The organism is Mesorhizobium sp. L103C131B0 (assembly GCF_000502275.1).
Classification (GTDB): Bacteria; Pseudomonadota; Alphaproteobacteria; order Rhizobiales; family Rhizobiaceae; genus Mesorhizobium.
Map to the genome: position 1 here is coordinate 1 of NZ_AYXC01000019.1, position 55,828 is coordinate 55,828.

The 55,828-nt window shown below is 64.6% G+C and carries 53 protein-coding genes and 1 pseudogene (1 of these 54 cut by a window edge); 30 read left to right on the forward strand and 24 right to left on the reverse strand.

Annotation, left to right across the window (positions count from 1 at the left end; genetic code table 11):
* The 8 genes and pseudogenes from X730_RS140785 to X730_RS140750 form a co-directional block, all read right to left on the reverse strand.
* Positions 1-648, reverse strand: a pseudogene (locus tag X730_RS140785) (WD40 repeat domain-containing protein); the annotation flags it as partial.
* Positions 649-753: 105 nt separating this feature from the next.
* Entirely contained in the window at positions 754-1,524 is a 771-nt protein-coding gene (locus X730_RS140780; protein ID WP_023685879.1) for an exodeoxyribonuclease III, read from the reverse strand.
* A gap of 7 nt (positions 1,525-1,531) precedes the next feature.
* Positions 1,532-2,179, reverse strand: coding sequence for an alpha/beta family hydrolase (locus X730_RS140775; RefSeq protein ID WP_023827243.1), 648 nt, complete (start codon positions 2,177-2,179; stop codon positions 1,532-1,534).
* Entirely contained in the window at positions 2,169-2,531 is a 363-nt protein-coding gene (locus X730_RS140770) for a hypothetical protein (RefSeq protein WP_155922512.1), read from the reverse strand. Before X730_RS140770 ends, X730_RS140775 begins: the two co-directional genes overlap by 11 nt.
* A gap of 7 nt (positions 2,532-2,538) precedes the next feature.
* Positions 2,539-3,666 (reverse strand): tetratricopeptide repeat protein, encoded by a 1,128-nt coding sequence (locus X730_RS140765; protein WP_023827244.1) that lies wholly within the window; start codon positions 3,664-3,666, stop codon positions 2,539-2,541.
* Complete coding sequence (locus X730_RS140760) at positions 3,663-4,568, reverse strand: Ku protein (protein ID WP_023693782.1); 906 nt, start codon at positions 4,566-4,568, stop codon at positions 3,663-3,665. The genes X730_RS140765 and X730_RS140760 overlap by 4 nt, the downstream gene beginning before the upstream one ends.
* Positions 4,569-4,840: 272 nt before the next feature.
* Positions 4,841-7,327, reverse strand: a complete 2,487-nt coding sequence (gene ligD / locus X730_RS140755) for a DNA ligase D (RefSeq protein WP_023827245.1) — start codon at positions 7,325-7,327, stop codon at positions 4,841-4,843.
* A 116-nt stretch (positions 7,328-7,443) separates the two neighbouring features.
* Positions 7,444-7,668, reverse strand: coding sequence for a hypothetical protein (locus X730_RS140750; protein ID WP_023699154.1), 225 nt, complete (start codon positions 7,666-7,668; stop codon positions 7,444-7,446).
* A 45-nt stretch (positions 7,669-7,713) separates the two neighbouring features.
* On the opposite strand from X730_RS140750, the gene X730_RS1000000167725 reads away from it, so the two are divergent.
* The 6 genes from X730_RS1000000167725 to X730_RS140725 all read left to right on the forward strand — a co-directional run bounded on the left by X730_RS1000000167725 (position 7,714) and on the right by X730_RS140725 (position 13,752).
* Positions 7,714-8,070 carry a hypothetical protein gene (locus tag X730_RS1000000167725; RefSeq protein ID WP_155921580.1) on the forward strand — a complete coding sequence of 119 codons (357 nt, stop codon included), beginning with the start codon at positions 7,714-7,716 and terminating at the stop codon, positions 8,068-8,070.
* Entirely contained in the window at positions 8,067-9,074 is a 1,008-nt protein-coding gene (locus X730_RS140745) for an aldo/keto reductase (protein ID WP_023827246.1), read from the forward strand. Before X730_RS1000000167725 ends, X730_RS140745 begins: the two co-directional genes overlap by 4 nt.
* Before the next feature lie 406 nt (positions 9,075-9,480).
* The gene (locus X730_RS140740) at positions 9,481-10,428 is read left to right on the forward strand and encodes a substrate-binding domain-containing protein (protein ID WP_023673481.1); all 948 of its coding nucleotides are present in this window, start codon (positions 9,481-9,483) and stop codon (positions 10,426-10,428) included.
* Positions 10,429-10,659: 231 nt separating this feature from the next.
* The gene (locus tag X730_RS140735; RefSeq protein ID WP_031197268.1) at positions 10,660-12,231 is read left to right on the forward strand and encodes a sugar ABC transporter ATP-binding protein; all 1,572 of its coding nucleotides are present in this window, start codon (positions 10,660-10,662) and stop codon (positions 12,229-12,231) included.
* Complete coding sequence (locus X730_RS140730; protein WP_023827248.1) at positions 12,228-13,244, forward strand: ABC transporter permease; 1,017 nt, start codon at positions 12,228-12,230, stop codon at positions 13,242-13,244. Before X730_RS140735 ends, X730_RS140730 begins: the two co-directional genes overlap by 4 nt.
* 10 nt (positions 13,245-13,254) lie before the next feature.
* Positions 13,255-13,752 (forward strand): N-acetyltransferase, encoded by a 498-nt coding sequence (locus X730_RS140725; protein ID WP_023743905.1) that lies wholly within the window; start codon positions 13,255-13,257, stop codon positions 13,750-13,752.
* 66 nt (positions 13,753-13,818) lie between these two features.
* On the opposite strand, the gene X730_RS140720 is transcribed toward X730_RS140725, so the two are convergent.
* Together X730_RS140720 and X730_RS140715 are read right to left on the reverse strand one after the other, a co-directional pair.
* Positions 13,819-14,052, reverse strand: a complete 234-nt coding sequence (locus tag X730_RS140720) for a hypothetical protein (RefSeq protein WP_081731640.1) — start codon at positions 14,050-14,052, stop codon at positions 13,819-13,821.
* A 149-nt stretch (positions 14,053-14,201) separates the two neighbouring features.
* Positions 14,202-14,831: a glutathione S-transferase family protein gene (locus tag X730_RS140715; protein WP_023827250.1), complete on the reverse strand. Its 630-nt coding sequence runs from the start codon at positions 14,829-14,831 to the stop codon at positions 14,202-14,204.
* 210 nt (positions 14,832-15,041) lie between these two features.
* Between X730_RS140715 and X730_RS140710 the strand changes: the two genes are divergently transcribed.
* The 7 genes from X730_RS140710 (at position 15,042) to X730_RS140680 (ending at position 22,534) form a co-directional block, all read left to right on the forward strand.
* On the forward strand, positions 15,042-16,028 hold the full coding sequence (locus tag X730_RS140710) for a sugar kinase (RefSeq protein ID WP_023827251.1): 987 nt from the start codon (positions 15,042-15,044) through the stop codon (positions 16,026-16,028).
* Complete coding sequence (locus X730_RS140705) at positions 16,025-17,302, forward strand: D-tagatose-bisphosphate aldolase, class II, non-catalytic subunit (protein WP_023827252.1); 1,278 nt, start codon at positions 16,025-16,027, stop codon at positions 17,300-17,302. The genes X730_RS140710 and X730_RS140705 overlap by 4 nt, the downstream gene beginning before the upstream one ends.
* Positions 17,303-17,366: 64 nt before the next feature.
* The gene (locus X730_RS140700; RefSeq protein ID WP_023712528.1) at positions 17,367-17,945 is read left to right on the forward strand and encodes a DUF922 domain-containing protein; all 579 of its coding nucleotides are present in this window, start codon (positions 17,367-17,369) and stop codon (positions 17,943-17,945) included.
* Positions 17,946-18,138: 193 nt separating this feature from the next.
* Positions 18,139-19,224 carry a sn-glycerol-3-phosphate ABC transporter ATP-binding protein UgpC gene (gene ugpC, locus X730_RS140695; protein ID WP_023673472.1) on the forward strand — a complete coding sequence of 362 codons (1,086 nt, stop codon included), beginning with the start codon at positions 18,139-18,141 and terminating at the stop codon, positions 19,222-19,224.
* A gap of 39 nt (positions 19,225-19,263) precedes the next feature.
* Positions 19,264-20,589 carry an ABC transporter substrate-binding protein gene (locus X730_RS140690; protein ID WP_023693796.1) on the forward strand — a complete coding sequence of 442 codons (1,326 nt, stop codon included), beginning with the start codon at positions 19,264-19,266 and terminating at the stop codon, positions 20,587-20,589.
* A 102-nt stretch (positions 20,590-20,691) separates the two neighbouring features.
* Entirely contained in the window at positions 20,692-21,630 is a 939-nt protein-coding gene (locus X730_RS140685) for a sugar ABC transporter permease (RefSeq protein ID WP_023673470.1), read from the forward strand.
* A gap of 1 nt (position 21,631) precedes the next feature.
* Positions 21,632-22,534: a carbohydrate ABC transporter permease gene (locus tag X730_RS140680; protein ID WP_023673469.1), complete on the forward strand. Its 903-nt coding sequence runs from the start codon at positions 21,632-21,634 to the stop codon at positions 22,532-22,534.
* Between the two features lie 31 nt (positions 22,535-22,565).
* Here the strand turns inward: X730_RS140680 and X730_RS140675 are convergent, their stop codons facing one another.
* Entirely contained in the window at positions 22,566-23,270 is a 705-nt protein-coding gene (locus X730_RS140675; RefSeq protein WP_023673468.1) for an SDR family oxidoreductase, read from the reverse strand.
* 131 nt (positions 23,271-23,401) lie between these two features.
* Here X730_RS140675 and gcvA point away from each other — a divergent pair, with 131 nt between their 5' ends.
* Positions 23,402-24,301 carry a transcriptional regulator GcvA gene (gcvA, locus tag X730_RS140670; protein WP_023673467.1) on the forward strand — a complete coding sequence of 300 codons (900 nt, stop codon included), beginning with the start codon at positions 23,402-23,404 and terminating at the stop codon, positions 24,299-24,301.
* Positions 24,302-24,359: 58 nt separating this feature from the next.
* On the opposite strand, the gene X730_RS140665 is transcribed toward gcvA, so the two are convergent.
* Together X730_RS140665 and X730_RS140660 are read right to left on the reverse strand one after the other, a co-directional pair.
* Positions 24,360-25,463, reverse strand: coding sequence for an NAD(P)/FAD-dependent oxidoreductase (locus X730_RS140665; RefSeq protein ID WP_023673466.1), 1,104 nt, complete (start codon positions 25,461-25,463; stop codon positions 24,360-24,362).
* 108 nt (positions 25,464-25,571) lie between these two features.
* Positions 25,572-25,988 (reverse strand): helix-turn-helix domain-containing protein, encoded by a 417-nt coding sequence (locus tag X730_RS140660; RefSeq protein ID WP_023673465.1) that lies wholly within the window; start codon positions 25,986-25,988, stop codon positions 25,572-25,574.
* A 137-nt stretch (positions 25,989-26,125) separates the two neighbouring features.
* Between X730_RS140660 and X730_RS140655 the strand changes: the two genes are divergently transcribed.
* Complete coding sequence (locus X730_RS140655) at positions 26,126-26,713, forward strand: dihydrofolate reductase family protein (protein ID WP_023673464.1); 588 nt, start codon at positions 26,126-26,128, stop codon at positions 26,711-26,713.
* A gap of 95 nt (positions 26,714-26,808) precedes the next feature.
* Here the strand turns inward: X730_RS140655 and X730_RS140650 are convergent, their stop codons facing one another.
* Positions 26,809-27,237: a VOC family protein gene (locus X730_RS140650; RefSeq protein WP_155922514.1), complete on the reverse strand. Its 429-nt coding sequence runs from the start codon at positions 27,235-27,237 to the stop codon at positions 26,809-26,811.
* 247 nt (positions 27,238-27,484) lie between these two features.
* Between X730_RS140650 and X730_RS140645 the strand changes: the two genes are divergently transcribed.
* Positions 27,485-28,693 carry an MFS transporter gene (locus tag X730_RS140645; protein WP_023735437.1) on the forward strand — a complete coding sequence of 403 codons (1,209 nt, stop codon included), beginning with the start codon at positions 27,485-27,487 and terminating at the stop codon, positions 28,691-28,693.
* Positions 28,694-28,723: 30 nt separating this feature from the next.
* Here the strand turns inward: X730_RS140645 and X730_RS140640 are convergent, their stop codons facing one another.
* Positions 28,724-31,018: a cation:proton antiporter gene (locus X730_RS140640; RefSeq protein WP_023827254.1), complete on the reverse strand. Its 2,295-nt coding sequence runs from the start codon at positions 31,016-31,018 to the stop codon at positions 28,724-28,726.
* A gap of 239 nt (positions 31,019-31,257) precedes the next feature.
* Here X730_RS140640 and X730_RS140635 point away from each other — a divergent pair, with 239 nt between their 5' ends.
* Positions 31,258-31,989: a DUF2270 domain-containing protein gene (locus tag X730_RS140635; RefSeq protein ID WP_023703102.1), complete on the forward strand. Its 732-nt coding sequence runs from the start codon at positions 31,258-31,260 to the stop codon at positions 31,987-31,989.
* A 37-nt stretch (positions 31,990-32,026) separates the two neighbouring features.
* On the opposite strand, the gene X730_RS140630 is transcribed toward X730_RS140635, so the two are convergent.
* Positions 32,027-32,371 carry a PQ-loop domain-containing transporter gene (locus X730_RS140630; RefSeq protein ID WP_023827255.1) on the reverse strand — a complete coding sequence of 115 codons (345 nt, stop codon included), beginning with the start codon at positions 32,369-32,371 and terminating at the stop codon, positions 32,027-32,029.
* Between the two features lie 283 nt (positions 32,372-32,654).
* On the opposite strand from X730_RS140630, the gene X730_RS140625 reads away from it, so the two are divergent.
* Entirely contained in the window at positions 32,655-32,960 is a 306-nt protein-coding gene (locus tag X730_RS140625; protein ID WP_023689804.1) for a hypothetical protein, read from the forward strand.
* A 52-nt stretch (positions 32,961-33,012) separates the two neighbouring features.
* Here the strand turns inward: X730_RS140625 and X730_RS140620 are convergent, their stop codons facing one another.
* Positions 33,013-33,645 (reverse strand): glutaminyl-peptide cyclotransferase, encoded by a 633-nt coding sequence (locus tag X730_RS140620; protein ID WP_031197269.1) that lies wholly within the window; start codon positions 33,643-33,645, stop codon positions 33,013-33,015.
* A 29-nt stretch (positions 33,646-33,674) separates the two neighbouring features.
* Positions 33,675-34,895: a hypothetical protein gene (locus X730_RS140615; RefSeq protein WP_023827257.1), complete on the reverse strand. Its 1,221-nt coding sequence runs from the start codon at positions 34,893-34,895 to the stop codon at positions 33,675-33,677.
* Positions 34,896-35,284: 389 nt separating this feature from the next.
* Between X730_RS140615 and X730_RS140610 the strand changes: the two genes are divergently transcribed.
* From X730_RS140610 to X730_RS140600, 3 genes are all read left to right on the forward strand, one after another.
* Positions 35,285-36,037, forward strand: a complete 753-nt coding sequence (locus tag X730_RS140610) for a thioredoxin family protein (RefSeq protein WP_023695474.1) — start codon at positions 35,285-35,287, stop codon at positions 36,035-36,037.
* A gap of 86 nt (positions 36,038-36,123) precedes the next feature.
* A complete protein-coding gene (locus X730_RS140605) occupies positions 36,124-36,396 on the forward strand; it encodes a hypothetical protein (protein WP_023672530.1) in 273 nt (90 codons plus the stop codon).
* A gap of 48 nt (positions 36,397-36,444) precedes the next feature.
* Positions 36,445-37,449, forward strand: a complete 1,005-nt coding sequence (locus tag X730_RS140600) for an NAD(P)-dependent alcohol dehydrogenase (protein WP_023827258.1) — start codon at positions 36,445-36,447, stop codon at positions 37,447-37,449.
* Positions 37,450-37,467: 18 nt separating this feature from the next.
* Here X730_RS140600 and X730_RS1000000165470 read toward each other — a convergent pair whose 3' ends face one another.
* The 3 genes from X730_RS1000000165470 to X730_RS140590 form a co-directional block, all read right to left on the reverse strand.
* Positions 37,468-39,324, reverse strand: a complete 1,857-nt coding sequence (locus X730_RS1000000165470; protein ID WP_023827259.1) for an ATP-binding cassette domain-containing protein — start codon at positions 39,322-39,324, stop codon at positions 37,468-37,470.
* A 73-nt stretch (positions 39,325-39,397) separates the two neighbouring features.
* The gene (locus X730_RS140595) at positions 39,398-40,543 is read right to left on the reverse strand and encodes a sugar ABC transporter substrate-binding protein (protein ID WP_032910293.1); all 1,146 of its coding nucleotides are present in this window, start codon (positions 40,541-40,543) and stop codon (positions 39,398-39,400) included.
* Positions 40,544-40,701: 158 nt separating this feature from the next.
* A complete protein-coding gene (locus X730_RS140590) occupies positions 40,702-41,358 on the reverse strand; it encodes an SGNH/GDSL hydrolase family protein (RefSeq protein ID WP_245261413.1) in 657 nt (218 codons plus the stop codon).
* 166 nt (positions 41,359-41,524) lie between these two features.
* Here X730_RS140590 and X730_RS140585 point away from each other — a divergent pair, with 166 nt between their 5' ends.
* The 3 genes from X730_RS140585 to X730_RS140575 all read left to right on the forward strand — a co-directional run bounded on the left by X730_RS140585 (position 41,525) and on the right by X730_RS140575 (position 45,872).
* A complete protein-coding gene (locus X730_RS140585; protein ID WP_023827262.1) occupies positions 41,525-42,760 on the forward strand; it encodes an ROK family protein in 1,236 nt (411 codons plus the stop codon).
* A gap of 242 nt (positions 42,761-43,002) precedes the next feature.
* On the forward strand, positions 43,003-45,552 hold the full coding sequence (locus X730_RS140580) for a caspase family protein (protein WP_023827263.1): 2,550 nt from the start codon (positions 43,003-43,005) through the stop codon (positions 45,550-45,552).
* Between the two features lie 14 nt (positions 45,553-45,566).
* On the forward strand, positions 45,567-45,872 hold the full coding sequence (locus tag X730_RS140575) for a hypothetical protein (RefSeq protein ID WP_023824457.1): 306 nt from the start codon (positions 45,567-45,569) through the stop codon (positions 45,870-45,872).
* 24 nt (positions 45,873-45,896) lie between these two features.
* Here X730_RS140575 and X730_RS140570 read toward each other — a convergent pair whose 3' ends face one another.
* Entirely contained in the window at positions 45,897-46,259 is a 363-nt protein-coding gene (locus X730_RS140570; protein WP_023824456.1) for a hypothetical protein, read from the reverse strand.
* Positions 46,260-46,393: 134 nt separating this feature from the next.
* Between X730_RS140570 and X730_RS1000000166655 the strand changes: the two genes are divergently transcribed.
* Positions 46,394-48,490 carry an alpha/beta fold hydrolase gene (locus tag X730_RS1000000166655; protein WP_023827264.1) on the forward strand — a complete coding sequence of 699 codons (2,097 nt, stop codon included), beginning with the start codon at positions 46,394-46,396 and terminating at the stop codon, positions 48,488-48,490.
* Between the two features lie 9 nt (positions 48,491-48,499).
* On the opposite strand, the gene X730_RS140560 is transcribed toward X730_RS1000000166655, so the two are convergent.
* Positions 48,500-49,117, reverse strand: coding sequence for a TetR/AcrR family transcriptional regulator (locus X730_RS140560; RefSeq protein ID WP_023709407.1), 618 nt, complete (start codon positions 49,115-49,117; stop codon positions 48,500-48,502).
* 523 nt (positions 49,118-49,640) lie between these two features.
* Here X730_RS140560 and X730_RS140555 point away from each other — a divergent pair.
* Genes X730_RS140555 through X730_RS140545 form a run of 3 tightly spaced genes read left to right on the forward strand, consistent with a single transcriptional unit; the run spans position 49,641 to position 53,412 of the window.
* Entirely contained in the window at positions 49,641-50,135 is a 495-nt protein-coding gene (locus X730_RS140555; RefSeq protein ID WP_023705138.1) for a (2Fe-2S)-binding protein, read from the forward strand.
* Entirely contained in the window at positions 50,132-51,115 is a 984-nt protein-coding gene (locus tag X730_RS140550) for a xanthine dehydrogenase family protein subunit M (protein WP_023705139.1), read from the forward strand. The genes X730_RS140555 and X730_RS140550 overlap by 4 nt, the downstream gene beginning before the upstream one ends.
* A complete protein-coding gene (locus tag X730_RS140545) occupies positions 51,112-53,412 on the forward strand; it encodes a xanthine dehydrogenase family protein molybdopterin-binding subunit (protein WP_023827265.1) in 2,301 nt (766 codons plus the stop codon). Before X730_RS140550 ends, X730_RS140545 begins: the two co-directional genes overlap by 4 nt.
* A gap of 219 nt (positions 53,413-53,631) precedes the next feature.
* Here the strand turns inward: X730_RS140545 and X730_RS140535 are convergent, their stop codons facing one another.
* Positions 53,632-54,642 carry an NAD(P)-dependent alcohol dehydrogenase gene (locus X730_RS140535; protein ID WP_023705142.1) on the reverse strand — a complete coding sequence of 337 codons (1,011 nt, stop codon included), beginning with the start codon at positions 54,640-54,642 and terminating at the stop codon, positions 53,632-53,634.
* Positions 54,643-54,748: 106 nt separating this feature from the next.
* Between X730_RS140535 and X730_RS140530 the strand changes: the two genes are divergently transcribed.
* Both X730_RS140530 and X730_RS0134525 read left to right on the forward strand, forming a co-directional pair.
* Entirely contained in the window at positions 54,749-55,696 is a 948-nt protein-coding gene (locus tag X730_RS140530; RefSeq protein WP_023705143.1) for a LysR family transcriptional regulator, read from the forward strand.
* Positions 55,697-55,787: 91 nt separating this feature from the next.
* Positions 55,788-55,828 carry the start of a hypothetical protein gene (locus X730_RS0134525; RefSeq protein WP_023708694.1) on the forward strand. 460 nt of this gene lie beyond the right edge of the window, so 41 of the gene's 501 nt are visible here — the first part of the coding sequence; the start codon lies at positions 55,788-55,790; its stop codon lies beyond the right edge, outside the window.

Here is a 55,828-nt window from a genome sequence, read left to right on the forward strand (position 1 = left end):
CGCCGGAGCCGGCGGTGGAGCAGTCTCCGGTGGCGGTGTCGCCGGAGCGACTGCGACTTGTGGCGGCCGAGGGGGAGCAGCCGGAGGCGTAGGCTGCGCCGGTTCCGGCGGTTTGGCAGCCTGCTCAGGCGGGGTTGGCTCGGGAGGCGTGGCGAGCGGCGGCGAACTCGGTGGAACCGCCGGCGTCGCCAGGTCCGGTGGGACGCCGGCGATATCCTGGCCCTTCGGCTCGGCTTTGGGCTCCCTCGGGGCGACGACCTCAGCGCCCGGGCCGGCGTCACGCGCCCAAGGGAAGTGGTCGGCCAGCAGCGCCAACACGGCGAGCACCGGCAACATGAGGAAGGCGCGCCGCCAGCCTGGGCGACCCTTGGATTCCATCTCGGCGTCGCGGCCAAAAAGCGGCGTTCCAGCAGGCTGGCTTCGCCGACCCGGCAGCAGTCCGGCCCAGAACAACAGGGCGCCAAGCAGGCAAAGCCCGCCGACGGTCAGGAACACCACCGGTCGCAGCGTGGCTGGGCCGTGCAGCATGTGGTCGATCCCGCTCCAGCTGAAATCTCTGTCGCCGAGCAGCAGATACGCCCGCACCAGACAAGCCAAAGCGGCCGCCAGCAGCGGAAGCGCAAACAGCCTTTCGGCCAACCTGTCCATCGGACTCCCCTCCGGTGCCGCACCTTGCTCATCATGCGGCCGCCGCAGCGAAACAAATAGCGCAAAACTGCGCCCACGAAAGTGGGCGCGATCACGCAGCCAAATTCACTTCAATTCGACCCATACCGGCGCGTGGTCGCTGGCGCCGTCCTCACCTCTGACATCGCGGTCGATGCCGGCAGCAGTGAGGCGGCGCGCCAGTTTCTTCGACAGCAAGATGTGGTCGAGCCGCAGCCCGGCATCGCGCGGCCAGCGGTTGCGGCGGTAGTCCCAGAATGTGTAGAGCGTTTCCTTCGGATGCTTCTTGCGCAGCGCATCGGTCCAGCCCTGCTCGAGCAGACGCTGGAATGACGCCCGGCTTTCCGGCTGCACCAGCGCGTTGTCGTCATAGGAGCGGGTGGCGTAGATGTCGCGCGGCTCGGGCACGATGTTGTAGTCGCCGACCAGCGCCACCGGCAGGCCGGTGTCGAACAGTTCTGCGGCATGCGCCTCCAGCCGCGCGTGCCACGCCAGCTTGTACTGGAATTTCGGCCCCGGCTGCGGGTTACCGTTGGGCGCGTAGAGACAGGCGATGACGACGCCCGACACCGCCGCCTCGATGTAGCGGCTCTGCTTGTCGGCGGTATCGCCGGGCAGTTCGTCACGGGTCAGCACCGGCTCGGCTCCTCGCGCCAGTATGGCTACGCCGTTCCAGGTCGGCTCGCCCTTCCACACCGCGCCATAGCCGGCGTCGGCCAGTGCCGTGCGCGGAAACTGCAGGTCGCGCGCCTTCAGCTCCTGCAGGCAGACGACATCGGGCTTGGCTGCCGCCAGCCACGCCAGCAGGTTTTGCAGCCGGCTGTTGATGTTGTTGATATTGAAGGTGGCGATTTTCATTTGGCGATCAGGAAACGATCCGCCCTGTCCACGCCTTCACCGTCCCGGCCAGCGTCTTCAAATGATCGGCGGTCGAAAACCCCGACACGCTCTTGCGCGGCTTCAGGTCGTGGTCGCCATCCTCCAGCCAGATCACCTCGATGGCTTTGGAAAGGCCGTAGGTCGCGACCTCTTCTTTCGTGCCGAACTCGTCGCGGGTGCCCTGGAAGATCAGCGTCGGCGTCTTGAGGTCGGCGAGATGTTTTGTCCTGAGTTGCTCGTGCTTGGCCGGCGGATGAAAGGGATAGCCGAGGCAGACGAGGCCCGAAATCTCGCCCTTGGCGAACATCTCGTCGGCGACCATCGAGGCGACGCGCCCGCCCATCGACTTGCCGCCGATGATGAGCGGACCAGCGACGCCCCTCGCCCTCAGATCGGCGATGGCCTTGATGTATTCCGGGTTGACCGTCTCGGCGCGCGGCGGCGGCTTGCGCTGGCCATAGCGTCGCGCCGCCATATAGTGGAATTCGAAGCGCGCAACCTGGAAGCCGGCTGTGGCGAGCGCCTTGGCGGTGGCGGTCATCGAAGGCGAATCCATCGATGCGCCGGCGCCATGCGCCAGCAGGATGGTGACGGGAGCGGTGTCGAAGCCGTCGAAGAGGAAGCTAGTGGGCATCAGGCTGCGGGACCCCGATATAGTGGTAGGTGGTTTTGGACCCGTAAACTTCCTTACGCCACTGCTCCGGATGCAGGGTAACATGGGTGAAAATGGCTGCAAAAAACCCCACGAGCACGATGAAGAATGGCCGGCCGAAGCAAACGCGCTGCTTGTTCGACATACGGTCCTCGGGGCGCTGGGGAAATGGCCAAGTTCTGCGGTTGTAATATGTGGCCCAATTGATTTTGCTGTCTTCGAAAAAATTCCAGCCATTGCTCCAGTAGAAGAGCAGCTCGCGGGCCTCCTGCACCGCCAAAACGATGAAGCACGCGGTTAATCCCATACTCGAAATCTGAACAAGATTATCCACGGCAGCCTCACCCCGCCGTCCGCGCCAGCTGCAGATCGACGAACTGTATCCCCTTTTGCGCAGTGCGCGCCCATTCGCTGTCAGCATCGAGTTCGAGATAGCGCACCCAGTGGCGGCGGGCTTCGGTCAGATTGCCGGCGTCGAACTCCAGCCGGGCAAGGTTGAACACCGGATCGGCGTAGCTCTTGTCGAGCGCGATGGCCTTGACCAGATGCCGGCGCGCCGAGGCGATCTTGCCTTCGTCGCTCATCAGCCCGGCGAGGTTGAACCAGGCCTCGACGAACGCCGGATCGAGCTTGATCGCTCTTGCATAGTCATGCGCCGCGTCGGCCACGCGACCGGCGCCACGCAAGCAATTGGCGCGGTTGAACGCGGCGATGGCGTCGCTCGGATCGATGCTGAGGCAGCGTTGGTAGAGCGCCGCGGCATCGTCGTGCCGGCCCTCCTCTTCCGCGCTTTCAGCCTCGGCGAACAATTCTTCCAGCGTGTCGTCGCCGGCTGCGCTTGCGCTGCCGAGATCGAACAGCAGCTGGCCGTCGAGTTCGCTCTGGCCATCCTCGAGATAGATCTGATCGGGCCGGCCATGCTGCGAGCCGACATTGAGCGATTTGGCGGTGAGCGAAGCGACCGGACCGGAGCGATGCACGGAGCGCGCGATCGCGCCCCAGGATGCACCGCCGGCGACCAGCCCGGCATATTTGCGGGCAAGGATCAGATCGCGGAACGAGTAGGGTTCACAATCGTGCTCGAAGGCGTCAAACAGGCTGAGCAGGTCGAGGTCGGCACCGGACAGTCTGGACTGGTCGACGAGAGACTGCCTGGACAGCGAAGACGCCTCCGGCGCCTTCATCAGACCAAGCAGGCGCAGGAAGCCATTTTCGCTAAGGAGCGTTCGGTTGGCGGCACGCTCGGCGGCAACACGGCGTTCAATCTCGGCATCGCCGCCCTTCGCCGTGCCGGCCTTGGCGATCAGCGTTCGGCCGAACACAACATGGCTGGTGCGCCTGGTGACGCCGCGCCGCAACTGGCCGTGCTGACGCTCCACCTCACGGGCCGCGAGCCGCAGCGGAAATGCCGCCAGCGCGCCGATGGCGCCGAAGACGGCGCCCGGGATTATACCGGTCGGCGCCGTCACCCCTTGCTCTTGCCGACGGCCTTGAGCAGATTGGCCTTCAACGGGTTTTCCTTGGCCGCACCCGCCTTACCCTTGGCGGCAGGTTTTTCAGCGTCGTTGGCCTTGCTCTTCGACTTGGCCGGCGGCTTGGCTGATTGCGACAGGCTCGCCTTCAACGCGTCCATGAGGTTGATGACATTGCCACGCTCGGGCGCCGCCGCAATGATCGGCTTATGGCCCTTCAGTTTCTCGCGGATCATCGTCATCAGCGCGATCTCGTAGCGGTCCTCATAATTCTTCGGATCGAAGGTGGTTTCCTTCTGCTTGATCAGCGCTTCGGCCAATTGCAGCATTTCGGGATCCGGCTTGCCAGCCGGGATGTTGCCGAAATATTCAGCCGTGCCGCGCACTTCGTTCGGGTTCCTCAACGTACACACGAACATGCCGTTCTCGCGCGCGCCGATCGTCACCACGCGCTCGCGGCTGGACAGGACAAGGCGGGCAATGGCCAGCTTGCCGGATTTGCGCATTGCCTCGCGCAGCACGGCGAAGGTTTCCTCCGCCATGGCGCCATCCGGCGCCATGTAGTACGGCGCATCCTGATAAATGACGTCGACCTCGTCTTCGTCGACGAAGGCCTCGATGTTCATCGTGTGATTGGATTCGATGCGCACTGCTTCGAGGTCGGCCTCATCGATGATGATGTACTGCTTGTCCTCGTATTCGTAACCCTTGACCAAGTCCGCGCGCTCGACGAGGCCGAGTTCAGGGTCGACCGGCTTCATGTTGATGCGGTTGTGGGTCTTCTTGTGCAATTGGTTGAACGATATGCGCTCGCTGGTCGTCGTTGCCGGATAGAGCCGGACCGGACAGCTGACGAGGCTGAGCTTGAGGTAACCTTTCCAACTTGCCCTGGGCGCCATGATACTCTCCTACGCGGCCACGCACTGACATTTCAGACTGAGCATGATCTTACCGACAACCGGTTGCCACTTTTCGGGATCATGCTTACTGCAGCGCTTCGTCCAAAGGACGAATGGTGCTGCGGAAATCCTACACCGACCGGGCACGATAAAGGCAAATCCCTAGCGAAATCTTCCAGTCGCCCTGAAGGTCCAAGGCCGAGAATAATTCAAATTGTCCGAAGCGTCGATGGACTTGGGTTCCTCGCCCCCATGAAATGGGGAGAAAAACCTTATTTGAAGGCCGGCAAATCCCTCGCGAAATCCTCCATGTCCGCCCAGGGGTCGCCCGAGGTCGCCAACAACCCCGGCAGCGAGGAATAGTTCAGATCCTGCGGCGCATCGATCGTCTCAAGGTCTGCCCAACTCACCGGCGTCGACGCCGGCAGGTTGGTGCGGGCGCGCAGCGAATAGGGGGCGGCGGAGGTGTGGCCGCGGGCGTTGCGGTGGTAGTCGATGAAGATGCGGCGCTTGCGGTTTTCCTTGCCCATTGTGGTGGTGAAAGTGTCTGGCGCGGTGGCCGCCAAGTGCGTGGAGATGGCGCTGGTCGCCTGGTGCAGCTTCTTCCAGTTCTGCTTTTGCGTCACCGGCACGGTTATGTGGATGCCGCTGCCGCCGGATGTCTTGGCGAACGGCACCAGGCCGAACCGCTCCAATTCGCCCTTGATGTGGACGGCGGCCTCGACCACTTCGCGCCAGGCGATGCCCTCACCCGGATCGAGATCGAAAACGATCTGGTCGGGCTTGTCGAGGCTCAAGCGATGCGTGCCCCAGGTGTGGAACTCAACGACGCCGAACTGCGCGAGTGCCAGATAGCCTTTTGCTCCCTCGACCGACAGATAGGATTTGGTTTCACCTTCGGAGTTGGTGGCGTCAAAAGTGACCACCGACGGCGGCATGCCGGTGAAGGCGTGGCGCTGGAAGAAACAGTCCTTCGGCAGGCCCGTCGGGCAGCGCACCAGCGACACCGGGCGGCCCATGATATGCGGCAGCATGAAATCGCCGACCAGCGCGTAATAGACGGCGATGTCGAGTTTGGTCGGTCCGGTCTTGCCGAACAGCCGCCGCTCCGGATTGGTCACCCAGATGGTGGCGAGATCGGCTTCGGCGATCAGCCGCTTGCGCTTCGGCGACACCGGCGTCGACAGGCCGACATCGCGCAAGCCCCGAAACACACCGTGGCGCAGCGAATTGTCCGCCGTTCGGTTGGCGTAGTGGATGCGGGCCGACAGCATCGGCCGCACCCATTTCATCTCGCGCATGATCTCGCGCGGCACACCCTCGGGTGCTGTCGCGCCGTCGCGCAGCGGCTGCAGCCGGGCCAGCAAGTCGCCCGCCGTCGCGGCATCGAAGCCGGTGCCAACCTTGCCGCGATAGTGCAGTTCACCATCCGCGAATTCAGCCATGCCGATTGCCGCCAGTCCTTCGGCCGCGTCGGAAACGGTGTAGCCGGCGATGATGAAATCGCCGGTCTCCAGCGCCTTGACCTTGGTCCAGGTCTTCGTGCGGCCGCTCTGGTAGATGGCGTTGGCGCGCTTGGAGACGACGCCTTCCAGCCCAAGGATCGAGGCCTGATCGTAAAGCCCCTGCCCGTCGCCTTCGACATGGTCGCTCAGCTGGATGGCGGAGTTGGCGCCCTGCCCGGCTAGCAGTTCGGCGAGCAAGGCCTTGCGTCTTGCGAGCGGCGCCTTGCGGAGGTCCCAGCCGTCGAGATGCAGCAGGTCGAAGGCATAGAAATGGAGCTTGCTGCCCGCACCCGCCGACAGCGCATCCTGCAGCAGCGCGAAACGCGAGATGCCCTTCTCGTCCAGCACCATGATCTCGCCGTCGATGATCGCCTGGCTGAGCGGTAGCCGGGAAAAGGCTTGCGGCAGGTCGCCGTAACGCTTCGTCCAGTCGATGCCGCCGCGGGTGATCAACCTGACCTCGCCATCTCCGACATGCGCCATGGTACGATAGCCGTCGAATTTTATTTCATGCAGCCAGAGTTCACCTGTGTCTTCCACCGGCCCGCCCGGCGGTTTCGGCACCTGCGTGGCGAGCTGCGGCTCGATGCGCGACGGCGGATCGCCCCTGACCGCACCGGACAACGCGCCGGGTTTCAGCGCGCCGGGCTTGGGCGGCAGGCGGGCCCGCTTCCTCGGCGGCGCCACCAGCTCCTCGATCCGCTTGCCGGACTTCACGCTTTCCGGCCGCGCTTCCAGGATGTCGAGGCCGGTATCGGCGGCGAGATCGCGCTCCTTGAACAGCAGCCAGTTTTTCTTCTCGCTGTCTTCGCCGGGCTTGGGCTTCAGACGGGTCAGCATCCAGCCGCCATTCAACTTGTCGCCGGCCAGCCGGAACTTGAAGGCGCCGGTGCGCAGGCTCTTGTCGACATCGTCCATCGGTGCCCAGGTGCCGGTGTCCCAGACGATCATCGGCCCGCCGCCATATTCGCCTTCGGGAATGACGCCCTCGAAGTCGATATATTCGAGCGGATGGTCCTCGGTCTCGACTGCGAGCCGCTTGTCGGCCGGGTTGAGCGAGGGCCCGCGCGGCACCGCCCAGCTTTTCAGCACGCCGCCGACCTGCAGGCGCAAATCGTAATGGTCGGCGGTGGCGTGATGCTTGTGGACGACGAAGCGGTTGCCGTCGCCTGAAATGACCCCGCCCGCCGGTTCCGGCGTCTTCGTAAATTCGCGCTTGGCGCGATAGGCCTTGAGTGTTGGCGGGGTTGGCATGGGTCAGGCGGGAGCGGCGGCGGCGGACGAACCTTCCCTGCGCAGCGTTCCTGCACAGTGCTGTCCCGCCAACATTTCAAATTTCCCAGCGCGGTGCGAAGGAACGGCGTTCACACTCAATCGTCGGTGGCCGGCGTCAGGTCTAGCTCGGCCGGGGACAGCCCTTGCTGGAGCTGGCTCAGCCGGAACTCGTCGACCCAGTAGGCCTCGCCGTCGACCAGCACGCGGGCCGAGTAGACGCCGCCGGAAAAGCTTTGCGCGGTGACGTAGACCTTGTGGCGGTCGAGCGCCTTGCGCACCGCGGCGCGCTTGGAATTCTGGCTGGTGACGGAACTGGCCATGGCTCACTCATACACAAGACCGCAAGACATGGCGGCGGCATAAGGATGCTGGAGATCGGCCGCTCTGTCAATTTTGACCGCCTGCTTCTGGCAGCGCTACGATCCGACGGCAGCAAAAAACCGCTGCGCCTCGGCAGCGGACTTTGCAATGGCGACGACAATATTCGGTTAGTGGTCCGAAGGAATTATGAGCGCGGTGACGCGCGAGAGCTGCTGACGCCGGTTCAGCGTCGGCTTCTCGTAGATCTTCTTCATTGGTATCCCATGGCCCCCAATGGCCGCCGGCAAAGGCGCTTGCGGCTGGGTTTTGTCAAGGGAAGCGCTGTTCTTCCGCCGAACAGCTATGGAAACTGGAGGAGCGGCCGCTATAGTTTTCCTCAGCCCCAAGGAGAACGGCAATGACCCTCAGCACCCGCAAACTCGGCAGCCAGGGGCTGCAGGTCTCGGTGATCGGCCTCGGCTGCATGGGCATGAGCCAGTCCTACGGCCCTGCCGACGAGGCGGAATCGATCGCCACCCTGCACCGAGCCATCGAACTCGGCTGTACCTTCCTCGACACGGCGGAAGTCTACGGCGCCTATGCCAATGAAGAACTGCTCGGGCGGGCGCTGAAGGGCCGGCGCGATGAGGTGACCCTTGCCACCAAATTCGGCTTCCGCATCGAAAACGGCAGACAGGTCGGCACGGAGCGTGACAGCCGGCCCGACCATATCCGCGAGGCGCTGGAGGGCTCGCTGAAGCGGCTCGGCACCGACCATATCGACCTTTACTACCAGCATCGCGTCGATCCGGCGGTGCCGATGGAAGACGTCGCCGGCACGGTCGGCCGGCTGGTTGCCGATGGCAAGGTGCGCTTCTTCGGCCTGTCGGAAGCGGGCGCGGCGAATATCGGCCGTGCGCATGCCGTGCACCCTGTCTCGGCGCTGCAGAGCGAGTATTCGCTTTGGGAGCGCAATCTGGAGCCGGAGATCATCCCGCTGCTCAAAAAGCTCGGCATCGGCCTGGTGCCGTTCGCGCCGCTCGGCCGCGGTTTCCTCGCCGGCGACGTCAAGCGCGCCGAGGATTATCCGGAAGGCGATTTCCGCCGCGGCGACCCCCGCTACCAGGGCGCCAACTACGACGCTAATATCGCGGCTGCGGCTGCGGTGCAGGAGGTGGCCGCGGCCAAAGGGGCAAAGCCCGCACAGATCGCGCTGGCCTGGGTGCTCGGCAAGGGCGACGGTTTCGGCATTGACATCGTGCCGATCCCGGGGACAAAGCGGCGCAAGTATCTCGAAGAAAATGTTGCTGCGGCCGCGATCACGCTCGACGCGGCCGAGATAGCGGCGCTCGATGCAGCCCTTGCGCCGGGCAAGGTCTCAGGGCCGCGCTACAATGAGCGGGTGATGACGACGATCGACAGGTAGAGGCGTCTAAGCTGCCAATCTCCCCCCTCGTGGGGGAGATGCCTGGCAAGGCAGAGGGGGCGCGAAGGATCGCCCGCATCAAGTATTCTGCGTAGAGGTTAGCTCAAAGATGTAAGTGAAATTGGCCAATGTCGGCGGGACAGCGCCCCCCTCTGTCCTGCCGGACATCTCCCCCACAAGGGGGGAGATTAGCAGTTTCAGCCCCTCGCCTCACCTTGCGTAATCGATTTTCCTTGGCTAGCATCCTCGGGTCGGCGCCGTGCGGAGGAGAACGTTGCGGCGGACCGGCTGGAGCGCCTCGCGTCCCCTCGGGGCGTTCACAGGACACTCCATTTTTGAATTGACGCAAGGACCGTCCCGAGCCGCTCCCGGTTTCGGGCTCCTGCGTTCATGTGGAGGATATCTGATGAACAGACGCGAATTCCTGTTGTCGACCGTGGCGACCGGCGCCATGGCGCTGGCCGCGCCCATGGCCTTTGCCGCCGACAAACTGACCATATTGGGCTCGGTGCCCAATCTCGGCTTTCCGTTCTTTGTGCACATGCTGAACGAGATCAAGGCGGAGGCGCAGGCGCAAGGCGTCAATCTGACCGAGAGCGACGGCCAGAACTCGGCGCCGAAGCAGACCGCCGACATCGAGGCCGCACTTGTGCAGAAGGTCAACGCGATCGTGATTTCGCCGCTTGACGTCAACGCGCTGGCGCCGGCGATCGAGGAAGCGGTCAAGGCCGGGGTTCCCGTGGTCACCATCGACCGCCGCGTTGACGGCGTCGAGGGCATTCTGGCCCATGTCGGCGCCGACAATGTCAAGGGCGGCGAGGCCGAGGCGCAAGCCATGGTGGCGGCGTTCCCCAACGGCGCCAAGCTGTTCCATTTGCAGGGCCAGCCGGGTGCCGGGCCCGCGATCGACCGCAACAAAGGCGTCCACAATGTGCTCGATCCGCTCAAGGACAAGTACCAGATCATCTTCGAGCAGACCGCTAATTTCGCCCGCGCCGAAGCGCTGTCGGTGACCGAGGCCGGGCTTGCCGCCAACGGCAAGCCGGACGCCATCATCTGCGCCAATGACGACATGGCGCTCGGCGCGCTCGAAGCCTGTGCCGCGCGCAACTTCACCGACGTCAAGATCTACGGCTTCGACGCGCTGCCGGAAGCGCTGGTCGCCGTGCGCGACGGCAAGCTCGCCGGCACGGTCGAGCAGTTCCCCGGCGAACAGTCGCGCAAGGCGGTGCAGATCGCGGTCGCCTTCGCCAGGGACAAGACCGAGCCGAAGGAGAAGCTGGTGCTGTTGACGCCGATCGTCATCGGCAAGGACAATCTCGACAAGGCGGAGAGGTTGAACGAGACGAAGTGAGAGTAGGGCCCATGACGGGTGGAGGTCGCGCTCTGTCGCGCCCCCCTCTGTCCTGCCGGACATCGCCCCCACTTGGGGGGAGATTGGCCGTCACGTCTGCTTTCGCCAATCGCCAACGTTATAGAAATAGTGCTGCCGGCAAAACTGCTGATCTCCCCCCGTGTGGGGGAGATGTCCGGCAGGACAGAGGGGGGCGCTGTCCCGCTGCCTATCGCAATCCGGGAGCAATGCTTGTCCGCCGTTGAACCCACCGCATCATCGCCCCCGCTCCTTTCCGTCGAAGGCGTGACCAAGCATTTCTCCGGCGTCACCGCACTCAGCGATGTCTCGCTCGAGGTGCGGTCCGGCGAGATCCTCGGCCTGCTCGGCGAGAACGGCGCCGGCAAGTCGACGCTGCTGAAAATCCTGTCCGGCGTGATGCCGCCGTCGAGCGGCAGCATCGTCTTCGACGGCGCTGACTACGCGCCGTCAAGCCCGCAGGACGCCAAGCGGCACGGCATCGTCACCATCTACCAGGAGCTCAGCCTGATCCCGACACTGACGGTGGCGGAAAACATCTTCATCGGCCGCGCGCCGATCGGTCCGCTCGGGCTGGTCAGCTGGCGCAGGATGGAGGACGCCTCGCGCGCGATCATCGCCCGCGTCGGTCTCGACATCGATCCGGCAACGCCGGTGTCCTCGCTGTCGGTAGCCGAACAGCAGCTGGTCGAGATCGCCCGCGCTCTGTCGCTGGAAAGCCGCCTGATCATCATGGACGAGCCGACCTCGGCGCTGACCGAGACCGAGGTGCAGAAACTGATGTCGATCATGGACAGGCTGCGCAAGGACGGTGTCGCCATCATGTTCGTCACCCACCGGCTGGAAGAAGCGTCCGCCATTTGCGACCGCATGACCGTGCTGCGGGACGGCAGGCTGGCCGGTCATCTCGACCGCGATGGGCAGCCGATCCAGATTCCGAAGATCATCGAGAAGATGGTCGGCCGCGCCGCCTCCGAACTCTACGCGCGGCCGACGCAGCGCGACGTCGCCGGCGAGGTCCGGCTCTCGGTGCGAGGCTTGCGAACGGTGCGCGATCCGCTGGCGCCGCACGCCATCGTGCTCGAAGGTGTCAACCTCGATCTGAAGGCCGGCGAAATCCTCGGCGTTGCCGGTCTCGTCGGTTCCGGCCGCACCGAGCTTGCCCGCGCCATTTTCGGCGCCGACCGCATCGCGGCGGGTAACATCACGCTGGACGGCAAGCCGATCGCCCCGGCCTCCCCCGCCGACGCCATCAAACTCGGCATCGGGCTGGTGCCGGAAGACCGCAAGCACCAGGCGATCTTTGCAGCACTTGGCATTCTCAACAATTTCTCCATCGCCTCGCTCGGCCGCTACAGCAATGGGGCCGGCTTCATGGCCGAACGGCGCGAGCGCGAGGCGCTGGCCGGCTATCGCAAGGCACTGTCGATCCGCATGGCCTCGCCCGAGCAGGCGATCGAGGGCCTGTCCGGCGGCAATCAGCAAAAGGTGATCCTGGCCCGCTGGCTGGCGCGCGACCCGAAAGTACTTATCGTCGACGAGCCGACGCGCGGCGTCGATGTCGGCGCCAAGGCCGAAGTGCACCAGATCCTGGTGCAGCTTGCCGCACGCGGCATCGCCATCATGATGATCTCGTCGGAGCTGCCGGAGGTGCTGGCAGTGTCGGATCGCATCGTTACGATGCGGCGCGGCCGTATCACCGGCGAAATGCCGGGCATCGAAGCGACCGAGGAAAAACTGATGGAACTGATGGCGCTCGACCGCAAGCAGGACGCAACGCAATGACCAGCACCACCGAACAGACCCAGCGCAGCGGCATCAACATCGCGCGGCTTCTGATGAGTTTTGGGCCGCTGATGTTCCTGGCGGTGTTGATCGTCATCTTCACCGTGCTGAAGCCGAGCTTCATCGATCCAATCAACCTGTTCAACATTTTGAGGCAGATCTCGATCACCGGGCTGATCGCGCTCGGCATGACTTTCGTCATCCTCACTGCCGGCATCGACCTGTCGGTCGGCTCACTGCTCGCCTTCTGCGGCATGGTGGCCGCGGTGGTGGCCAAGGGCGGCACCGCCAACACGCTGTCGCTGTCGACCACGGGCTCGCAAGGCTATGGCTGGTTCGCCGCCTTGCTTGCCGCCGTCATCGTCGGGGCGCTGGCCGGCGGCGTCCAGGGCTTTGCCATCACCCGGCTGAAAGTACCGCCCTTCGTCGTCACGCTGGGTGGGCTCACCGTGTTTCGCGGCCTGACGCTGACCATCTCCAATGGCGGACCGATCTCCGGTTTCGACGCCTCGATGCGCTGGTTCGGCACCGGGCTCATCGGACCGGTGCCGGTGCCGGCGATCATCTTCGCGGCGGCGGCCATCCTGTGCCACATCGTGCTGCGCTATACGCGCTATGGCCGCGCCGTCTATGCCGTCGGCGGCAATGCCGAGGCCGCACGCCTGTCGGGCCTGCGCGTCGACCGCATTCTGATCTCGGTCTATGTCATCGTCGGCTTCTTCGCCGGGCTGGCCGCCTTCGTTTTGTCAGCACGGCTCAACTCCTCCGAAGCCGTGGCCGGCATCGGCTACGAGCTTACGGTGATTTCGGCCGTGGTCATCGGCGGCACCTCGCTATTCGGCGGCATCGGCTCGGTCGGCGGCACGGTGGTGGGCGCAGCACTCATCGGCGTGCTGCAGAACGGGCTACAGTTCAACAATGTCTCTTCCTACACACAAAGCATCGTCATCGGCCTGATCCTGATCCTGGCCGTGGCCTTCGATCGTTGGCTGAAGTCGCGGGTAAGGCGGTAAGGGATCGGCCATGGTTCAGATCAGGGCGATGACAGAGAACGATGTAGCGTCGGTATCGCGGCTGCTGGGAGAGTCTTGGCGGCGCACCTATTCGTCGATCCTGGGACCTGAAAATACCGCGCGGCTCTCGGACGACAAGCATGCGCCCGAGCGGCTGGCCGAGGAACTTGCGGACGACAACAAGATGTCGTTCGTGGCCGAACGGCCGGACGGTTCGATCGCCGGCTACGCGATGGCGGCGATGGACGATCGTGGCGATGTCCTGCTCGACCGGCTGCACATCGACAAGACAGAGTTCGGCAGCGGGCTCGCCACCGACCTGCTGCACGCGGTGCTTGTCGCGCATGCCGGCATCCCCAGCATTGCGCTGGAAGTGATCGAGGGCAACGACCGGGCGATCGCCTTCTATCGCAAGCACGGTTTCGAAGTGGTCGAGCGCCGCACGGCCGCGCACGGCGTTGGCGGCCACGCCTCGCTGATCATGCGCCGGCTGCTGTCGAGGGCGTAAGGGGAGGGAATAGGCCGTAGGGAATAGGGAAAAAGGTGGCGCAGACCGATACCCTACGCCTACAGCCTACTGCGCCGCCGCTTGCCGGCCGTCCTCGTCGTCCGGCATATCGAGAATTTCGATCAGCCGCGCCACCTTCGTTCCCGGCAAGGGGCGGCCCTCGTTGACCAGCGCCTCGTCGGCACCGAGCCAGGCGAACGCCTCGCGCAGTTCTTCAAGGGTGGCGCCGGTCAGCGCGATGTCGGCTATGACTGCCTCGTCTACCGGCCCCAACACCGAAATGATGTCGTTGCGTGTCATGGTCACCTCCATGCTAAGTGCCGGCCGGTCGTCGAGATGACGCCGAGACCCGGCCATCCAGCCAACGGATTGCGAGTAAAAACCGCCGACAAAGCAGAATCTGGGTCTTCTTTTCGACTAAGCAAGGTGAACGCGCGCGCCTTTTGCCGTCAAGCAGTCGAGTGCGGATCGATGCTGTAGAGATGCACGGAATAGCCGGGACCGATGGCGTCGCGCACCCGGTCCGTCCAGGCGAGGACCGCCGGGTAAGCCGCCAGCGCAAAGCCGCAATCTTCGGCACGGTGGCCGCAGGCATAAACAGCAATGTCGGCGATGGTGAGCGTGTCGCCGACAAGGAACGGCGTGTCGTTCAGGCTGCGCTCCAGCGCTGCCAGCGTGCTGGCGCCGGCTTCGCGCTTGGCCGGAACCATCGCCTGGTTGCGCTCCAGCCTTCCGGCCAGCGTCCAGAAGCGCAGGGAGCCGATGACCGGCTCGACATGGTACTGTTCGAAGAACAGCCATTGCATAATTTTCGCGCTGACATAGCGATCCGCCGGCAGCAAGGGCGTGCCTTCGGCGAGATAAATGAGGATCGCATTCGATTCGGCGATCGCACGGCCATCCTCGAGTTCGAGCACAGGAACGGCGCCGGCCGGGTTGAGCTTCAGGAAGGCGTCGGTGTGGCTCTCGCCCTCGAAAATCGACACCAGGCGGCTTTCATAGGGAATGTTAAGCAGGCCGAGGACGACCCTCGCCTTCCAACCGTTTTGCGACGGCAAATAATCATGAAGCGTGAGCATGGCTGTCCTTTCGCTGGGGTCGACGCCTGATTTGCACGGTGCCACGATACCAGCCACCCGAATCCTGCAATGTGTACGCGCGAAAACAGATAAACTATACGCATGTAAAGTTTTATTGACTTCGCTATATGTGCGATTTACCCGATAAACACTTGCGTCGGATAACTGCGCGGGCAAGCAATCAGTCTGCGTGTGAGAGGAATCGCAAGCATGAGCCTTTCGCGCCGCAGCGAGATCGCCGCCGAGGCCGTGGGGCCAACGATCGTCGCCGGCGAAATCCTGGTCGAGATCATGGCGACGGAACGGGGTTTCGGCTTCCTCGAGCCGCAAACGCTCGTCGGGCCATTCCCCAGCGGTGCGCCGGCGATCTTCATCGATCAGGTTGCGCGGCTGGGGGGCGGCGCCGGCATTATCGGCTGCGTCGGCCGCGACGATTTCGGCACGCTCAACCTGGACAGGCTGGAGCTCGACGGCGTCGACGTCTCAGCCGTCGATATCAGCGACCGCTTCCCGACGGGATGCGCCTTCGTGCGCTACCGGCCCGATGGTATCAGGGACTTCGTCTACAACATCGCCGAATCCGCCGCCGGGCAGATCCACCTGACCACTGCTGCGCGCCTGCTGGCGGACAGGGCCGGCCATCTGCATATCATGGGATCGACGCTGTCGGTGGCAGGGCTGAAGGAGATCGTCAGCCACGCAGTGCAGGCGGTTCGTGCCCGCGGCGGCTCGACCTCATTCGACCCGAATGTGCGCAAGGAGCTGATCGACGGCTCCGACGGCGCACTGTTTTCCGCACTCATCGACGATGCCGACCTGCTGCTGCCGTCCGGCGACGAATTGCTCGCTACGGCGGGCGTCGATGACGAGCATCAGGCGGTGGCGGCGCTGTTTGCCAGGGGCGTCGGCGAGATCGTGCTGAAGCGCGGTGCTGACGGATCTTCCTGGTTCGGCGCCGAGGGCGCCAGGACCGACTGCGCCGGTTTTCAGGTCGAGGAAGTCGACCCGACGGGCGCCGGCGATTGTTTCGGCGCCACTTACCTGACCTGCCGGCGCCAGGGGATGGAGCCCGGCAAGGCGCTGCTTTATGCCAATGCCGCCGGCGCCCGCAACGTCACCCGGCGCGGCCCGATGGAAGGCACCGCCGGCTTCGATGCGCTTGACCAATTCATCAAGGGAACAGCGAGACGGACATGAGCGCCAACCCGCTTGCAGGCCTCGCCAGCGCGCGCAAAAACGGCTCGCCCTACGGCATCACCTCGATCTGCTCCGCGCATCCGCTGGTGATCCAGACGGCGATCAGGCGCGCCGTTGCCGACAGGGAGAAAAACCTGCTGATTGAGGCAACCTGCAATCAGGTCAACCAGTTCGGCGGCTATACCGGAATGACCCCGGCGCTGTTCGTCGCCTTCGTGCTGGAGATTGCCTGCCGCGAAGGGCTGGAAGCCTCGCGCATCATCTTCGGCGGCGACCATCTGGGACCGAACCCGTGGCGCGCAGAGCCGGCGGCGCAGGCGATGGACAAGGCCGAGGCCATGGTCGGCGCCTATATCGCGGCCGGCTTCACCAAGATCCATCTCGACGCATCGATGGGCTGCGCCGGCGAGCCGGCGGCGCTTGACGACGAGACCATCGCCACCCGGGCGGCGCGGCTGGCAAAGGCGGCCGAAACGGGCGCGCACGCCGCAGGCAGCACCTTGCCGGTCTACATCATCGGCACCGAAGTCCCCGCCCCCGGCGGAGTCGACCATGCGATCAGCGAGTTGAAGCCGACCGAGGCGGCGGCGGCGCGGCGCACGATCGAGGTTCACCGGGAGATCTTTGCCCGCGAAGGCCTGTCCGAGGCCTTCGGCCGCGTCATCGCCGTGGTCGTGCAGCCGGGCGTGGAATTCGGCAGCCAGAACGTCGTCGCCTACGCGCCCGAGAAATCCAAGGGCCTGACCGGCTTGCTCGATGAGCAGCCGTCGCTCGTCTACGAGGCGCATTCGACCGACTACCAGAGCCGTGCGGCTTTGACCGCGCTGGTCGCAAACGGCTTTCCCATCCTCAAGGTCGGCCCCGGCCTGACCTTCGCCTTGCGCGAGGCGCTTTACGGGCTCGACCTGATCGCCTCCGAAATGGCCAGGGACTATGGCGACCGGTCGCTCGCCCGGACCATGGAAAGCGCGATGCTGGCAGCCCCCGGCCATTGGCACAGCCACTATCATGGCAATGAAGCAGAGCTCTATGTGCAGCGGCATTACAGCTACAGCGACCGCATCCGCTATTATTGGAGCAACCCCACCGCTGTCGCGGCCGTCGAGCGCCTGCGCAAGGCGCTGGACGACGTTGCCATTCCCGAAACGCTGATGCGGCAATTCCTGCCGGCGCTGCCGGCCGAACTCGGGCCGGCGGGCAATCCCGAGGCTATCCTTCTCGAAGCTGTCGATCAGGTGCTGGCCGACTATGACGCGGCCTGCCGTGGGACCTGAGTGCATTGCGCCGGGTTGATCTTTGCCTCAGCCCAGTGTCTCTGACGTTTCCATGAAACCAGCCATGTTCTTTCTCCTGTTCGCGGCCTCCCTGCTGGCGTCGCCGGCACGCGCCGACTGGAAGCCGGTCGAAAAGGTCGAGACCTACGCCATCGCAGGGCGGACCGGCCCGGAACTCTATGCCGCGATCGGCGAAGCCGGCCCCTTGCTCGGCAAGGGTCGGGTCATTGCGCACACCAATTTCAAGCTGACCTGGACCAGGGACTACAGGCCGCAAGGCGACGCCTGCGTGCTCAAATCGGCGCGCCCGAAACTGATCATCACCTACACCTTGCCGAAGCCGGCCGAACCGTTGCCGGCTTCCGTCCAGAAGAACTGGACGGTGTTCATCGCCGGGCTCGCCGCCCACGAGAGAGTGCATGGCGCAGCCATCGCCGAGATGGTGCGCAAGATCGAGGCGGTGAGCGTCGGCCTGACCGTTACTGATGACCCCGCCTGCAGCAAGATCAGAACCGAGCTGACGAGGCAACTCGCCCAGATCTCGCTGGCTCAGCGGCAGGCGAGCCGCGACTTCGACCGGGTCGAATTCGGCCCCGGCGGAAACCTGCAGAAGCTGGTGCTGGCTTTTGTGAATGGGGGGTAGTTTGCCGGCGAACCGGTCATTGCGCCGGTGTTCCGAACGACAAGAGCACCGGCCGCATGGCCGCTTTACAGGCAGGCTTGGTAGCGCTACCGTCTGATCGTCACGCGACCTGTTGGGGAATGGGAGACGGTCGCGAGGCAGGAGAGGAGCGGTTTCCTTCGGGGCGTCGCAAGAAGCATTCGGGAGGAGATCGATGGCGTCTGTCGCGATCGGCGATGTTTACAAATCGTTCGGGACCGTCGAGGTCCTGCATGGCGTCAGTGTGGATATCGACGACGGCGAATTCGTCACGCTGGTCGGCCCGTCGGGTTGTGGAAAATCGACCCTTCTCAGGATGATCGCCGGCCTGGAAAAGATTTCTCGGGGCGAGATCGCGATCGGGGATCGGGTCGTCAACAACGTTGCGCCGAAAGAGCGCGACGTTGCCATGGTGTTCCAGAACTACGCGCTCTACCCGCACATGACGGTCGCCGAGAACATGGCGTTCTCGCTCATGCTCAAAGGTGTTTCGAAGGCCGATTGCGCTACCAGCATTCAGCGCGCCGCCGAAATCCTCGGGCTGGTGCCATTGCTGACGCGATATCCGCGCCAGCTTTCCGGCGGCCAGCGCCAGCGCGTCGCCATGGGCCGGGCGATCGTGCGCGATCCACAGGTTTTCCTGTTCGACGAACCGCTCTCCAATCTCGACGCCAAGCTCAGGGTGCAGATGCGCGCCGAGATCAAGGAACTGCACCAGCGGCTCAAGACGACCACAGTCTATGTCACCCACGACCAGATCGAGGCCATGACCATGGCCGACAAGATCGTGGTCATGCATGACGGCATCGTCGAACAGATCGGACCGCCGCTGGAGCTCTACGACAGGCCAAACAATCTCTTCGTCGCCAGTTTCATCGGCTCGCCCGCCATGAACCTGATCAAGGGCGAGATCGTCACCGACGGGTCTCCGTCCTTTCGCGGCGCCGGGGGAATTTCCGTGCCGCTGGCCGGCGCGCCGGCCGTTGGCAACGGTCATCCGGTGGTGCTGGGAATACGGCCCGAGCATTTGCGGCTATCGTCAGACCAAGGCATTCCAGTCACCGTCGCGGTGGTCGAGCCGACCGGGTCGGAAGTGCAGATCATCGGCCGCACCGCCGGCGGCGACGAGATCGTCGCCAATTTCCGCGAACGCCATGCCTTAACACCGGGCGAATCCATACGGCTCTCTGCCGCGCCTGGCCTGATTCATCTCTTTGACGGCAAGACCGGAACACGATTTGAAACGCGTAACGGATGGTAAGGACCGCATAGCAAGGAAGATAAACCGGAGGAGACGACCATGAAATTCACGAGACGCGATGTAATCCGCACGACCGCAGGTGCCGCGGCGGGAGCTCTGGGAAGCCGGTTCGTCGGCTCGCCGGCTTTTGCCCAGGAGGGCTTGAAATACAAGCCCGAGGAAGGCGCAAAGCTGCGGCTGCTGCGCTGGTCGCCCTTCGTCAAGGGCGATGAGGATCAATGGCTGGCCAACACCAAGCGCTTCACCGAGGCGACAGGTGTCGAGGTTCGTGTCGACAAGGAAAGCTGGGAGGACATTCGCCCCAAGGCAGCGGTCGCCGCCAATGTCGGTTCCGGCCCGGACCTCATGTTCGTCTGGTTCGACGACCCGCATCAATATCCCGACAAGCTGCACGACGTGACCGAGCTCGGCGAGTATCTGGGCTCGAAATATGGCGGCTGGCACGACGGACCAAAGCAATATGCGACGCGGGACGGCAAGTTCGTCGGCCTGCCGCTGGCCACGATCGGCAATGCCATCGTCTATCGCGAAAGCTGGGTGAAGGAGGCCGGCTTCTCCGAATTTCCGAAGGACACGGCAGGCTTCCTCGAGCTTTGCAAGGCGTTGCAGGCGAAGGGACATCCGGCTGGCTTCACGCACGGCCACGGCGTCGGCGACGGCAACAATTACGCGCACTGGCTGCTGTGGAGCCATGGCGGCCAGATGGTCGACGAGAGCGGCAAGGTGGCGATCAACAGCCCCGAGACGCTAAAGGCGATCGGATACGCGCAGGAACTCTACAAGACCTTCATTCCCGGGACCGAAAGCTGGCTCGACGTCAATAACAACCGCGCCTTCCTGGCCGGCGAACTCGGCGTCATCGCCAACGGCATTTCCGCCTACAATACGGCCAAGATCAACAAGGACAACGATCCGAAGCTGGCTGAGATCGCCAAGGACATCCGCACCACCAACCTGCCGATCGGTCCCGTCGGGAAATCGGTCGAACTGTTCCAGGTGACCACCGCAGTCATCTTCAACTACACGCCCTACCCCAATGCGGCCAAGGCCTATCTGCAGTTCATGTTCGAGGATCCGCAGATGACCGACTGGATCACCTCCTCGGCGGGCTATTGCTGCCAGACGCTGAAGGCCTTCGACAACAATCCAGTGTGGACGGCCGACCCGAACAATGCCGCCTATGCCAAGGCCTCGGCGACGCTGCGCCCCAACGGCTATGCCGGGCCGCTCGGCTATGCCTCGGCGGCGACCATGGCCGACTATGTCCTGGTCGACATGTTTGCCAAGGCGGTGACCGGCCAGGCGACGCCGCAGGAGGCGATGGAGGAGGCGGAGAAGCGCGCCAACCGCTACTACCGCGTTTGATCACGGCACCGCCGGGCAGCGTCTAGTGCGCTGCCCGGCCCGTCGCACAATCCCATGGCGGCCGTTGACGCCGTGACCTGATTCCCCGATGAGGAGCCCTCCATGGCCGTGCCGTCCGTTGCCGCCCAGCCGCGTCCGTCGATGCTTTCGCGGATCTCCGAAAGCCGCAACGCGCTGGGCTTCGGCTTCATGCTGCCGGCGGCGGCGCTGCTGCTGGTCTTCCTGACCTATCCGCTCGGGCTGGGCGTCTGGCTCGGTTTCACCGATGCCCGGATCGGCCGCCCCGGCATCTTCATCGGCGTCGAGAATTATCAGTACCTTTGGAATGACAACGTCTTCTGGCTCTCCGTCTTCAACACGCTGCTCTACACGGTCAGCGCCTCGATCCTGAAGTTCGTGCTCGGCCTGTGGCTGGCGCTCATCCTCAATGAAAACCTGCCGTTCAAATCGTTCTTCCGCGCGATAGTCCTGCTGCCCTGGGTGGTGCCCACTGTACTGTCAGCCATCGCCTTCTGGTGGATCTACGATTCGCAGTTCTCCATCCTGTCCTGGGCGCTGCAGCAAATGGGCCTGATCGACCACCGCATCAATTTCCTCGGCGATCCGGAGAATGCGCGCGCTTCGGTTATCGCCGCCAACGTCTGGCGCGGCATTCCTTTCGTCGCCATCACGCTGCTCGCCGGCCTGCAGACCATTCCGCAGTCGCTCTACGAGGCGGCCACGCTCGACGGCGCCAGTCGCTGGCAGTTGTTTCGTTATGTGACTCTGCCGCTGCTGACGCCGATCATCGCCATCACCATGACCTTCTCGGTGCTGTTCACTTTCACCGATTTCCAGCTGATCTACGTGCTGACCCGGGGCGGACCGGTGAATGCCACGCATCTGATGGCGACATTGTCTTTCCAGCGCGGCATTTCCGGCGGCCAGCTTGGCGAGGGCGCGGCCATCGCGGTGGCCATGATCCCGTTCCTGCTGGCGGCGATCCTGTTCAGCTATTTCGGCCTGCAACGCCGCAAATGGCAACAAGGCGGCGGAGACTGACATGGTCAAGACGGCCGCGACAAGGAAGGCGAAACGTGGGGATATCGACGAAGGCGGCATGGGCTACCTGCAGAGCCTGCCGCGTCGCGTGGTGACGGTCTATCTGCCGCTGCTGGTGTTCGTCTTCGTGCTTTTGTTTCCGTTTTACTGGATGACGATCACGGCGGTTAAACCCAATCTCGAAATGACCGACTATGCGCAGTTCAATCCGTTCTGGGTGGTGCATCCGACATTGGAGCACATCCGCTATCTCCTGTTCGAGACCTCCTATCCGGGCTGGCTGCTCAACACGATCATCATCTCGACCGCCGCTACGTTCCTGTCGCTGCTGGCGTCGGTGTTCGCCGCCTATGCGATCGAGCGGTTGCGCTTTTCCGGGGCGCGGCAGGTCGGCCTCGGCATCTTCCTCGCCTATCTGGTGCCGCCCTCGATCCTGTTCATTCCGCTGTCGGTGATGGTGTTCAACCTCGGGCTCTACGACACGCCCTTCGCGCTCATCCTTACCTATCCGACCTTCCTGGTGCCGTTCTGCACGTGGCTGTTGATGGGCTACTTCCGCTCCATCCCGTTCGAACTGGAAGAATGCGCGCTGATAGACGGAGCGAGCCGGTGGCAGATCCTCACCAAGATCGTGCTGCCGCTGTCGGTGCCGGGCCTGATCTCCGCCGGCATATTCGCCTTCACCCTGTCATGGAACGAGTTCATCTATGCGCTGACATTCATCCAGTCCTCGGAAAACAAGACCGTGCCGGTGGGTGTGCTGACCGAGTTGGTGCGCTCCGACGTCTACGAATGGGGGGCGCTGATGGCGGGAGCGCTGATCGGCTCGCTGCCGGTGGTGGTGCTCTATTCGTTCTTCGTCGAGCACTATGTCTCGTCGATGACCGGCGCGGTGAAGGAGTGACGCGCCGGCTCACGCAAGGCGACCGGCGCGGTCAGATCGCGCCGATGATGCCGCCGTCGACGCGGATGTTCTGGCCGGTGATGTAGCCCGCACCTTCGGAAGCGAGGAAGGCGATGGTCGCGGCGATCTCCTCCGACGTGCCGTAGCGCTGCATCGGCACGCTGTCGCGGCGCTCCTCGGTGGCCGGCAGGCTGTCGATCCAGCCGGGCAGCACATTGTTCATGCGCACATTGTCGGCGGCGTAGGTGTTGGCGAAGATCTTGGTGTAGGCGGCAAGCCCGGCGCGGAACACGGCGGATGTCGGGAACATCGGGCTCGGCTCGACCACCCAGGCGGTCGAGATGTTGATGATGGCGCCAGCCCTCTGCTTGACCATCTGCGGCGCCACGATGCGCACCGGCCGGATGACGTTCATCAGATAGACGTCGAGACCGGTGTGCCACTGCTCGTCGGTGATTTCGAGGATCGGCGCGCGTGGCCCGTGGCCACCGCTGTTGACCAGCACGTCGATGCGGCCAAAGCGCTCGAGCGTCAGATCCGCGAGCCGCTGCAGATCGTCATTCGACTGGTTGGAGCCGGTGACGCCGAGGCCGCCAAGCTCCTTGGCCAGAGCCTCGCCCTTGCCGGAGGACGACAGGATCGCGACCTTGAACCCGTCCGCCGCCAGCCGCTTGGCCGCCGCCGCACCCATGCCGCTGCCGCCCGCGACGACGACTGCTACTTTTTCTACACTCATCTCGATTTTCCTTCGTGCGGGTTGGCGGGACTCTAAAATCCATGTTTCCGAGGTTCGACCAGTGCTATAAACGGTTTTGCCATCTGGTTCGAACCAGAAAGCCTGAAATCAAGCTGTAGAAAAACTCCTGCATGCCTGAAGCCTTCCTGAGCCTGCCGCCGTTGAATGCGCTGCGTGCCTTCGAAGCCGCCGCGCGTCACCTCAACTTCCGTATCGCGGCGCAGGAGCTGAACGTGACTCAAGGGGCGGTGGCGCAGCATATACGCGGGCTGGAAGCGGATCTCGGCGCAAAGCTGTTCGACCGGCTGCCGCGCGGCCTGGCGCTCACCGACGAGGGCCGCGCCTATATGCCGAACATCCGCCGCGCCTTCGAGCTGATCTCGGAGGCCACCTTGCTGCTGCGGCCCGAACCGGCGCGGCTGACGATCAGCGTCACGCCGAGCTTTGCCACCAAATGGCTGATCCCGAAACTGCCGGAGTTCGTCGCGCACAACCCGCTCGTCGATCTGCGAATCCTGGCCAGCGAAAACCTGTCGAGTTTTCAGGCCGACGGCGTCGACATTGCGGTCAGGCAAGGCCGCCCGCCCTTCGGCGCCGGGCTGATGGTCGACCTGTTGTTCCCACAGCAGATCGTCGCCATCTGCAGCCCTGCCCTGCTGCCTACCGAGGCGAACGAGATCGCGACGGCCGATATCCAGCATCATGTCCTGTTGCACGACGCGCACAATCTGTGGCCGGAATTCATGGAGAGAGCGCTCGGCCTGAGGATGGCCACCGGGGCCAAACGCATGCGCTTCAACCAGACAGGCCTAGCCATCGACGCCGCCATTGCCGGCCAAGGCATCGCACTGGCCAGCCGTTTCCTCGTCGCTGCCGACATTGCCGCCGGCCGGCTGGTGCAGCCGATCAACGCGGAGATGCGTGGGACGCACGATTTCTATGTCGTGATGCCGCGCAAGCAACGGCACCCAGAACCGACGCAAGCCGTGCGGCAATGGCTGCTGGATGAGGGCGATGCGGCGCGGCTGTGATAGATAGCCGATCTCCCCGCAAGGCGGGAGATCCGCAGCTTGGCCGACGCCGCCCCTTTCAGCCTCGCCGAGCAATGTCGGCCGCCACTGCCTTCGCCTCGCGTCCAATTTCCCTGAGCAGACCGGTGACCGGATTGTAGAAGCCGACGAGGTAGAGGCCGAGTTGCGAGGCGCGGGCGTTGACGCCACTGCGCTCCGGCTGCAATTCCACGGGCAGAAACTTTTCGTAGCCCGGGCGATAGCCGGTGGCGAGGATGACGGCGTCGAAATTTTCCAGCCTGCCGTCGGTGAACGCAGCGCCGCGCTCGGTGAAGCCCGCTATGTCGGGTGCGATCTTGATGGCGCCTTTGGTGATGGCGTCGACCGTGCCGACGTCGATGACCGGGATGCGGCCGACTTCGTCGATCTGTTGCAGGATGCCCTGCTTCGGCCTGACGATGCCGTATCTCTCGAGCTTGCCCAGCGCGAAATCGAGGATGATCGGAAACATCCACTCGTTCAGCGCCTGCGGCATTGGCCGGCTGGCGATGCCGACCATCTGGATCGGCACGCCAAACAGCTGGCGCGGCACGATGTGGACGCCCTTGCGCACCGAAATGGTCGGACGCGCGCCACTTTCCGCCAAGTCGAGCGCGATCTCGGCGCCGGTGTTGCCCATGCCGACGATCAGCACCGAGCGGCCAGCAAAGGGCGCCGCTTGCGTATAGTCGGCGCTGTGCAGCACCTCGCCCTTGAAAGCCTCGATGGCAGGGAGCCGGGGGACGATCGGCTCGGCATTGTTACCGCTGGCGATGACGACATGGCGCGCCTTCAGGTTGTCCGAACCTGTCTCGACCAGAAAACCGCTGTCGGTACGGCGAATGGCTTTCACCGTTATGCCGAAGCGCGGGCGCAGATCGAATTTTTCCGCATAGTCGTCGAGGTAACGGACCACCAGTTCGCGCGGCACGTAGCGCGGATAGTTTTTGGGAAAGGGCAGGAACGGCAGCGACGAGAACGACTTGACTGTATGCAGATGCAGTCGCCGATAGTGCCGCCGCCAGGCGGGCGCGATCTCCTGCGATCTTTCGAGCAGGATGAAATCCACTCCTGCCCGCTTCAGGCAGGCACCGACCGCAAGGCCGGCAGGCCCGGCGCCGACAATAACGACAGTGGTGTCCAAGCGATTCTCCTCCCGCCGGGTTGGCAGAGGTTATGTGCAGAGGCGCAGGCGGGACAAGTCACCCGTTGCGCAGCATCCCGGCCGCGACGGGAGGGCTGGCGTTGCTCCCTAGCCGATATGCTCGGCGCGCAGCTTCTTCTTTATCTGCTCCAGGCCTGCCTCGCCGCCCGTCGCCAGTTCATCGGCGATCCTTGCCAGCTTGTCATCGGCGTTGCGGTATTTGCTGCCCCAGGCGCCGAGCGTCGCCAGCACCGGCAACAGGTCGATGCCCGCCTCGGTCAGCTTATAGATCGCCTTGAGCTTGTGCGTGGGGTCGTCGCTTCTGGTGACAATGCCCTCATCCTGCAAGGTCTGCAGCCGCTCGGCCAGCGTGCGCGACGAGATGCCTTCGCCTGATAGCAGAAACTCCCGGAAGTGCCTTTTTCCCGCGAAAATCATGTCGCGGATGATCAGCAGCGTCCAGCGGTCACCGAGCAATTCGAGCGACAGGCTGATGGGGCAGCCGGATCTTTCCCTGGTCGACATTCTCAATGCTTCCATTTCTAAATCACTTTACTATTGACATCATTTTTCTCTCGTGTCAATGGTTCCGAAAGTAAAGCAATCACCAACGCCGCCTGACCTGGCGCTGGTGACACCAGAGCTCAATCAGGAGAACAACGATGAGAAAACTGATCCTGCAGATGCAGATGTCGGTCGACGGTTTTGTCGGCGCGGCCGGCGATGAGCACTGGCAGCTCTGGGAATGGGGCGCCAACTGCCCGTGGGACGACGACTTGAAGCAGGATTTCAACGCGGTGTTCGCCGGCATCGATACCATTCTGCTCAGCCGCAAGATGGCCGAAGAAGGCTATCTAACCCATTGGGGCAATGCGGCAAAAAACTATCCGCGCGATCCCTTCTACGCCTTTGCGCAGCGCATCGTCGAGGCGCGCAAGGTGGTGCTGAGCGACAAGCTCGCGGCATCGCGGTGGGAGCGCACGACGCTTGCCAGCGGCGACCTGCCGCGCGAGGTCAAGGCGCTGAAAGCTGAAGGTGAAGGCGACATGGCGGTATTCGGCGGCGCCGGCTTTGCCTCGGCGCTGATTGCAGCGGGACTGGTCGATGAGTTCCAGCTGTTCATCAATCCGGCCGCGCTGGGCGACGGCGAGCGGATTTTCGACTGTGGCGGCTTCCTGAAATTGCGCCTGCTCGGCTCTAAAGCCTATGCCTGCGGAATGGTGGTGAACCGCTACGCGCCGGCAATGTGAAGCAGTTCAGAGATTGAATCCGTGGACCGCTTCAACTCTTTGTTTTTGCGAGAACTCCGGACGGATCACCGCAACCCGCTCCTCGTGAACCTGCGCTAGAAATTGATCTCGACCGAAGCGGCACTTCGCTTTGCCGGCCCGTGAAACACCGCCTCGATGTTGTTGCCGTCGGGGTCGAGCAGGAAGGCGGCGTAGTAGCCGGGGTGGTAGGGCCGCTCACCCGGCGCGCCATTGTCGGCCCCGCCGGCATCGAGGCCAGCCTTGTAGAACGCATCGACCATGGCCTTGTCCCTGGCCTGGAAGGCCAGATGATGGCGCCCGGTCAGCTGTCCCCTCGCCGCCCGGCTGTCGAGGCTTGAGATGAACAGCTCGTCGGCCCAGAAATAGTCCTCGGCCTCGCCGCCGATCGGAATGCCGAGCACCTTGAAGACGGCTTCATAGAAGCGCCGGCTCGCCTTGAGGTCCCTGACCACCAGCTGGACGTGGTCGATGAGGCGGCCGCGATGCAGTTCCATGAGCGATATCTCCCGTCGCGAGACCACAAAGCTAGTGCCGCGGAGCGGCTCGTCAATTCGGCAGTCTATCTTGTCGGCGCGCTTGGCAGCCTTACGCCCCTGCTTTTGTCATATCCGGATGGACTTCCACGCAGACCGGATAAAAAATGCAATCGGATCGTCGGATTCGAAATCCCGCCAACGTCCTTCGGACGCAAGCGGCGCAACGGAGCTGGAGCGAGTGGCGCCGCATCGAAACCGATCTCGGGAGAAGAGCATGAACAGTTCCTACCGTTGGGTGATCGTCGCGTGCGGCGCGCTGATGACCTGTGTGGCGCTCGGCGCGATGTTTTCGCTGGCGATCTTTCTCGAGCCGATGGCGCTCGACACCAACTGGTCGCGAACCGGCATTTCCAGCGCCATGACGCTGAATTTCTTGGTGATGGGCGCAGGCGGTTTCGCCTGGGGCGCCATCTATGACCGTGTCGGCGCCCGCCCGGTGGTTTTTGCCGGCGCGGTGCTGCTCGGTCTGTCGCTGGTGGTGGCAAGCCGAGCCCAATCGCTGCTGGTCTTCCAGCTGAGCTATGGCGTCATCGTCGGGCTGGCGGCCAGCGCCTTCTTCGCGCCGATGATCGCGCTGACCACCGCCTGGTTCGAGACCCATCGCAGCCTGGCCGTGTCGCTGGTCTCGGCCGGCATGGGCGTGGCGCCGATGACCATTTCGCCCTTCGCACGCTGGCTGATCACGGCCTATGACTGGCGTACCGCCATGTTCGACATCGGGATCATGGCTTGGGTGCTGTTGCTGCCGGCCGTCTTCCTGGTGCTCCAGCCGTCGGCGGCGGTCGCGGCAGCGGATGGCAGCGCGCCCGCACCTGCCGCGGCCCCCGGCATGTCAGTCGGCCAGGCGTTGCGCTCGCCGCAATTCCTGGTGCTGGGCATGACCTTCTTCGCCTGTTGCGCGGCGCATTCGGGGCCGATCTTCCACATGGTGAGCTATGCCATGTCGTGCGGCGTGGCGCCGATGGCAGCCGTGTCGATCTACAGCGTCGAGGGCCTTGCCGGCCTTGGCGGGCGCGTGCTCTACGGCGTGCTCGGCGACAGGCTGGGCGCCAAGCCGGTGCTGATCGTGGGCCTCGCCATCCAGGCGGTGGTGATCGCCGCCTATCTCGCCGTCGGCAATCTCGAGCAGTTCTATCTCCTGGCGATCATCTTCGGCGCCACATATGGCGGCGTCATGCCGCTCTATGCGGTTCTGGCGCGCGACTATTTCGGGCCACGCATCATCGGCACGATACTTGGCGCCGCGACCCTGTTGTCCAGCCTCGGCATGTCGTTCGGCCCGCTCGCCGGCGGCATGATCTTCGACGCCTATGCCAGCTATTCCTGGCTGTTCATCGGCTCGGCGCTGATCGGCCTCGGTGCTGCCGGCATCGCCATCGCCTTCCCGCCGCAGCCCGGCCGAGAGAGGCTGCAGGCGGCATGAGCGAAATTTCCCCTCGAGGGGAAATACTCATCACCCTGTCCCCGTTCCCGAGCGCAGCTCTTCTCTGCCCTCGTCGTCGCGGCTGAGCCTGGCGTCCGAGATCAGCACCACCGGGCATTGGCAGCGCTGCAGCACGCCGGTGGTCGTCTCGCCGAAGAAGAGTTCCTCGCCAGGGCGCCGCGCCACGCCCATGACGATCAGCGCCGCCCCCCTGCCGGCCTGGCGGGCAATGGCATCGGCGGCGGCGGCCCGGCTGCGGATGGCCGTCTCGATCTCGACGCCATAGCGGTCGGCTAGTGCGACGGTATCCTTCAGCACCGCCTCCCTGCGGCGATGCGAGACAGTGTCGCGCGGTTCGTCGCGGCCGACGCGCGCGACATAAAGTATCTTGACCCGCGCACCCGTGACCGCTGCAATCGCCAGCGCCATTTCGGCACCCCGGCGGGCGATCGCGGTGCCGTTGACCGGAACCAGAATCTTCCCGCCTTCAGGTCCTAGCCTTGGCATCTGGCGGCCGGCGCCGGTCGCCTTCAGCACCAGGCATAGCGGGCCCTCGAAGGCGCCGGCGATCTCGTTGATGCGGCGGGCAAACCCACCTTTCGACGTGACCGCGCGGCCGAGCCCGATCAGCAGCAGCCCATAGCCTTTGCGCGCCTCCTTGGCAACCGTTTCGGCCGAAAGCTCGGCCTCGTGGCGCCGCGTGACAGGCGCCGCGCGGGCCAGCTCCTCGTCCGAACTCCTGGCGGCCTCGCGGCTGTCCTCGGCACCCTTTTCGATCGGCTCGAGCTTCGCATCCGTGCCGGGCTCGGCCTCCTCCCCCTCGCCTCGGGCATGCAGCACCGTCGTCGGCCTGCCGGCGCCCACGACTCCTGCGAGGTAAGCGGCAAAGCGGCCGACAACGCCCTCATCGGTCACCACCAGCAGTCGTTCCAGATTGGCGATGAAGCCGCGTTGGTCGATCTCCTCGCGCTCCAGACGCTTCTTCTCGTTCTCGCCCATCGGCAAGCGGCCGAGTGCCCAACGCAAGGTCGGCGGCATGGCGAGCGTGGTGATGACGGCCATGGTCACGATCATGGTGAAAAGATTGTGCGACAGAACGCCGATCGACAGGCCAATAGAGGCGACGATGACTTCGGTCGAGCCGCGCGCGTTCATGCCGCAACCGACGGCGATGCCTTCCTTGCGGCTCATGCCGGCAAGCTCGGCGCCGATGAAGGCGCCGGCGAATTTGCCGAAGCTGGCGATCAGCACCAAAGCGGCCGTGAGTAGCGCAAGCTCGTGGTCGACAAGCACGGTGAGATCCGCCGAAAGGCCGGCGACGCCGAAGAAAACCGGCATGAACAGCGCCATGATGACGCCGCGCAATTGCCCTTCGATATGACGCGACAGGATCGGCGATTCCCCAACCAGTATGCCGGCGACGAAGGCGCCGAGCACGGTGTGGACGCCGATCAGATCGGTGATCAGCGCCATTGCGCCCATGATGGCGAGAATGACGGTGACGACGGCGTATTCGCTGCGGAACGTATCGTTGGTCCAGCGGATGGCGTCGAAGACGATGCGGCGGCCAATCGTGAAGGAAAACCCCATGAAGGCGGCGACGCCGACAATGGTGAAAGCAAGGCTGCCGAGCTCGATGCGCCCCTTGGTGGCGATGCCGATGGTGATGGCGATGATCACCCAGCCGATCGTGTCCTCGATGATGGCCGACGAGACGATGGTCTGACCGAGATCGCGGCGCATGAAGTTCATCTCGCGCACCACCATGGCGACGATCTTGACCGAGGAGATCGACAGCGCCGTGCCGAGGAAGAGACCGGCGACAATGCGCTCGGTTCCGTCGGCCAGCAGCGAGGCCGGCATGAACTGCGCGGCGGTGAAGCCGAGCGCGAAAGGCACGGCGACGCCCGCGGCGGAGATGGAAAAGCACGCACGGCCGACCCTGCGCACCAGCCGCAGATCCGTCTCCATCCCGGTGAGCAACAGAAGCATCAACACGCCGAGCTGGGCGATGGCGCTGATCATGCTCTTTTGGGTGGCGTCGCTTGAAAAGATCACGCGTTCTGCTTCCGGCCATAGCCAGCCGAGCAGCGATGGCCCGAGCAGGATGCCGCCGATGAGCTGACCCATCACCGCCGGCTGGCCGAGACGCTCCAGCAACTCGCCGATGCCGCGGCCGACGAGAAGCAGAAGGAGGATTTCGAGAACGAAAATGCCCTCGCTGGACATGCCGGTCTTTTCGGCTGCCAACGATGCGGCCGGCATGAATGCGAAAGCTGCCGCGGCAAGCGCGACCGACCGGCGCCGGTTGACCACGAAGGACATGCACCCCCTCATTGTGCCCGGTATAACGTTTTGAGGGCGAGATCGGTTGCACGCCACGCTCCCTTGGCGCGCCGCAGGTTCCTCCTTACCTGAATCGCATAACGGGCCTATCTGACTGCGGATAAACCGCCGAGACCCGGGCCGGCGACGGAACATTTTCAACCGATTGCGCGTTGCGCGGATGGGGATGACCGGCGTCGTTTCGGCCGGCCATGGCGTTGGGAGGCGCGTGGCAAGGGATGTCCCAGGTCAAGACCGTGAAAACCGACGAAGCGGCTGCAGCGCCGCGGGCCTCTGATGCGTTCGCGCTGAAGCTCACCTCATCGGAATTCGTGGCCACCATGTCGCATTTCCACCGCGCCGAAATAGCCCGCATGGCCGGCTGGCGCGACCGGCTGGACCGTACCAGCAACTGGGCGATTACTGTCGTCGCCGCCATGCTCTCAGTCTCACTCTCGACGCCCAGCGCCCATCACGGGGTGCTGCTCTTTGCCATGCTGCTGACCACGCTGCTGCTATGGATCGAGGCGCGGCGCTATCGTTTCTTCGACGTCTACCGGGCCAGGGTGCGCCAGTTCGAGCGCTATTATTTCGCGCAGATCTTCTCGCCGCAGCCCGACTACGCCTCCAACTGGCTGGCCATCGTCGGCGAAGGCCTGCGTTCGCCGCGCTTCCTGATCTCGCAACGCGCGGCGTTGGTGCGCCGGCTGCGCCGCAACTACATTTTCATGTACACGATCCTGATGCTGGCGTGGGTGCTGAAGATCACGACGCCCAGTCTGCAGCGCGAAGGGTCGCCGATAGGCTTGGGCGCGTCATTTCTCGACGCCGCGCGCGTGGCGCAGCTCGGCCCGGTTCCAGGCATCTATGTCGTGTGCATGGTCGGGCTGTTCTATGTCGGCCTACTCGCAGCCGCTTTCCTCATCTCACGCGACGAGGGCGAGCTTTCGCATGGCACCGTGCATGTCTGAGAGCGGCCTCGAAAAGCGCAATCTGCCGCGGTGATCTTCAGCAGACATTGTCGACCATCAGAGCGGTCGCTTCCGACCGGCTTGCGGCTTCCTCAACCGGAAGCCGTGCGCGATGGCGCTTGTAGGCGGTGAGCGCGATGACCAGCACGCAGCATACGGCGTTCAGCCAGTTGATCGCCGCCAGAGCGGGATCGTTCAGATTGATGTGGGCGTAGAGTCCCGTCGTGGCGTTGGCGCCTGTCCACAACAGCCAGGTCGCGTAGGAAATCGCCGACGCCCCGTGCCTGTCCCGGGCCACCCGCATGATCTGCGGCAGGTAGGACACCACCCGCAAGCCATTGAAAATAGTGAAAAGATAAAAAGACAGATCAGCAAGTGTCATCCGAAACCCCTGTCATGGCCGACGTCCCATAGCGTTCCTTGCAGTGGCGGCATGTGAGCCCGTTCACATGCCGGTTTCGATTTTCCTGTTGCGGCCCGGCATCCGGACTCTTTCGCCATGGGGGGGTTCGCCGTGAGCCAGCCCGACGAGGTCGACATGAACCAGATCTTGTTTCGGCCGACGGCGCGGGAGTACTAAACAGATCTCGTGCTTGGGCAAAGTTCGGGTTGACCGCTGCCAAGCGCGCGGCGACTATCCCTGCAACGTGCAGGAGGACATGAGAATGGACGAACCCGATCGCTGGCGGCACATGGCGAGCGCCCCCAAGGACGGCAGCCGCATCCTGGTCACGGTCAGGCCATCGGAACAGGGGCCGGCCGAGGTCGACCTCGCTTACTGGTCGCGCGCCGACCAGTTCGGCACGGAGGGCTGGCGCTCTTCCGATTCGTCGCCAGGACGGGTGATCGAATACCCCGAACCGGAGTTGAAATGCTGGATGCCGCTGCCGACGGCCAATCTGAGCCGGGCTTCAATGCCAAGTCCGTGGCAAGGCGAAGACGTCCCGCTGCTCGACGGCTCCGGGATATGATCTCGGCGGGATGACCGTAGGAAATACGCTGCCGGCCCAATACTTGACGGCCTTACTTCGGCCGACGCACCGATCGCACCATGCCGCCGGGGCCGCTGCCGCAAAAGAAGCGGTCGCCGCCGTCGGATTCGAGCCCGGAAACGCCCACCCCCGCCGGCATGTCGAGCCGTTCCAGCACCTTGCCAGTTTGCGGATCGACGCGCCGGACATCGCTCTGGTCGCCTTCCCAGGTGCCGTGCCAGAGCTCGCCATCGACCCAGGTCACTCCGGTGACGAAGCGGTTTGAGTCGATGGTGCGCAGGATTTTCCCGGTCTCGGGATCGATCTGGTGGATCTTGCGCTCCCGGTTTTGCCCCACCCAGAGCGTGCCCTCGGCCCAGGTCATGCCGGAATCGCGGCCGCCGCCGGGCGCCGGGATGGTGGAGAGCACCTTGCCGGTATCCGGGTCGATCTTCTGGATGCGGTCCCCGGCGAGCTGAAACAGATGTCGGCCGTCATAGGCGGTGCCGGCATGGGCGGCGACATCGATCGAGCGCAGCGTCTCACCGCTTGCCGGATCGAAGGCGGTCAGCCGCTCGCCCGCGGCAAACCAGACATTCTGTCCGTCGAAGCTCACGCCATGCACGGTGTCGACATCAGGAAAGGGCCCGTATTCACGCAGGATTTCCGCTGCTGAATGTTTCATGTCCTGGTCCTCGATCATGGTCACCTTTCCTAGCCGTTCGGCAGCGGCGACGGGAGTAACAAGGTGGTCGTGAAACCAGCGACCGGCGGCGTCATCCAGCGCCGCGCCCGGCCGTGACCGAAGGACTGCACCTTGCCGGTCTCGGCCAACTGCTCGAGCGCCCGCTGTACGCTGCGCTGTCCGGCGCCTAGCGCCAGCGCCAACGCCGAGCTGGCCCAGGATTCACCATCGGCCAGGAAGGCCAGCACCGCGGCGTGCCGCTCCTCGATCGGCCGCGCCAGAACCGCCACGGAGCCTGCTTCGCGCGGCTTCAGCGCAAAGCCCTGGCTGGTCGCGCCGATGCCGGCCAGTGGGCGCAATTCGGCGCGCAGGCGGCCGATCTCGACCCGCAGCCTGGCGCGATGCGATTCATCGGCATGCCGGCCGCCAAAGGCGTGGGCAATCAGCGTCGCCCTCGGCACATCCGTCGGCCAGGCTTCGGCAAGCGCGCGCGCCAGCGCAAACAGCACCGGCCGCGTTGCCAGCGAGATCGTTGTTTCCTGCTTGTGCACGATATAGCGGAACGTATCGACAACCAGCGCCGGCGACGCCTGCAGCGCCTCGACCTCTTCGAGCAACAGCGGATGCTCCTCGCCGCCTGCGATCAGCCGCGCCGCCGGCGTCTCCAGCGCCAGGAAGCCGCTGTCGACCTCCGCCATGAGACCCGGAATGCCGGCCCGGCGGGCGGCATGGCGCGCCCACTCAAGGGCTGCGCGCGCGGCCTTCGTCTTCAGGCGCCGCATGGCGATGCCGGCAACCGCGAGTTCATGCGCGGCGCGTGAGGCCGGCGGAAGCGGCGACGGATCGAGCCCAGCCAGCACGTCTTCAGCTTCGTCGAGGCGGCCGATCAGCAGCAGGCGGCGTACTTTGAGATGCCCGGCATGCGCCGCGTTCAGCCGGTCGCCATGCTTTTCCAATGTCGACCGCGCCGCGTCGAGCGCCTTGGACGGCCAGCCGAGATCACGCGAAACAAGCGCGATCTCGGCTTCGGCGACAACGCACCTGGCGCGCGCCACCGCCTCCTTTGGACCGAAGGCACGGCCGGCCCTACGCAACAGTACTTTGGCGCGATGGAAATCGCCGAGCTGCGCCATGGCAATGCCGCGCAACGCCAGCGCCGGGGCATCCTCGCGCAAGGCGACGCGGTCGAGTGCCGCCAGCGGGTTGCCCGCCGCCAGCGCCAGCCCTGCCGCGGTGATCAGCGAGTCCATGCAAATCCCGTCACATTTGTAACTCCCACCGCTCCCCTTACCGGCCCTAACTTAAGTCACCACCGCCAAGCAGCAAGCTGCGGACGGCGACCTAGCCATCTGGACTGGTTGAAGACGCCCAGGCCTGCGTTGACGGCAATATTCGCATTCGCTAGCCTGAGCATCTCAGACAGTCGCGTTAAGCTTCTCAATAAGGAAAAACCGACCATGCCTGCTTCCGAGGACCTCGAGCCCACCGTGCGGCCTCGCCACCCCTGCTGCGGTGGCCCGCCTGCAAATGCCGTCACATTTGTAACTCCGCCCTCGCCGCCTCGCGGCCCTAGCCTGCCTCACGATCAACAGGCAACGACAAGCCACAACGGCTCAACAACTGGCAAAGGAAACAAGCAATGACCAAGCACGTGGCAATGAAGACCCCACCGGTCGTTTCAAGGCAAGAATGGGAAGCCGAGCGCGAAAAGATGCTGGTGAAGGAAAAGGCAACGATGCGCGCCAGGGACGCGCTGTCGGCCGAGCGCCGGCGCATGCCATGGATGGAAGTAGACAAGGCCTATGTGTTTGAAGGTCCCAACGGCAAAGCGAGCCTGCTCGATTTGTTCGAGGGCCGGCGCCAGTTGATCGTCTACCGCGCCTTCTACGAACCCGGCGTCCACGGCTGGCCCGAACATGCCTGCCGCGGCTGTTCGCTCGGCGCCGACCAGGTCGGCCATCTCGCCCATCTCAACGCCCGCAACACCACGCTTGCCTATGCCTCCCGCGCGCCGCAGGCTGACATTGCCAGCTTGAAGCAGCGGATGGGTTGGGAGATGCCCTGGTACACAATCACCGACAGTTTCGACAAGGATTTCGGCGTCGACGAATGGCACGGCCACAACGTGTTCATCCAGGACGGCAAGAAAGTGTATCGCACCTACTTCATCAACAACCGCGGCGACGAGCAGATGGGCACGGTCTGGAGCTACCTCGACGCAACGCCGCTCGGCCGCCAGGAAATCTGGGAGGATTCGCCCGAAGGCTATCCGCAGACCGAGCTCTACAGCTGGTGGAACTGGCACGACAATTACGACGCCGCACCCGACAAGACGTGGGAGGAAGTGTCGGCGGCCGGCGAAGCCGCGTTCCGCAACAAGGACGGCAAGTAAGGACCTGGAGCGGCGCCCATCCAGCTTGGTTTCCTGTCCCTCACGGGACAGGAAACCCGGGCATTGATCATCAAGGGATTACGACCATGAGCGATATCGGCACAGGCACCGACAGTGAGGTCCCTAAACGCTCCGATGCAGTTTCTCTCCGCACCGCCGACTGGCTGTGCCTCGCCGCGGCCCCTGTTTTCGCCGTGATGGCGCTGCTTACCTGCATTCACGCTGGCGACGGCGTCATGTCGTGCCTGGGGGCCGATGCCTCCCCGCTCACCGGCATGCCGCTGATGTATCTCTTGATGAGCGCCGTCCATCTGGCGCCTTGGCTGCGCGTGATTTCCGGCCGGCCGGTCCGGCGATAGGCTGGACCGCCGCCGCCATGCTAACGCTCTTTACGTCGGAGAGAGACTATGAAGCTGGTCAGGCTGAGAGCGCCGGGCGGGTTGGACAAGCTCGACCTGGTCGAGGAGGATCAGCCCCGGCCTGGGCCGGGAGAAATGCTGGTCAGGATTCGCGCCTGCGCGCTGAACATGCGCGACGATTTCGCCGTACAAGGCAAGGTGCCGCTCGCCGAAGGCCGCGTGCCGCTGTCGGATGGCGCCGGCGAGGTGATCGCGATCGGTGACGGCGTCGACACGTTCAAGCCGGGCGACAGCGTCGTCAGTGTTTTCTACCCCTGGTGGCTGGCCGGCGACATGAGATCCGATACAAGCCGCGACATTCCCGGAGACAGTTTCGACGGCTTCGCCAGCGAGTATGTGTGCATGCCGGCGCAGGCCTTCACCAAGGCGCCGGCGGGCTATACGCATCTCGAGGCGGCAACGCTGACCTGCACGGGCGTCACCGCCTGGCGCGGCCTGGTGACATGCGGCAAGGTAAAGCCCGGCGACACGGTGCTGATCCTTGGCACCGGCAGCGTGTCATTGTTTGCGCTGCAATTTGCCAAGGCCGCCGGCGCAAGGGTCATCGCCACGTCGTCCGATGAAGAGAAGCTGGAGAAGCTCAGACGACTCGGGGCCGACAGCGTCATCAACTACAAGGCGGTGCCGGAGTGGGGCGGCAGGGCCAGGGAACTGACGGACGGACGCGGCGTCGATCATGTGATCGAGGTCGGCGGACCGGCGACGCTGGCGCAGTCGATAACGGCCTGCCGGACAGGCGGGCATATCGCACTCATCGGCGTCCTGACCGGCTTTGCAGCAGAAGTTTCGATCCCGGCGCTGTTTTCAAACCAGATCCGCATCAGCGGGATTTCCATCGGCAGCAAAGCCGACCAGCAGGACATGATCCGTGCCATAGAGGTCAACCGCCTGAAGCCCGTCATCGACAGCAGCTTTCCACTGCAGGACATCGCCGCCGCCTTCAGGCATTACGAAGCGCAAAGGCATTTCGGCAAGATCTGCCTCGAGCTTTAGACCCTGCGATCGGCATTCCTACCCAGCGGCCGGCGCCAGCGTGCCGCTTGCCATCAGGCCCCAGAGTTGATCGGCCGTCAGCTGTCTGGCCGAGCCGTCGTAGGCCACCCGGCCGAGGCTGAGCACCACGATCCTGTCGGCCAGCGCCCTGACCGTCGACAGGTCGTGCGTGACCAGGATGACGGCGGTGCCGCTGGCGGCGATCGAACGGATCAGCTTGACGACCTGCGCGGTCTGCTTGACGCCGAGCGCGGCGGTAGGCTCGTCGAGGCAGATCAGCTTGACGTGATCGGCAAGCGCGCGGGCAATGGCGATGGACTGCCGCTGGCCGCCCGACAGCGAGCGCACCAGAACGTTTTCGTCGCGAAGCGTGACGCCCAGCGCGGCAAGCCGGGCACGACACTGCTCGGCGGCCTTTCGGTCGTCGCGAACCGGGAAGACACCGAGCCAACGCCGCGTTTCCTCACGCCCGAGGATCATATTGTGGGCGACGCTGAGGTTCGGGCAGAGCGCCAAATCCTGATAGATGGTCTCCAGGCCGGCGCCGCGTGCATCCTGCGGGCTCCTGAAGGAAATCGGCTGGCCCTCGAGGGTCATCGCGCCGGCATCGGGCTGGATGGCGCCCGAAATAATCTTCACCAGCGTCGACTTGCCGGCGCCATTGTCGCCGAGCAGACAGACGATCTCGCCTTTGCCGACCGTGAAGCTCGCCTCTTCCACGGCCGTCAGCGCGCCGTAGGATTTGCGGGCGCCGGCAATCGAGAATGCCGGACCTTGCGGGGCTTCTGCATTGCCCGCCGTCACGGCAGGGCCGGCCGAGGCGACGGCACCATTGTCCGCCACCGTGAAGTTGGTCGCGGCCGCCCGAGCGCGCCGGCCGCGAAAACCGATCGCAGCCTGGTCGGCCACCAACGCCAGCAACAGCATGCTTCCCACCGAAATGGATTGCCACCATGATTGCAGGCCGACGAAGATCAGTCCTGCATTGAGGATGCCGATGGTGGCAACGCCGATGGCGATGCCGAGCGGCCGGCCGGAGCCGCCGGAAAAAGCGACGCCGCCAAGGATCGCGGCGGTGAGCACGTCGAGCTCGAAGCGAACGCCGATGGTCGGCGTGATGCTGCCGAGACGACCGGCGATCAGAACCGAGACCAAACCGATCAGCAAGCCATTGGCGGCGTAGAGGCCAACCACCGTGCGTCCCACAGGAATGCCGCAGAGTTCGGCCGCGCGTGGGTCGCCGCCGATGGCATAGATTCTTAGTCCCGTGACCGTGCTGGTCAGGACAAAGGCTCCGGCGACAAAGACCAGCGCGGCGATGACCACGGTGTACTGGATGCCGAAGATCTTGCCCCGCCCCAATTCGAGCAGAGCCTCGGGAAAACCATAGACCGCGGTGCTGGAGACGACGAAGGCAAGGCCGCCATAGAGCGCCAGCATCGCCAGCGTGACGATCAACGGCGAGATGCTCAGCCTGCGCACCAGCAGACCGTTGAGCAGACCGAGCAAAAGGCCCAGACCCAGGCCGACGCAGATCGCCAGCAGCGCGCTCTGCGTCGCCACTGCAACCTTGGCAGTGATGATGCCGATCAAGGCGACCATGCTGCCGATGGAGAGGTCGACATAGCCGGCGATCAGCAGCGCGGAGGTGCCGAGCACGGCAATCAGGATCGAGGTCGAGTTGACGCCGATGACGACGAAATTGTCGAGGCTGAAGAACGATTTGTTCAACAGCGAGAAAGCGACGATCAACCCCAGCGCAACCAGGGCAAGGCCGACGCGGCCCGAGGCTTCGCCGGGCGGCTTGGTGCCGGGCAGCAGGGATGAGGCTGCTTGCATCGGCAGCCGCTCGGATCGAACATTGTCTGTCATCATGCCCAACCGGACTCAAGGATAGGAACCGGCCGGCCAGCCACGGCTGGATCCGGCCGGCGCAACACATTGGGCGCTACTTTGCCTCGGATGACCAGGGGAAATTCACATACTGGTCGCGCGTATCGTAGCAAATGTTGCCGTACATCCTGAGATAGATATCGCGGCGCTTCGGGTCCTTGTAGACCGCGGCCGGGTCGGCGACGTCGGCCTCGTACTGGGCCATGTAGTCGCTGGTCAGCGCCACCGGCAGGATATCCATCGCCTGCGGGATGCTCTTGCCCTCCAGCCAGTCGGCCGCGTGCTGGCCCATGGCATAAGCGAAGACCGGCGACGCCAGGCTGATGCTTGCCTTGTAGGGACCGCCGCCTTTCTTGATCGCGGCGACCGCCTCCGGTTCGCCGTCGATGCCGCCAAGGAACTGGTCCGACCGCGCCTTGCCCGCCGCTTCCAGGGCAGCCAGCGCGCCGAGCACGACGGTGTCGGCGCCGAGCACGACATCGACGTCGGGATGGGCCTGGAGAATGGTGCTCATCGTGGCAAAGCCGCCTTCCTTGTTGACGGGATTGGGTGAGATGTCGGCGACGATGGTGACGCCTGGCATAGCCTTGAAGATGTCGCGCATGGCGGCAAAGCGCGGCGCCAGGAATTCCATGCTGTCATGCGACAGGATGACGACATTGGCCTTGCCACCGAACTTGTCCTTTATGTAGGCCGCGGCCGCTTCGGCCAGCACCTTGCCGGTCTCATATTGCGGCGCGTTGAGCAGCGACGTCGCCGGCGGCGGCACGATGGTGCCGACATAGGCGCCGGACCAGATAAGCTCCTGCAGGCTGCGGCTCATGGAGGCCGGGTCCACGGGGGCTGCGACCAGACCGCCGATCTTGGAGGCGAGAAACAATTGCACCTGCTCGACGCCCTTGGCGGCGTCATTGTTGGCAAGCGCGCGGCGATATTCCAGGCCGCGATCCTTGGCGGCGGCGGCCAGGCCGCGGTCGACACCCTGCATAAATTCACGCTCGTTATCCTGCGCGAAGGCCAGCACCTTGTTCAGGCCGGGCGGTGGGCTGCAGGCCGGCGCCTTCGGATCGAACGGCGCAAATACCGCCGGCTTGGTGAGCCCAGCCGGACCGTCCTGCGCGCTTGCCAGGACGGTACCGCCCGCGAGCACAGCGGCAACGCCGAGCAGCGTCGCCAGCATCATGTTCCTGTCAGATCGCATTTTACTTCCTCCCTGTCGTTGATTGTTGCCGCGCTTCGTAAGCCTCGCGGTCGCTACTCTTCCCAGTCTCCCCAGATACCCACCTTCCCGCTTGCAAGTCAAAAGTTTTTCCAGTGGAATTAATTAATCAGAGATAGTCGGGTGGCTCGCCCACGCGATCACGCCTTGGCGATCAGCGACTGGACGGCTTTGGCCAATTCCGTGCCGAGCACGCGATGCGCGTCGCTGTCGAGGTGAATGCCGTCTACCGCGCTCGATTCGACGACGTCGCCGGCGTTGAAGAAGGCGGCGCCGGCGCGCCGGGCCGCATCGCGGAACAGGCCGGCAAAGTGCATCGACTTTGCGGCGCCGCCCAGGAACATCTGGCCGAACCAGTCGACCTCCAGCATCGGCGGCGGCGCTACTATCAGGACCGCGGGCGCCACGCCCGCGGCGCCAGCTTCGCTGCGCAGGACAATTCTGGCCAAGATCTCAATAGAATCAGCGACATCATTCGGCGTTACCGAGAACCTATGCTTGAGATCGTTGGTGCCGAGCATCAGGATGACGAGGTCGAGCGGCATATGCGTTTCCAGGCACACCGGGAGCGATTTGAGCCCGTTCTTGTGGAGACCTTCGATCGGATCGTCGTGCACGGTGGTGCGCCCGCCCTGCCCTTCTTCGATCACATCCCATCCGCTGCCGAGCTGGAGGCGCATGATGCCCGGCCAGCGCCGGTCGGGCGTGAAGCGGCGCCGTCCGACGCGGGCCAGGGTGGGAATGGCGCCATAGGTATTGGAATCGCCAAAGCACATGATTGTCCGGGTCTGCGTCACGGCATTGCTCCTCCAGGCTTGCATACTTTGAACGACAGCAGGCCGGCCGGCGTCAACTACATTTTTCCATCGGGTGGATTTAAGTGTTGCCTTGCCGTGCCCGCATTGCTACGTCAGCGCTTTGATCGGCTCGCCTTGCGGCCAACCTCCTTGCGCAGGGGAAAGCGTGACCGGCACCAGCTTCTTCAGTCTCGAAAAGATCGCCGAGGGCCGCAGCGGCGGAACCACGCAGGCCGAGAGCCGCGTCTACAACGAACGCCTGATCGTCTCGCTGATCCGCCGGCAGGGCCAACTGGCCAAGACCGATTTGACGCGGCTGACCGGGCTGGCCGCGCAAACCATTACCACCATCGTCAACCGCGCCGCCGACAACAAGCTGCTGCTGCGCCTGGAGCCTCTGCGCGGACGGCTGGGGCAACCCTCGGTTCCCTATGCGTTGAACCCGAAAGCCGCCTATGCCTTCGGCCTCAAGGTCGACCATCGCAGCGCCGATGTCGCCCTGGTCAATTTCGTCGGCGACGTGATCGCGTTCGAACGCACGCTGTTCGACTATCCGACGCCCGTCGAGGTGATGAAATTCGCCAAGGGCGCCATCGCGCGCATGTGCCGCAAGCACAGATCGATAGAGCAAGACCGCATCGCGGGTCTTGGCATCGCCTCGCCATTCCATCAGTGGAACCTGAGCGAAGAGGGCGCGGTGCCGGCGAGCAGGCTGGATGCCTGGAGGGAAATCGACATTCGCGCCGAACTGGACCGGGCGTTCGACTGGCCGGTGTTCCTCTACAACGACGCCACGGTGTCGGCCGCGGCCGAACTGATGTTTGGCGCCGGCGGATCGCGCGCCGACTTTCTCTATGCCTATGTCGGGCACTTCATCGGCGGCGGCCTGGTGCTCGATCATCACTTGTTCCCCGGCCGCAACAAGCTGGCCGGGGCGCTGGGCGACATGCCGGTGCCCGCGCCGGGGCGCAAGGGCGACGGGATGACCCCGTTGCTGCGCGTCGCTTCGCTGCATTCGCTGGCCGGCAAGCTCAACGACCAGGACAATGGGGACGAGGGCGCCGGCCGCATCTGGTCGTCGCCCGACGACTGGGGCGACCTTGGAGAGCCGCTCACCGCGTGGATCGATGAGGTTTCGGACGGGCTTGCCTATGCCGCCCGCAGTGCCGTTGCCTTGCTCGACATCGACAATGTGGTGATCGACGGCGCCATACCGAATGGCGTGCGCAAGGAGATCGCCAAGGCCATGCGCAGAAAGCTGGCACGGATCCTTGTCGATCGCCCCGAGCCGTTCTCCGTCATCGAGGGGACGTTTGGCCATCTCGGCCCCGTTATCGGCGGCGCCAGCATTCCGTTGCTGGTGAAATATTCGAACGACAAGGAACTGCTCTTCAAGGAATAGGCGCGCAGCCGCCGGCACCAGGCATTCCCCAAACAGCGAACTGTGAGACTTGTCACATACCTGCTCGTGAAGCGCGTGCTACTTGCACCCTGCGGTCGGTCGACGCCGAAAGAAATCGCCTGCCATGGTCTGGCGGTGACGGGCCTTTCACTTTATGCTGTGGCAGGTTGCATACTCTCAACGGACCTTGATGCCGCAAGCGGTGTTCTCGTCGGCGTCAGGCCGCGACCAGGAGTTTTGTCATGCTCCGACTTTGCGGATTCATCGCGGCCTTCATCCTTGCCGGCTTCACAAGCTTCGAGGCCTGCGCCGATCGAAGGGTCGCGCTCGTCATCGGCAATTCCGATTATCGCGACATCCCGGCGCTGAAGAACCCGGCCAAGGATGCCCAGGACGTATCGGCCACGTTCCGGCTGGCCGGCTTCGAGGTTTTCGTCGCCGAGAATCTCACCAAGCAGCAGTTCGAAGGCCAGTTCCGGGACTATCTGGCCGCCGCCGACGGCGCCGATCTCGCCGTCGTCTACTATTCCGGGCACGGCTTTCAGATCGGCGGCGAGAATTTCCTGATACCGGTCGACGCCTCGTTGAAGAAGGCGGCCGATATCGAGGTCCAGGCCATCAAGCTCAACGACGTGCTGGAGCAGCTGCGCTCGAAGTCGAAGATCCAGGTGATCATCCTCGATGCCTGCCGCAACAATCCCTTCCCGCGCAACAATTACTGGCTGCGCGACCAGCTTGTCACCGCCGGCAATACCGGGCTGGCGCAGGTGCGAAGCTCGCTCAACACGCTGATTGCCTTCGCCACCGAACCAGGTGCGGTCGCCTATGACGGCAGCGGCGACCTGAGCCCGTTTTCATCGGCGTTTTCGCGGCGCGCGCTGGCGCCGAACCAGGAGATCCGCACGGTCATGTCAGCGGTGCGCCGCGATGTCGTGCAGGCCACCAACGGGATGCAGGTGCCCTGGGAAAATTCGTCGCTGATCGATGACGTGGTGCTGGTGCGCCGCAACAACCGGCCTTCGCTGCCGCCAGTGCTGGAGAAGGTGGTGCTGTCGGGGGTCGGTCCTGTCGCTCTCGGCCTGCCGGAGCCGGTCGATGTCGATGGCGGCGCTATCAGCGTCAGCATCGAACGTCCGCCAGCAATGGGCCGTCTGGTGCTGGACGGCAAAGACGTCGCGGTGGGCGAACCGATCGCCGGCAAGGACCTGCCGCGCCTGCAAATGGATGTCCCCAAAGGGGCCGCCACGCAGGACGAGGTGGATATGCTTGCCTATGCCACGCATGACAACTGGGGCGGCGGAAGCCAGGGCATATTGGTGTTCCGCGTCAAGAGCGGCGAAGGTGCGGCGGGTCAGCAGATCATGGCTTCGCTCGAGGCCGAGCAGAAGCAGCAGGTGCTGGAGCGCGGCATCCACATCACCGGCGCTGCCGAAGCAATCGAGAACCGCAAGCTTGATATTCCCGTCGGCGTCGGCCCGGTCGCGCTCAATCTGGATTTCCCCACTGACGATCCGGCGGTCAGCCTGAAGGTCTCGGGGTATCCGGCAACGGGAACGCTGTCATTGCCTGATCGAACCTTGTCGCCGCAATCCAGCCTTCTGGCCGGTGAAGTCGACCATCTCCGTTACGAGCCGCAGATCGGCGCCGGCGCGCCGGTCGAGGTCGGCTTCGAAATCCGCGCCGACAGCAGCTCCGCCAAGCCGGCGACGATGAAACTGTCGCCGACGGTCGAGGCTTGCGACACCGCCGCCGGCGAGCCTCTCGACCTGCAAGGCGTGGTGCCCGGCCTGCTGCCGAACGAGATCGGCGCCGGTGCGGTGGCAGCCTGCGAGGCGGCGGTGAAAACCTATCCAGACGTCGCCCGCTTCCACTACGAGCTCGGCCGCGCGCTGCTTGCGGCAGGCCAGGTTAGAGAGGCCAGGACAGCCATCGAGGAGGCCGCCAAGAAAGGCCATGTCCGCGCCGTCTTCGAACTCGGCTATCTCAACGCAACCGGAACCGGAACGGCCATCGACCGCACCCAGGCCAACGCTCTCTACAAGGCTGCCGCAGACAAGGGCGATCCTTACGGCATGACCTCGTGGGGACGCGCGCTGTTCAATGGCTATGGCGTCAACCGCGATACGGCCAAGGGCCTCGACCTGCTGCTCAAGGCGGCGGCCATGGGGCACACCTATGCCATGAACGATCTTGCCGCCATCTTCACCGAGGGCCGCAACGGCGTGCCTGCCGATCCGGCCCGCGCCGTCGCCTTCCTGCAAGCGGGGGTGCAGCGCCAGGACATGTATTCGATGAACCTGCTCGGCCGCAATTACCTCGCCGGCCAAGGCATCGACAAGGATCCGAAGACGGCGCAGGCGCTGTTCCAGCAGGCCACCGATCTTGGCCAGCCCTACGCGCCCGGCAGCCTCGCCCGCATGTACAGGGATGGCGCCGGTGTGCGCCAGGACCCGGCGGAAGCGCAAAGGCTGTTCGAACTGGCGACCACGCGCGGCGATCCGTCGAGCGCCTATGATCGCGCGGCGCTCGAAATGGCGAAAGGCGACAAGGCCGATCAGGCTGTCGCGGTGCGCTTCCTGGCATTCGCCGTCGCGCTCGATCTGCGCAAGGAGCTGCCGGACGCCAAAAAGGGCCTGGCGCAGTTCGGCACCAAGCCGAAAACGGCAGCTTTGGACGCCCTGCGTCGAGAGCTCAAGTCGAAGATCCCCCCGTCCGGTTCGCTGGACACGCAACTGGTCAATGCGGCCCGGGGGGTCTGGGAAGAAGCCAATCCGCGTCGGGATTTGTTCTGAACAATAAGGAGGCCATGGTGGGCAAGGCATTCAAGCAGACATTCGGGCAGGCATTCATCGGGATAATTCTATCCGGCGTTCTGGCCGGGCTCATGGGCTGCACCTCGGTATCGCCGATGTTTGAGCCGGCACCGCCGGCGAAACACCGCAAGGTGGTTCGCGTAGCACCTCAGCCAAAGGTGGTCAGATACAACAAGGCGACCACCGGCAAAGTGATCAAGCCGGCGGAAGAGACCCCGCAAAAGCCGCCCGTGATTCCTTCTCTCGGCGGCAGCGGAGGCGGCGGTGGGGCTGGCGGCGGCGGCGGCGGTTGGGGATGAGATCGTCGACCAAGGGCGCTGCACTCAGCGGCCCCAAAGGTTCTTGCTAAGATCCGCATGAGCCTTGGACAACGTCAAGCCGAAATCGTCCATCCCTGTCGCGGCATCGGTTGGCCAGCGGACAATTCGGCGCAGCGCTGCACGGAAAAGGCAGCGGACGAACGCTGCCAGTGCAGAGGCCACGACCGCCGCCGGATCGAGTCTGCGAGCCGCCAATGCCCGATGGGCCTGTTGTGTTTCGAGATAGCGGGCCAGCGCAATATCGTGACGCGATGGTGCGCCAAGCTCCTGCCGGTCGCGCCCGGGGTCGTCATGCCAGATGGGCCACTCGGTCGGGCCAGGGTGATGCACGGTATCCTCCTGCGAAAAGAGATCCAGTGCGAACAATCTCCTCAAGCGCCGTGAGCAACGCGTGGGAACCTGCGTGATGGAATCGTGAAAAGCGCCTCGGCGGCGGAATAAGTGTTGAAATGGAGTGAGCTTGAGCGGATCGTCGTCGCGCTGTGACCGTGGCGGATCCGATGACCGGACCTTATCTTCACCTGCTGGGTGGTTTCGACTTTGCCGGCGTCGGGGCCACGGTTCCAGCCATCAGCCGCAAGGCGCGTGCGATGGTCGCCTATCTCGCGCTGCAGTCGGGGCATTCGCAGTCGCGCGAGAAGCTGGCGACCCTGCTCTGGGGCATCAACAGCGAGGCGCAGGCGCGAATGAGCCTGCGGCAAGCGGTATCGTCTGTCAGGAAGGCCATGCAGACGTGCGGCGGCGGCCGCTTCCTCACCGATGGCAACAGCGTCGCTCTGCATCTCGACGGCCTTGATTTCGACGTCGCGCGGTTCGAGGCGCTGGTCGCCAGCCCGGCACCCGAAGACCTCGAACTGGCGCTCAATGTCTACCGCGGCGACCTGCTCGACGGCTTCGGCCTGAAGGAGGAGCCATTCGAGGACTGGCTGAGGATCGAACGCGAGCGGCTGCGGGCACTGGCCGTCGCGGCGCTCGACAGGCTCGTCGCGCATTATGCAGCGACGAACGATCCTGCCGCATGCGTGCGCGCGGCGGCGCGCCTGCTGGCCATGGACCCGTTGAGGGAGGATGTCCACCGTGCCCTGATGCGCGCCTATGCGGCGCAAGGCAGGACCAATCTCGCGCTGAAGCAATATGAGCACTGCCGCACCGCGCTTCTACGCGATCTCAAGCTGCAGCCGGAGCCGGAGACGCGGCAATTGTTCGAGACGCTGCGCACACGCCGCACAATGGCGCCGGCACGGCCACCCACGACTGATGCGGATGACGCTACCGGCTTCAGCCACGAACTCGCGCCCCCCCCGACCCACTATGTCAAATCGGCCGGGATCAACATCGCGTATCAGGTGACCGGCGACGGTCCGGTCGACCTGATCCATGTGCCGGGATGGGTCTCCAACCTCGACCACGCCTGGGGCTCGCCGCGGCTTTCGCATGTGCACCGGCGGCTCGGCACTTTCTCGCGCCTAATCCGCATGGACAAGCGCGGCACCGGGCTCTCGGACCGCAATGTCGGTCTGCCGACCCTGGAAGAGCGGATGGAAGATGTGCGGGCAGTGCTGGATGCGGTTGGCTCGAAGCGCACGGTGCTTTTCGGCAGCTCCGAGGGCGGCCCGATGTGCATGCTGTTCGCGGCGACCTATCCCGAGCGCACAGCGGCACTCGTGCTCAATGGGGCCTACGCCCGCGGCAGGTGGTCACAAGACTATCCGTGGGCGAAGACAAGCGAGCAGGTGGAAGAGGATCTGGCGATCGTCGAGAAAGAATGGGGAGCGGCGGCGGATATGAGCAACGCGGCGCCCAGTCTGATGAGCGACACGTTCGAGACAGAATGGTTCGCCGCCTATCTCAGGAATTCTGCCTCGCCCGCCGACGCGATCGCCCTGTGGCGCTGGGGAGCCGAAATCGATGTTCGCGACATTCTGCCTGCTGTCCATGTTCCGACACTGATCATGCAGACGACTGGCGACGGCTGGGTGAAGCGGGAAGAAGGACGTTACCTGGCGACGCACATCGAGGGCGCCCGATACATTGAGTTCGCCGGCCGCGACCACGTCATCTGGGGCGAGAATTCCGATCGGATCGTCGACGAGATCCAGGCTTTCGTCACCGGCGCCTTGCCGGCGGCCCCAGGCGAACGGCTGCTTGTGTCGGTGCTGTCCCTCGATATGACGGGCTCGCCTTTCGGCATCGACCCGGCCGAGCGGCACGCCGAAGCGCTCCGTGGCGAACTCCTCGCGGCCGAAGGCAGAGAGATCAGGCGATCGGACGGCAAGGTGCTCGCGGTGTTCCAGCGGCCAACGCGGTCGATCCAGTGCGCGATCGCCATCCGCGATCGCTTGCGGCAATCCGGTGTCGAGGTCCGCTCGGCGGTGCATATCGGCGAGTGCGAGCAGCGGGGCCATCAATTTTCAGGCGCGGCGATCGAACTGTCATCGCGTCTGCTTGACCATGCGCGGCCGGGCGAAATCATCGCATCAAGGACGGTGCGCGATCTCGTGGTCGGCTCCGGCCTGCGGTTCGAGAAGCGTGGCGAAATGGCGGCAAGCGGGCTGCCCGGCGCGTTTCCGTTCTATGCGGTCGATGGTTCGGCTTGAGCCGCTAGGTCACCTCTTCCCTGCCCCGAACCGCAGCCCGTCCATCAGCAGCTTGACCAGCCGGCGCGAGCGGTCGCGCCAGTCCTTGGTGTCGGGGGCCGAGTAGATGCCGCCGAGTGCGTGCAGCACATCGGAGGCATCGACGTCGCTGCGGATCGAGCCTTCGGCCACCGCCGCCTCGACCAGTTGCCGCAAGGCCAGCGACACCCGGCCCGACATGTCGGAGAACACGGCGGAATTCGTGTTGAACAGGATGCGCAGGCTGGCCGCCAGGCCGCGCTTGGTGGCGATGTAGTCGACGAAGCGCTGCATCCACTGTTCCAGCGCCATGTCGGCCGAATGGTGGCTGGCGAGGTCATCGGCCGCCGCACAGAGCGCCTCGACTTCACGCCGGTAGACCACTTCGACCAGATGCTCGCGGGTTGGGAAATGCCGGTAGAGCGTGCCGATGCCGACGCCGGCCTGGCGCGCGATCTCCTCCAGCGAGGCATCGACACCGTGCTCGGCAAAGGCCGCTGCCGCAACCTCGACCAGCCGGTCGCGGTTGCGCTGCGCATCGGCGCGCAGCGGCCTTGGCGCTGCGGCTTCGCGCTTCTCGTCGGCAATTGCTTGCGACTGCTCGGTCAATTTTTTCTCCACTGTTGATATATGGGGGCTTGAACCCAAAGGGGTAAGCCCCCAACTAGATAAACGGAGGCGCCTCCGTTTTAGTGGAGCAGTCTTATCATATAATCAGGGGAGCCGATATGTCACGTGTTGAGATTGTGAAGACTGAAGCATCCCCTGCCGGCTGGAGAGTCGGGGCGGCAGAGCTGCCAATCTTCCCCCTCGTGGGGGAGATGTCCGGCAGGACAGAGGGGGGCGCTGTCCCGCCAGCCTATCAAGGCCTGACTAGCGCCTCCTCGGACAAGATTCGTGTCGACGCATGTAAATCGGGAACGTCGCATTCTTTCGCGCCCCCTCTGCCCTGCCGGGCATCTCCCCCACAAGGGGGGAGANGGAACGTCGCATTCTTTCGCGCCCCCTCTGCCCTGCCGGGCATCTCCCCCACAAGGGGGGAGATTAGGCGCACCGTCGCCTCTTCCCTTGTCCTCTCCCACTCGAGCCCATTTCAATCCCCTAGCGTCAAGCAACTGGAGCCAGACGCCTCATGACCGACCAAACCAAATCCACCACTATCCCAATCCGTCTCACCATCAACGGACACAGTCACGAACTGCAGGTCGAGCCGCGCGTCACGCTGCTCGATGCATTGCGTGATCGCCTCGACCTGACCGGCACCAAGAAGGGTTGCGACCAGGGCCAGTGCGGCGCCTGCACGGTGCATGTCGAGGGACAGCGCGTGCTGTCCTGCCTGACGCTTGCAGCACAAGCCGAAGGCCGCGAGATCACCACCATCGAAGGATTGGCCGGCGATGACGGCACGCTCAACGCGGTTCAGGCTGCTTTCCTCGACCAGGATGCTTTCCAGTGCGGCTACTGCACGCCCGGACAGATCATGTCGGCGGTGGCCTGCATCCGCGAGGGCCATGCCGGCTCGGATGACGAGATCCGCGAATACATGGCCGGCAATCTGTGCCGCTGCGGAGCCTATCCGCACATCGTTGCCGCCGTGCGCCAGGCGGCACTGGAGGTCGCGTCATGAGGGATTTTTCCTACGTTCGCGCCCATAGCATCGACGCCGCACGCCAAGCTGCCGCCCTGCCCGGCGCCATGCTGCTTGCCGGCGGCACGACGCTGGTCGATCTCGCCAAATGCGGCGTTGCCGAACCCGAGAGCCTGGTCGACATCACCCATCTCAAAGGGCTCGACGCCATCAAGGTCGACGCTGACAGTGCCATGATCGGCGCGCTGGCCAAGATGAGCCACGTCGCCGACCATGCCGAGATCAAGAGCCGCTTTCCCGCGGTCTCCGAAGCGCTGTGGCAGGCGGCTTCCGCGCAACTGCGCAACATGGCGACCATCGGCGGCAATCTGATGCAGCGCACGCGCTGCCCCTATTTCCGCGATCCCGCGAATTTTTCCGCCTGCAACAAGCGCTCGGCCGGCAGCGGCTGCTCGGCGATCGGCGGCGTCACCCGCGGCCATGCCGTGCTCGGCACCAGCGACGCCTGCATCGCCATGTATCCCGGCGATCTCGCCACCGCGCTGGTCGCCTTCGACGCCGTGGTTCATCTTGGCGAACGCCAGGTTGCCGTCGACGACTTCTTTCTCCTGCCCGGCGCCACGCCCGACAGGGAACATGCCATCCAACCGGGCGAGATGATCACGGCCATCAGCATCCCGGCTTCAGCCGCCGCCCGGCGGTCGACCTATCTCAAGGTTCGCGACCGGCAGTCCTATGAGTTCGCGGCTGCAAGCGCCGCGGTCGGCATCGACTTCGAAGCCGATGGCCGCACCATTCGCGACCTGCGCGTCGCGCTGGGCGGCGTCGCGACGAAGCCGTGGCGGGCGCACGCCGTGGAAGCGGCGTTGAAGGGCAAGGTGCCCAGCGAAGACAGGGTGCGGGCCGCCAGCTTGCTCGCCGTGGAAGGCGCCGTCGACCACGGCGCCAACCACTACAAGATCGAACTGGCGCCGCGCGTCGTTGCCCGCGCCATCCTCAAGACGGGAGCCATGGCATGACCATTCACGACCCCAGGACACGGCACGGCGACGCTTCGGACGGCACTGCCGATCAGGTTGGCGGGCGGCTGTCGCGCGTCGACGGCCCGGCCAAGATTACCGGTGCGGCAAAATACGCCGTCGAACAGCAGCTCGACGGGCTTGCCTATGGCGTGCTGGTGGAAAGCACTGTCGCCGCCGGCAAGGTACGTTCGATCGACACGTCAGCTGCCGAGGCGGCCCCTGGCGTGCTCAAGGTGCTGACGCCCGATACCATCATGAGCCTGCGGACCGCATCGGACTGGTTCGGCACGCCGCCGCCCGACAAACCCTACTGCCCGCTGGCGCGCGACATCACCTTTTCGGGCCAGCATGTCGCCGCGGTCATCGCGGAGACTTTCGACCAGGCCGTCGCGGCAGCGGCGATGGTCAAGGTCAGCTATGACGAGACGCCGGCCATCGTAGACCTCAGCGACGCCAAGGCCGGTGACGGCATTCCGATCGCCGCCATGACCAAGGAATGGGGCGATGCGCAGGCCGCTTTCGCCGCTGCCCCGGTGCGCGTCTGCGGCGCCTACAACACGCCGCGCGAATATCAGGCGCCGATGGAGCCGCATGGCCTCATCGCCCGCTGGGAGGGCGACAAGCTCACCGTGTGGGAACCAAGCCAGTGGGTCGACGGTATGGCCCGCACCTATGCCGAATGGTTCGGCCTGCCTTTCGAGAATGTGCGGCTGGTCTCGCCCTATATCGGTGGCGGCTTCGGCTCCAAGGCGCTGGCGCTCGGCCACGGCGCGGTAGCGGCTGCCGCAGCCAAGATGCTGGGACGGCCCGTGAGGGTGGTCATGACTCGGCCACAGACTTTTACCGGCTATGGCGGCCGTGCCGCGACCCGCCAGACGGTGACGATCGGCGCCGACCGTGACGGAAAAATCCAGTCGATCGTGCATCGCGGCGTCAATGAAACGTCGATCGACGGCATGTGGGTCGAGCCGTTGGGCGTGGTCACCTCGATCATGTATGCGACGCCCAACTTCTCCTCGAAGCAGAATGTCGTGCGGGTGAATTCGGTGGTGCCCGGCGCCATGCGCGCGCCGGGCGAAAACCCTAGCGCCTTCGGCATCGAAAGCGCCATTGACGAGCTCGCCTACGAGGTCGGCATCGATCCGCTGGAGATCCGGCTGAGGAATTACGCCGAGCAGGATCCGCACGCAAAAAAGGCCTGGTCGACGCGGCAGTTGCGCGAGGCTTTCGCCGCTGGCGCCGAACGCTTCGGCTGGGCCCAGCGCACGCCCAAACCGCGTTCGATGCGCGATGGCAACCAGCTGATCGGCTGGGGCGTCGCCGCCGGCTCCTATCCGGTGCGGCGCGCTTACGGCGAGGCCATCGTGCGTATCCTTGCCAACGGCTCGGTCGAGGTCGAAAGCTCCTCGATCGACATGGGCCAGGGCACCTACACGATCCTGGCGCAGACGGCGGCCGAAACGGTAGGCGTGGCGGCCGACCATGTCGTGGTGAAGCTCGGTGATTCCCGGTATCCCCGCGCCGGCGTAGCCGGCGGGTCGCGGCTGGCCGGCGTGATGACGGGCGCGGTCTACAAGGCGGCGACATCGGCGCTCGACCAGCTGGTTGGTCTGGCGATCAGCGATTCGCGCTCGCCCTTCCACGCGCTGCAGGCCAACACGCTGGTCGTCGCCAACGGCCGCATCAGGTCGCCGCGCGGCGATGGTCCCGATGTCTCGATTGCCGAGCTGCTGGCCAGCGTCGGCCGCGACCGCATCGAAGCCACCGGCGACACCATGCCGGCGAACTCGACCGCCGAGGATCGCGACAAGAACTACACCACCATCGCGGCGGCGCTGCCGCACACCGAGGGCGACTATTCGCGCCACTCCTGGTGCGCGCATTTCATCGAGGTGCGCGTCGACGAGGATTTCGGCACGGTGCGCGTGTCGCGCGTGGTATCGGCGCTGGATTCGGGCCGGCTCTACAACCCCAAGCTGGCCGAAAGCCAGTGGAAGGGCGGCATCATCATGGGCATCGGCCAGGCGCTGCTTGAAGAAGGCATTGTCGACCGGAGGCATGGCCGCATCGTCAACAACAATCTCGGCGACTATCTGGTGCCGACCAATGCCGACATCCCCGATATCGAGGTCATCTCGGTCGGCATTCCCGACCTGCACTCCTCTGTGCTCGGCGGCAAGGGTGTGGGCGAACTGGCCATCGTCGGCGTAGCGCCGGCGATCGCCAACGCGGTGTTCCACGCAGCTGGAAAAAGGATACGCGACCTCCCGATCACGCTGGAGAAGTTGATCTAGGAAGCGGCGTGCGTAATCTCCCCCCTTGACGAGGGGGAGATGTCGCCGAAGGCGACAGAGGGGGTCGCCTCTCGTAGAGCGCCAACCTCCTTCCGCCGCAGTAGGTCGAGCCCGGTCGGACCGACCCCCTCTGACCGCTTCGCGGCCATCTCCCCCTCGAGTGGGGAGATTACGCGCTCAACCGCTTTCGCCAACCCAAAACGTCGCACCAGCCGTGGGCTACCACTCCAACGAAAAGGCAAGCTTGCCGAAATGCTGCCCGCCTGCCGACATGTGCGCGTAGGCTTCGGCCGCCTGCTCCTGGCTGAACACCTTGTCGACGACCGGGCCGATGCGGGCGGCGGCGATGGCGCGGACGGCGGCGCGAAGGTCAGATACCGACCCGGTGTTGTTGCCGACCACCTTCAGCGCCTTGATGATGATCGGCAGCAGGTCGACCGTGGCCTCGGCGCCGGTGACGAAACCGATGGTGAACAGCGTGCCGCCAGGCGCGGTGGCGTTGACGGCGCGGGCGAAGGTGGCGGTGCCGGCGGTCTCGACGACGAGGTCGGCGCCGAGGCCGCCGGTCAGTTCCAGCACCTTGCCGTCCCAGTCGGGCGTCGCGCGGTAGTTGATGAGATGATCGGCGCCGAGTGCCTTCGCCCGCTCCAGCTTCTCGTCCGACGAAGAAGTGATGATGACGGTTGCGCCGGCGGCTTTCGCCAGCTGAAGGGTGAAGATGGAGACGCCGCCGGTGCCGAGCAGCACGACGACCGAGCCCGGCCCGACATCGGCGGCGCGGACGGCGTTCCAGGCGGTGGTCGCGGCGATCGGCAGGGTCGACGCCGCCTCGAAAGAGAGACGGGCCGGTACCGGCACGAGCGAGTTGGCCGGCAGCGCGACATATTCGGCGAGCGACCCCGGCAGCGAAATTCCGCGCATCTGTGTCATCTCGTTAGGCCGGGGCGGACCGCCGATCCAGCGCGGCTTGGCATGGGCAACGACGCGATCGCCGACGGCGAAATCCGTAACGCCCTCCCCCAGCGCGACGATCTCGCCGGCGCCGTCGGCGACGGGAATGAGCGGAAAGCCGGGCACGCGATAATTGCCGCTGGCCACCGCCACATCGACGAAATTCAGGCTCGCGGCGCGCTGGCGGATCAGCACTTCGCCGCGCTGCGGTTCAGGCGTGGCAATGGTGGTGGCGCGAAAGGCGTCCAGTTTGGCGGCGGTCAGTTCGATGGCTTTCATGGCTCACGCATTCCTGTTTAAGGGGTCAATCGTCAGGATTGAGTGAAGCTATCTGCTGCGCTACAAGCAGATAATCCGAAATTTTTACATTTGAGTCCTGTGCTTTATGCAGCAATCACACGACCCCGCCAGCCTTGCCGAAATGGCCGCCTTTGCGGCCATCACCGAAGCGCGCTCCTTCACCAAGGCAGCGTTGCGCGTCGGGCGCGACTCGACGGTTCTGTCACGCCGCCTGCAATCGCTGGAGCAGCGGCTCGGCGTGCGGCTGCTGCACCGGACCACCCGAAGCGTATCGTTGACGGAGGCGGGAGCGGAGTTCCTGGTACGCGTCCGCGCCATCCTGGCCTCGGTAGACGAAGCCGAGGCTGCTGCTTCCGCGCATGCCAGCGGGACGCCGCGCGGCTTGCTGCGGCTGGCGCTGCCGGGAACCTTTGGGCGTATGTGGATCGGGCCGCTGTTGCCGCACTTTCTAGCGACGTTCCCGGATGTCCGCATCGAGGCCGAGTTCTCCAACCGGTTCGTCGATCTCGTTGCAGAGAACTTCGATGTCGCCGTCCGTCTCGGCGCGCTGGAGGACTCGCGCCTGGTGGCGCGCAAGATCGCGACACGGCGGCGGTTGCTGTGCGCTGCTCCCTCCTACCTCGCCCGCAGGGGCGCGCCGGAAGCGCCGGAAGCGCTGACCGAACACGCCTGCCTCGGCTTCTCCGGCTTCCAGACCTTTCCCACCTGGGAGATGACCGACAGTTCGGGCCGCCGCGTTAACGTCGAAGTCTCGGGGCCGATGGTTTGCGACGATGCCGAAGTGCTGGTCGAAGCCGCGGTGCAAGGCCTCGGCCTGATGATGAGCACCGATTGGCTGGTCGGGCGCGAACTCGCCGACGGACGGCTGGTGCCGTTGCTGGAGGACTGGACGCTGGCCGACGAAGGCGCTGTCTATGTCGTCATGCCCTCGGCCAGGGGACAAGCCGCCAAGACACGCGCCTTCGCCGACTGGATCGGTAAGCGCTTCGCGCCGGAGCCGCCCTGGACGTCGAGGCCGGTCTCAAAGGCTTGATCAATGGGGCGGGCCGGGGCTAAGACGGCATGCCGCTGTCGCGAGGCCTTTTGTCCTGTATGATCTCGTTGAATGTAGCTCGGAGGGGATCATGCAAAGTGCATTGGCGAAGTTCATCATGGCAAGTTCCGT

Bases quoted from the DNA above. Each gene is read 5' to 3' on its own strand.
- X730_RS140780 (WP_023685879.1), bottom strand. From the start codon at position 1,524: ATGAAAATCGCCACCTTCAATATCAACAACATCAACAGCCGGCTGCAA.
- X730_RS140775 (WP_023827243.1), bottom strand. From the start codon at position 2,179: ATGCCCACTAGCTTCCTCTTCGACGGCTTCGACACCGCTCCCGTCACC.
- X730_RS140760 (WP_023693782.1), bottom strand. From the start codon at position 4,568: ATGGCGCCCAGGGCAAGTTGGAAAGGTTACCTCAAGCTCAGCCTCGTC.
- ligD (WP_023827245.1), bottom strand. From the start codon at position 7,327: ATGCCAACCCCGCCAACACTCAAGGCCTATCGCGCCAAGCGCGAATTT.
- X730_RS140750 (WP_023699154.1), bottom strand. From the start codon at position 7,668: ATGGCCAGTTCCGTCACCAGCCAGAATTCCAAGCGCGCCGCGGTGCGC.
- X730_RS1000000167725 (WP_155921580.1), top strand. From the start codon at position 7,714: ATGCTGGAGATCGGCCGCTCTGTCAATTTTGACCGCCTGCTTCTGGCA.
- X730_RS140745 (WP_023827246.1), top strand. From the start codon at position 8,067: ATGACCCTCAGCACCCGCAAACTCGGCAGCCAGGGGCTGCAGGTCTCG.
- X730_RS140740 (WP_023673481.1), top strand. From the start codon at position 9,481: ATGAACAGACGCGAATTCCTGTTGTCGACCGTGGCGACCGGCGCCATG.
- X730_RS140730 (WP_023827248.1), top strand. From the start codon at position 12,228: ATGACCAGCACCACCGAACAGACCCAGCGCAGCGGCATCAACATCGCG.
- X730_RS140725 (WP_023743905.1), top strand. From the start codon at position 13,255: ATGGTTCAGATCAGGGCGATGACAGAGAACGATGTAGCGTCGGTATCG.
- X730_RS140720 (WP_081731640.1), bottom strand. From the start codon at position 14,052: ATGACACGCAACGACATCATTTCGGTGTTGGGGCCGGTAGACGAGGCA.
- X730_RS140715 (WP_023827250.1), bottom strand. From the start codon at position 14,831: ATGCTCACGCTTCATGATTATTTGCCGTCGCAAAACGGTTGGAAGGCG.
- X730_RS140710 (WP_023827251.1), top strand. From the start codon at position 15,042: ATGAGCCTTTCGCGCCGCAGCGAGATCGCCGCCGAGGCCGTGGGGCCA.
- X730_RS140705 (WP_023827252.1), top strand. From the start codon at position 16,025: ATGAGCGCCAACCCGCTTGCAGGCCTCGCCAGCGCGCGCAAAAACGGC.
- X730_RS140700 (WP_023712528.1), top strand. From the start codon at position 17,367: ATGTTCTTTCTCCTGTTCGCGGCCTCCCTGCTGGCGTCGCCGGCACGC.
- ugpC (WP_023673472.1), top strand. From the start codon at position 18,139: ATGGCGTCTGTCGCGATCGGCGATGTTTACAAATCGTTCGGGACCGTC.
- X730_RS140690 (WP_023693796.1), top strand. From the start codon at position 19,264: ATGAAATTCACGAGACGCGATGTAATCCGCACGACCGCAGGTGCCGCG.
- X730_RS140685 (WP_023673470.1), top strand. From the start codon at position 20,692: ATGGCCGTGCCGTCCGTTGCCGCCCAGCCGCGTCCGTCGATGCTTTCG.
- X730_RS140680 (WP_023673469.1), top strand. From the start codon at position 21,632: ATGGTCAAGACGGCCGCGACAAGGAAGGCGAAACGTGGGGATATCGAC.
- X730_RS140675 (WP_023673468.1), bottom strand. From the start codon at position 23,270: ATGAGTGTAGAAAAAGTAGCAGTCGTCGTCGCGGGCGGCAGCGGCATG.
- gcvA (WP_023673467.1), top strand. From the start codon at position 23,402: ATGCCTGAAGCCTTCCTGAGCCTGCCGCCGTTGAATGCGCTGCGTGCC.
- X730_RS140660 (WP_023673465.1), bottom strand. From the start codon at position 25,988: ATGTCGACCAGGGAAAGATCCGGCTGCCCCATCAGCCTGTCGCTCGAA.
- X730_RS140655 (WP_023673464.1), top strand. From the start codon at position 26,126: ATGAGAAAACTGATCCTGCAGATGCAGATGTCGGTCGACGGTTTTGTC.
- X730_RS140645 (WP_023735437.1), top strand. From the start codon at position 27,485: ATGAACAGTTCCTACCGTTGGGTGATCGTCGCGTGCGGCGCGCTGATG.
- X730_RS140640 (WP_023827254.1), bottom strand. From the start codon at position 31,018: ATGTCCTTCGTGGTCAACCGGCGCCGGTCGGTCGCGCTTGCCGCGGCA.
- X730_RS140635 (WP_023703102.1), top strand. From the start codon at position 31,258: ATGTCCCAGGTCAAGACCGTGAAAACCGACGAAGCGGCTGCAGCGCCG.
- X730_RS140630 (WP_023827255.1), bottom strand. From the start codon at position 32,371: ATGACACTTGCTGATCTGTCTTTTTATCTTTTCACTATTTTCAATGGC.
- X730_RS140625 (WP_023689804.1), top strand. From the start codon at position 32,655: ATGGACGAACCCGATCGCTGGCGGCACATGGCGAGCGCCCCCAAGGAC.
- X730_RS140620 (WP_031197269.1), bottom strand. From the start codon at position 33,645: ATGAAACATTCAGCAGCGGAAATCCTGCGTGAATACGGGCCCTTTCCT.
- X730_RS140615 (WP_023827257.1), bottom strand. From the start codon at position 34,895: ATGGACTCGCTGATCACCGCGGCAGGGCTGGCGCTGGCGGCGGGCAAC.
- X730_RS140610 (WP_023695474.1), top strand. From the start codon at position 35,285: ATGACCAAGCACGTGGCAATGAAGACCCCACCGGTCGTTTCAAGGCAA.
- X730_RS140605 (WP_023672530.1), top strand. From the start codon at position 36,124: ATGAGCGATATCGGCACAGGCACCGACAGTGAGGTCCCTAAACGCTCC.
- X730_RS140600 (WP_023827258.1), top strand. From the start codon at position 36,445: ATGAAGCTGGTCAGGCTGAGAGCGCCGGGCGGGTTGGACAAGCTCGAC.
- X730_RS1000000165470 (WP_023827259.1), bottom strand. From the start codon at position 39,324: ATGATGACAGACAATGTTCGATCCGAGCGGCTGCCGATGCAAGCAGCC.
- X730_RS140595 (WP_032910293.1), bottom strand. From the start codon at position 40,543: ATGCGATCTGACAGGAACATGATGCTGGCGACGCTGCTCGGCGTTGCC.
- X730_RS140580 (WP_023827263.1), top strand. From the start codon at position 43,003: ATGCTCCGACTTTGCGGATTCATCGCGGCCTTCATCCTTGCCGGCTTC.
- X730_RS140575 (WP_023824457.1), top strand. From the start codon at position 45,567: ATGGTGGGCAAGGCATTCAAGCAGACATTCGGGCAGGCATTCATCGGG.
- X730_RS1000000166655 (WP_023827264.1), top strand. From the start codon at position 46,394: ATGACCGGACCTTATCTTCACCTGCTGGGTGGTTTCGACTTTGCCGGC.
- X730_RS140555 (WP_023705138.1), top strand. From the start codon at position 49,641: ATGACCGACCAAACCAAATCCACCACTATCCCAATCCGTCTCACCATC.
- X730_RS140550 (WP_023705139.1), top strand. From the start codon at position 50,132: ATGAGGGATTTTTCCTACGTTCGCGCCCATAGCATCGACGCCGCACGC.
- X730_RS140545 (WP_023827265.1), top strand. From the start codon at position 51,112: ATGACCATTCACGACCCCAGGACACGGCACGGCGACGCTTCGGACGGC.
- X730_RS140535 (WP_023705142.1), bottom strand. From the start codon at position 54,642: ATGAAAGCCATCGAACTGACCGCCGCCAAACTGGACGCCTTTCGCGCC.
- X730_RS140530 (WP_023705143.1), top strand. From the start codon at position 54,749: ATGCAGCAATCACACGACCCCGCCAGCCTTGCCGAAATGGCCGCCTTT.